Genomic DNA, 44,168 nt, shown 5'->3' with positions numbered 1-44,168 from the left:
TACCAGTCCCCACTCACCTACGAAACCAGCACCGCCGCTACCCTCCCGTCAGCGGCGTAATCCACCACCGTGTCCACGAACCGGGGGTAAGGCCCTGGATCGTGATCGAACTCATCGTTCGGCCAGAAGATGAGGTCAGCAGCGCGAGGATGCGGCACAGCGGCCCGGAACTCGGCAACGAGGCGATCGGCTTCCTCCTCGCCAGCGTAGTCGCCTGTCATGATCCGGCCCACGATGCGGATGAGTTCAGCACGCTGGCTTGGCGAAGCGCTCATGAGTCGTCTCCGATTTCGATGGGCTGGCCGATCATGCCAGGCGGCCCACTGATTTGCCGCAGAGAGTGAAATTCGTGCCGATGAGCGGACCTCATCTCCGGACCGTGTACGTTCCTCTTCGTGCCGAACGGTCACGTAGTAACGGTTGCCACTGACGCCGGAATGCTCGCGCTGTGGCGGGGATCCGCCTTCGCCGACATCGGCGGGTACGACGCTTGGGAGGAGCGTGTCAACGAACGGCTCTCCGAGGCAATCCAGTCGGGTGAGCTGATCCCGATCGGTATCCAAGGGGACGGAGCGTTCGGCGTGCGCGTTGCGGTAGCCCCGGACGCCGCGACGGAGCGCGAGGTCCGGTACACAGTTGTGACCAGCGAGCCTTACCTTCTCGTGGCTGATGGCGGACCCATCTTCCTGAGCGGAATCGAGGCCGTCGGCGATGCGCAGTCCAGCCCTGTCACACTGCCGCTTGCTCCAGGGCGCTACTCCGTTCGGGCATCCATTGTGGCCTGGGACGAGGAACCTGGCGGGCGTGGCCCTGACGGTCTGCCGGTACCTAACGCGTTGCCGGACTTCCTCGTGGTTGTCGCGCCGAGTGATGGGTCCGAGGCGTTCCGGACGGCTGACATCACCTTCGACCCGCCCGGCTGAGCCGTACGCAAGAACGCACTCTCATGCCGCTGTCCGTGAAGCACGGCTCTGCCGATGACAGAGCGTTGCCGGCGTGCGATGAAGCTGCCCTGTGGCAACCGGTGCAGCCAGCGTCATTCCGCCCAGACGACGCGCTGACTGGGTGTCTTCCCGACCGTGTTCAAGGCGCCTGCACCAGGGTGGGCACCTTCCAGGTTCCGTCGAGTACCTCTGGCCGCGGTCGGTAGAGGCGGACCAGGAAGTTCCAGCCCTCCGGAGTGGGGATTGCGTTGGCCCGCGGGTCGTTGGGGTCGGTGACGAACCGGACCGTGATCGACCCGTCGTCGTTCGGGACTCCAGTGATGTTGTTGACCGTGTAGCGGCCGCTGCCGTTCGGCTCGAAGTAGCCCCGGGCGTTGTAGACCGAGATCGACCAGAAGGCATCGACAGGCACATCCTTGAGGGTCAGTTCGTAGTCGCCCTTGTCGACGCGCGGCTCGACGCCAACATAGGCGGCCTCCCTGGTCGGCAGCCCGCCCCACCCGGCGGCGGCGCCGAGCAGGTGACGGACCGGGTCGACCTCCTCGCGGGTGCCGAACATCCGGTCGAACCCGGTCACGTACTTGGCGAGCTGGAGCAGCCCATCGCGGGTGCCGTCGAAGCTCACCCTGTCGTAGTCGGGGGAGACGAACGGCCGCGCCGCCCCGGCCTCCAGCATGATCTGGTCCTGCAACCGGGAGACCTCGGCGATGTCGCCCTCCTCAGCCGGGTCGACGAGGGTCCGCACACCGACCAGGACGTAGTCGGTGTCGAACTGGTCGACGGTCAACTCGTGCGCACCGGCGTCATGGAAGATCGCGTTGACGTAGTGGTCGTTGTTGACCACCATCGCAGACATGTAGTGCTCACCCGCGTCGGGCAGCGTCACCCCTGCTCCGGCGGAAATGTCGACGACGGCGAAGCTGTAGAGGGTGTCGCGGTTCAACCGGATGACGGTCTGCTCGTCGATGGGTGCGGGCTCCCGGTTGTGCCGGAACGTATTGATCCCCCCGGCGCCGGCCTGGATGCCGGCGAACATCCGGTCCGTCTCGGCGCGTGCGAAGTTGTCAATGCTGACCGTGATCGCCATCCGACCCTCCCTGCTGCGGTGTCCTGCCGGAAGCCTAGGCGGACCTCGGACCCAGATCTACGAGCCCTCGAACCAGGCACCCGCCCGAGTGAGTCGCGACGGCCAGCGGCCTGCCACGCACCTCAGTTCTGGCCACGGCTTGCGAACGTTGGAGCGGCGGCGTTCGCGGAAGTTCCATTCAGCCACGCGGTCATCGGTTTCGAAGCCTCAGGCATAGCCTCGAAGAAGTGACCAAGCCAAATCGCCACTACGGCGTGTTGGTGGGCGGTGCCGGGGGTGTGGAGCACCTGCCGGTGTCCCATTGGCACGTCGGCTCATGCCGCAGCCCGGAACAGGGATCTACGCTGGACGAATGCTCGACCTAGCCAAGCTCGACGTAGACGAGATCGCAACCGCGCTGTCGGACCAGACTGACTACGAACACCGCTGGCTGATTGACCCGAACACAGGCCAGATTGCGTTCTGGACATCTGATGCCGGGATCGATGGGGAGAACCCTGTCGAGCTTGACGAGTTGGATCTGATTTCCATCAATCCGCTCCCTTCCTATGTCTGGTACCAGGACATGGCTGACTTCGCGGAGGGACTCAGCGACGAGCGTGTCGGACGACGGTTGGAGCGGGCAATCCGCGGCAAGGGAGCCTTCCGCCGATTCAAGAACGAGCTGTACGAGGAACACGCCGAGCTGGTGCCGGTCTGGCATGCCTTTCGTGACGTGCGAGCCAAGCGCCGAGCCGTCGAGTGGCTGCTGGACGAAGGGCTTATCGGCGACGACGCAGTCCGCGATTTCGTCACCAACCACCCCGAGCCCGACCTGCCTTAACTCGCCCGCGTACATGACGCAGGGCCAGAGTCGCTGTGCGGGCCGTGGCTGCCGAGCCGCAATCCCTCCTGGAGACGTCCACAACCCGGGTGATCTCGATCCACTGACCGCAGGACCGGACGCCCTGGCGATCGCTCAACCGGTCGTCGAGTTGCGCTCGTTGATGGGCATCGAGACCGCGACCTGACCGACGTCCGGATTTGCCGCACAGTGCGCGGTCGGTCCGCGCTACTGCCGCTCAGGCTAGACAGAGGGTGTGATCCCCCCGGCGGCGTATGACTCAAGACTGTTGGCGAACAGTTCAAGGAACGCCGAGAAGTTCGCTGCCAGCCTCTGGACCTGGCGATCCGTAGTCGGGCAGAGCACTCCAGACTCGATCGCTGCCTCCTCGATCCTGAAGACTGGCGAGTCTTCCTCCACGCCTACGACGTAGAGGGTGCCGCCGCCGTCAGAGCCGATCACCAGGATCTCGACCCGCTGGCCCCCGAGCTCCAGCCAGCGGGGGTACCTGTCGGCATGTTTCGCGGCTACCCACGTTGCCGGTCCGAGAAAGTAGCCGTTCCAAACATCGGGCAGGCTCACCTCCTCGATGACGTTGAAGAACTCCACGATCGATGGCGGAACCTGTGTGCAGGGTCCGAGTTCCTGGCTCAGCTGGGAGCCACCTTGCCCGGTGCCAGTCACGACGACGTTGACGCCAGGCGGGTAGCCGTATCGCTTGTCAAAGCGCTCCAGCAGCTGCTCGCTGGAGCGGCTCACCCGATCGGACCACGCAGCGAGATCAGTCATCGGCCTAGCATGCCCACCTTACGGACGAAACGCACTCATCTGCCGCTGAGCGAGCGCGCCCGGTCGGGCCAAGCAGATGGTGTGGTTGGCCATGAGTGTCACCGATGTCCTGAGACATCACACACCCGGGTCCCCACCAGCAGCGAGTTCCGCAGGTCCGGGAGCACCACCTCGGTCGAGATGAGCCGGGGATCGTCGAAGAAGAAGTCCCGCTTCGGATCGTGCGTCAGGTACGGCGAGTCGGACGGCAGTTGGTTCACCGGCGTGACGTCGTCGTTCACCACTCGCCCGCCTACCCGGATCAGGTCCATCATCTCCGCCGGCTGCAGGCCGCCGTCGGCGAACAGCAGGTCGAAGGGCGCACGGCGCGCCAGTTCCTCGAACGCGTCCCCGTGAACCACCTCGACGCGTGGTTCGTCCGCGAAGACTTGCCGTGCGGCAGCCGCCTTGGTCTCGTCGAGCTCGACCGTCACGAGTCGGCAGTCGGCGGGCATCGCCGCGACCATCCATGCCGTCCCGAAACCGACGCCCGTACCCGCCTCGCCTATCAGACCGCCCCTGCATCCGGCCGCCAGCACCGCGAGGAACTGCCCGACTGCCGGCAAGCAACATGAAGGCCCGCCGCCGGCCCGCGTCAGCGACATCCCGACGGCGACCGCCGCCTCCTGCGCACGCATCACCAGCGCGGGCCACTCCGGCACGCGGCCGTCAGTAAGCCAGTTGGCCAATGGTTCCCCCAAGAGAGGTCGGTCCTCGCGCACCGCGACCGCCTGCGCCCATCGAGCGCACCGTAATACCGAGGCTCAGTCGCGCAGGTACTCCGCGCGCCACCGGAGGACATCGGGGTCGGTGGGGCTGGGAGATTGGATCAGCTGAATCAGGTGGAGGTCGGGGGTGGTGAAGGACTGGACGGTGCTGCGGGTGAGCGGCCAGGGTGGACCCTCGATCGCGTCGTCCGGCTGGTCGTCGGGGCGGGCCGCGGCGATCACCAGCAGGGTGCCGCCCGGGGCGACGAACTGCGTCACCTGCTTGACCGCCTCGGCCTGCAGGGTGATCGGCAGGGCCTGCACGGTGTAGATCTCGACGACGAGGTCGAACGCATGGTGCCAGGCCGCCGGCGGCGCCAGGAGATCGGCGACGCGATAGTGCGTCCTGGAGTCCGGATGATTGCGATGCGCGGCTTGGATCGCGCTCGGCGAGATGTCGAACGCGGTCGTGTCGTACCCACGGTCGGCGATCAGCTCGGCGTCCCAGCCGGTCCCCGCGCCGACGACGAGCGCGGTCTTGTCGGCGCCGTCGGGCTGGGACTCCTCGACCCACTCGCGCAGCAGTTGATGCGCCGTCCCGCGATCCCACGGGACGACCGCGGAGCCGTCGGCGGCCGCGGCATACAGGTGCTCGAACCAGCCCGTCGGGTCGTCGCGATCCAGCGACTCGCGCGCGATCCGCCGTGAGACGACGTCCGGGTCCTCATTCATCGTTGCCCACGCCCTCCCCAGTACCCAGGTGGATGTCCCGCACCGTCTGGACAGTATCGACGTCTGCGGGCTTCTTGTCCTCGCGATACCGCAGCACCCGGGCGAACCGCAGGGCCATCCCGGCCGGATACCGCGGCGAGGTCTGCACCCCGTCGAACGCGATCTCCACGACAACCTCCGGCCGGAGGTAGACGACCCAGTCGTCCTGCCGGACGGCCAGCTCCTGGAACCGCTCGGTCTGCCATCGCAGCAGCTCGTCCGTGAGCCCCTTGAACGTCTTGCCGAGCATCACGAACTCGCCGGTCTCCTCGTCCCGCGCGCCGAGATGCAGGTTCGACAACCAGCCCGTCCGCCGTCCGTGACCCCACTCCGCCGCGAGCACGAGCAGGTCGAGGGTGTGGGTCTGCTTCACCTTGACCCAGCCCGACCCCCGCCGACCCGCCTCGTACGGCGCGGTCAGCGACTTCACCACCACGCCTTCGTGGCCGCGACGCACAGCGTCCGCGAAGAACGCCTGCCCGGCCTCGGCGTCCGCGGTCACCAGCCGGAAAATCCGGCGCTCCTCGGGCACGAGCTTCGCCAGCCACTCCTGCCGCGCCGCCCCGTCGAGCGCGAGCAGGTCCTGCCCGTCCTGATGCAGGATGTCGAAGAAGTACGGCGTCAGCGGCACGGTCTCCGGCCCCGTCGCGGCGCGCGTCGCCGTCCGCGACCCGGTCACCTGGAACGGCTCCGGCCGACCGTCGGCCCGTAACGCGATCAGCTCACCGTCGAGGACGACCTGCTGGGCGTCAAGCGCGAGGACGACGCTGACGACCTCCGGCACCCGGGAGGTGATGTCGTCCAAAGTCCGCGTATAGACGACGACCTGGTCGCCGTTGCGGTGCGCCTGGATCCGGATCCCGTCCAGCTTCCACTCGAGCGCCGCCGGTGTCCCCGTCTTGGCCAGAGCCTCCGCGACGGTCGTCGCGGACTGCGCCAGCATCGGCTGCACGCCGCGCCCGACCTCGAGCCCGAACCGCGCCAGCCCCGCCTCGCCCTCGGTCAGCACGGCGACGGCGACCGGAGCAGCTGCTCCGCGCAACATCGTCGCGGCCCGGATCCCGGCCAGCGGGATGCCGGTCGCGCGGGCGACCGCGTCGGCCATCACGCCGTCGAGTGCGCCCTGCCGCAGCTCGCCGCCGACGAGGAGCCGCAGGAACCGCTGCTCGTCCGCCGTCGCCCGCTCGAACAGCGCGTCGACAGCGTCTCGGCGACGAGCCTGCACGCCGGCGCCCGACATCTCGGCGAGGCCGGCGAAGGCCGCGTCGACCTCCTCGACCGTCAACGACGGCGCGGCGGCCGGCTCCGGAACCTCCATCAGCGTCCGCCAGCCCACCCCGGTCCGCCGTTGCCGCAGCTCGCCGGACAGGTACGTCACCACGATCTCGATCTCGGCCGGCTCCGTGGCCTTGGACAACACGTCAGCGATGAACTCGGCCTTCTTCAGCCGCGACCGGGTCCCGGCCAGCGCGGCCGACGTCCGGACCACCTCGGTGAGCAACATGCTCCCAGTCTGTCGCACCGCGCCGACAATCCCCGGCCACGCAACTTTCACGGAGCGGTGCGCATCGTTGTCTGGGAGAGCGGTTGTCGAAGGGGGAGTCGAGATGCGGCGGACGATTGCAGTGGCGGCGGGCCTGGCCCTGGCCGTTCCGGTCCTGACGAGCATGGCTCCGGCATCAGCGGCGCCAACGGCGAGCACTTGTCAGGTACAGGCCGGTGCGCTGACGGCGGGCGGCGACACCGTGAACCGCTACGTGGTCGCGACGTCGCCGGTCACAGCGAGCCCGGCAACCGTCATGGCCAAGCAGGCATTCGGCGGCCGCAGCATCTCGCTCAGCAGCCAGTGGGTGTGGGACGACGACTTCGGCGACGAGATGTCGCTGAACGGCCATGTCGTGAGCGGCGGCGCGATGTACCAAGCGAACCAGTGGGTCGAGAAGGGGACCGGCGGCAAGGTCCTCAGAAGCAGCATGACCCGGATCGGCGGCGGCTGGGACGTGTTCCGCACGCTGACACAGTCCTGGTCGCTCGACGATCCGAGGTGGCGGGTGTACGCCCTTCGGAACGACGGCACACTCTTCCGCTGGCACGTGAACCCGACGAACGACGGCGTCGAGCACTGGGAGGCCGCCGGTTCTTATCCCGGCTTCTCCGCCGTCAAGGCCGTCACGCTGCTCAGTCGCACATCGACGTACGACACCTTGCTGGCGACGACGCGGGGCGGCGCGCTCTACACGATCCACATCCCGCTGAGCATGCCGATGAAGCCGGTCGTGAAGCCGGTGCGGACCAGCACCTGGCAGGGGTTCGAGACGCTGATGGCCAGCCGCTGCGGTCAATACGGCACGCTGCTGCTCGGCATCGACAAGGACTCCGGCGCCGGATACCTGTACGCCGTTGGGCACGCCAACGGGACCGCGACGGTCATCAACAGCCTCGGCAAGGCGCCGGCGACCTTCGGCGAACCGGTGGACTTCAGCTGGGGCAGTGTCGTGGACGCGCCGCTGTTCGGCGAGTAGCGGTCAGGGCGCGGGCGGCAGGTCGTCGAGGAAGTCCGCCGGTGGTGTGAAGAACAGGCCGCCGGTGACCGCGGTCGAGAAGTCGAGCAGCCGGTCGTGGTTGCCCTCGGGCACTCCGATGAACATCCGCCGCAGCATCAGCTCGGTCACCGCCGGCGTCTTGGCGTACCCGATGAAGTACGTGCCGAACTCCTGCGTGCCGACGGTGCCGAACGGCATGTTGTCGCGCAGGATCTGCAGCTCGTTGCCGTCCTCGTCCTCGATCACGTTCAGCACGATGTGCGCGTTGCCGGGCTTGCGGGCGTCGGCGAGCTCGATGTCGTCGAGCTTGGTCCGCCCGACGGCGAGCTCCTGCTGCTCGACGGTCAGCCCGTTCCAGGCCTTCAGGTCGTGCAGGTACTTCTGCACGATCACGTAGCTGCCGCTGCGGAAGTCCGGGTCCTCGTCGCCGATCAGCACGGCGTCGCGGGCCTCGTCGCCGGCCGGGTTCTCGGTGCCGTCGACGAACCCGAGCAGGTCGCGCATCTCGAAGTACTTGAAGCCGTGCACCTCGTCGACGACCGTCGCGGCGCCGTCCAGGACGGTCATGATCTGGGCGGCGAGCTCGAAGCACTGGTCCTGATGGGCGGCGCGGATGTGGAACAGCAGGTCGCCCGGCGTCGACGGCGCGTGATGGGTGGCGCCCTTGAGCTCGACGAACGGGTGCAGCTCGGCGGGGCGCGGGCCGCTGAACAGCCGGTCCCAGACCTCCGAGCCGATGCTGGTGACGCAAGACAGGTTGCCGGCCGGCACCCGGAACCCGACCGAGCGGACCAGGCCGCTCAATCGCTCCAGCAGGTCGCGGGTGCGCTCCTCGCCGCCCGGCTCGACCTGCACCACCAGGAAGATGGCGGAACCGCTCAACGGCATCAGCACGGACTGCGGCAGCGCGCTCGTCGCCCGGCTCGTGTCCGGCGTCGGTTCAGTAACCACCGTGTTCTCCCTCTGTCCAGTTGGCCCGATCTTCTAGAGTCCAGTCATGGACCCGCAGCAGCCCGGGCCGTCTCCGCAACCGGGCCCATACTCCCAGCCGGGGCAGCCTCCACCGCCGCCGCCCCACCCCGGCCCCTACCCGCCTCCGGGTCCGCACGGCGAACCGGTCCACTATCCGCCGCAGCAGCCGCCCCAAAATCCGGCGCAGTATCCACCGCCGTACCCGCCGCAATACCCGCCGCCGTACCCGCCGCAATACCCGCCGCAATACCCGCCGCCGTACCCCCAGCCGTACGGCGGCTACCCGCCGGCGGCGTACCGCGAGCCGCGCATCGTCCCGGCGCCCGTGGGGACGCCGTTCCACCGCCTCGCCCGGACGCCGAAGCACGCCTGGTGGCGGCCCGTCGTCGGGACGCTGCTGCTCGGCGCGCTCGGCTTCTTCGTGACCTCGCTCGTCGTTGTCGTCTGGGCGATCGCGCACCGGCTGCTGGCCGGTCCGTTCCCGGCGCCCAGCGGCGCCGACATCTTCCCGAGCGACACCGAGAACCTCGCCGTCACGCTGGTGATGCTCGCCGTCCTGACGCCGCTCGTCGGCCTGACCGCGTGGGTGGTGCAGCGCCGGCCGTTCTGGAGCGTCGCCTCGGTGCTGAACCGGATCCGCTGGCGCTGGCTGCTGTGGTGCTGCCTGCTGGCGCTGGGGTACATCGTGCTGTCGCTCGCGATGGGGTTCCTGGTCGACGCGGTGTTCCCGCCCGAGGACGCGATCGGGGCCAGCGGCGGGAACTGGATCGGCTGGAGCGCGTTCGTCGTCCCGGCATTGGTGATCGTGGTGCTGGTGCCGTTCCAGTCGGCGGCGGAGGAGTTCGTGTTCCGCGGCTGGCTGATCCAGGCCGTCGGCGCCTACGGCCCGGACGAGCCAAACGGCCGGGTGCGGTGGCTGCGGACCGTGTTCCGTTCGCCGTGGCCCGGGATCGTGATCGGCGGCGCGGCGTTCGTGTCGGCCCACGGGTACAGCGGGTGGGCGATGGCGGACATCTTCCTGTTCGCGGTGACGGTCGGCTGGCTGACGGTCCGGACCGGGGGACTGGAGGCCGCGATCGCGCTGCACGCACTGAACAACCTGATCGCCTTTCTGTTGCCTGCGGCAACTGGCCGGGGCGACCAGTGGGACGTGCAGGGCGGCGCGCCGTGGACGCTGTTCGTCGCGGACATCCCGTGCCTGGCGTTCTACGCGCTCGCGGTCGCCTGGCTGGCTCGGCGGCAGGAGATCGCCCGGCTGAGCTGAAAAGCAGGAGAGAACTGTCGGCCGGCTCTGGCAGGCTGTGCCGGGTGACGAACGCGAAGATCGAAGCCGTCCTGTTCGACTGGGGCGGCACGCTGGCGACCTGGCACGACATTTCTCTGTACGAGACGTGGCGGGCCGTGACCACTCTGCTCGACGCCGGCAATGCCGATGAGCTGGCAGCCCGGTTGGTGGCGGCCGAGGGCTCGGTCTGGCGGCGCTCCCGCGACGAGCACCGCAGCAGCACACTCGAGGAGGTGTGCGCGCTGGCCGAGGTCGTGATGACCCCGGCGGCCCTCGCGGAGTACGAGCGGCAGTGGGACCCGCACACCGAGCTCGAGCCGGACGCCGTCGACACGCTGCAGGCGCTGCGCAACCGCGGCCTGAAGGTCGGCGTCCTGTCGAACACACTGTGGCCGCGGCGGCGGCATGAGGAGGTGTTCGCACGCGACGGCGTGCTCGACCTGCTCGACGGCGCCGTCTACACCAGCGAGATCGCGCACACCAAGCCGCACCCGGAGGCCTTCCTGGCCGCGATGCGAGCGGTCGGGGTGTCCGAGCCGTCCCGGTGCCTGTTCGTCGGTGACCGGCTCTTCGACGACGTCTGGGGCGCGCAGAACGTCGGCATGCGTGCCGCGCACCTGCCGCACAGCGCGATCCCGCAGGAGCAGATCGGGCACACCGAAGGGACGCCGGACGCGACCGTTCAACGTCTGGCCGAGTTGCCCCCGCTGATCGACTCGTGGAACGAAGCGGCCGCCTGAGCTCACCGTGCGCGACGCGCTACGGCTGGCAACCGTTCACCGGATCTGGTTAACGTCCAACCTCCTTGTCATCCGCCCTTGGAGGTTTTTGACATGTTCACCACGCGCCGTCGGCTCGCCGCGCTCGTCGCGGCCGCCGTTGCCGGCCTGACGCTCACCAGCGGGGTGTCGCAGGCCGCCCCAGCCGCGGGGCAGGCCGCTGCCACGAGCGGCCCGCTGCACGTGATGTCGTACAACCTGCGGTATGCCAGCGACACCCCGCCGAACACCTGGGCGGACAGGCGTCCCGTGATGCGGGAGCAGCTGCGGCAGGCGCGCCCGCAGCTGCTGGGGACCCAGGAGGGGCTGTACTCCCAGCTCCAGGACATCGCCGCGGACCTCGGCCCGTCGTACGGCTCGATCGGCCTGGGCCGGGAGGGCGGCAGCAAGGGGGAGTTCATGATGATCTTCTTCGACCAGCGCCGGCTCCGGCCGGTCGAGTTCGACCACTTCTGGCTGTCGGACACCCCGGACGTGATCGGTTCGAAGACCTGGGGCGGGTGCTGCCCGCGGATGGTCACCTGGGTCCGGTTCGAGGACAAGGCGACGTCGAAGCAGTTCTACGCGGTCAACACGCACCTGGAGGCGTACGACGCGACGGCCCGCTCGAAGTCCGCTGACCTGATCCTGCAGCGGATCGCCGGCTTCGACCCCGCCCTGCCGGTGATCATGACGGCCGACTTCAACGAGGCGGCGAAGCCCGGTCTGACCGTCTACGACAAGCTCGTGACGAGCGGGGCCTTCCAGGACACCTGGCTCACCGCCGAGCGCCGCAGTGCGCTCTACGCCACCTTCCACGGCTACAAGCCGCTGACGCCCGACGGTGACCGGATCGACTGGATCCTCACCACGCCGGGCCTGCGGGTCCCGAAAGCGAGTATCAACACCTTCAGCAAGGACGGCCAGTTCCCGAGCGACCATCTGCCGGTCGAGTCCTGGATCGACCTGGGCCGGTAGCACCGAAGGACCCCCGGGCCAGATCGTGGCTCGGGGGTCCTGAGGGGTTTCGGTCGGTGTGTTACGCGGCGAGCGTCGGGTCGGCCAGCAGGCGCAGGCGGCCCAGCGCCTCACGCTCGATCTGGCGCACCCGCTCCGCCGAGATGCCGTGCACGGCGCCGATGTCGGCCAGCTTGGCCTGGCGGCCGTCGTGCAGGCCGTAACGGCGCCGGATCACGTCCGCGGACCGCGGGTCGAGCTGGTCGACCAGGCTGAACAGTCCCGACCGGTCGGACGCGTCGGCGACCAGCTGGTCCGGACCCGGCGCGGTCTCGGCCGCGATCAGGTCGCCCAGCGAGGTCTCACCCTCGTCGTCGACCGGGCTGTTCAGGCTGATGTGGTCCCGGCCGATGCGGATCAGTTCGGTGACCCGCTCCTCGTCCAGGTTCAGCTCCGCCGCGATCTCGTCGATCTCCGGCTCCCGCCCGAGCTTGCGCTCCAGCGTGCGCCGTGCGGACCCGATCTGGTTCAGCTGCTCCACCACGTGCACCGGCAGCCGGACCACGCGGGCCTGCTGCGCGATACCGCGGGTGATGGCCTGCCGCACCCACCAGGTCGCGTACGTCGAGAACTTGAAACCCTTCCGGTAGTCGAACTTCTCCACCGCTCGGATGAGTCCCGTGTTGCCCTCCTGGACCAGGTCCAGCAGCGGCATCTGGGAACGTCCGTACCGGCGGGCGATCGACACCACGAGCCGGAGGTTCGCGGTCACGAACCGCTGCTGAGCGCGCCGGCCCTCTTCGGCCAGCCACTCCAGCTCCTCTTCCGTGGCATATTTGGGCGCTCCGCCCTTCTTGCGTCCAACCCGCCCCTCGGCCAGCAGTTGCTCCGCGAGGAGTCCTGCCTCGACCGTCTCAGCGAGCTCGACCTCTTCCTCAGCCGTCAGCAGGGGTGTGCGCGCGATCTCTTCGAGATAGAGACCGACACTGTCCTTGCCGTCGATACCGTCGTCCGTGCTCCGGACACGAGTCGTGCGAGCCACCGAAACTCCCTTCGTCGTTACATGGAGAGCAACGCTCGAGTAGGGTTCAAGATTCCGGTACCAGTGTGTAAACACCCTGAAGGTTCCCTGAGAGTTCCCGGCAGCGAATCCGCCGTGGAAACCGGTGTCCCGGGGCGCTGACGGCCTATTCGGCGTAACACTCCGGGACACAACCTGAGAATCCGTACAGAAATCCGTCGTTCCGGTGCCCCGGATGTGTTGCACAACACACGTCCGGGGGCGGAAATTCCGCTTTTCAGCTCAGCCCGAGGGTGTCCAGCTCCCAGGCGAGCGAGAACGCGACCTCGCGCCAGGCGTCGTACCGCCCGCTGCGGCCGCCGTGGCCCGCCTCCATCTCGGTCTTGAGCAGCACGTCGGGATCGCCGGCCGCGGTCGCCCGGAGTTTCGCCACCCACTTCGCCGGCTCGACGAAGAACACCCGGGTGTCGTTCAGGCTGGTGATCGCGAGGATCCGCGGATAGTGCTGCGCGGTGACGTTCTCGTACGGCGAGTAGGACTTCATGTACGCGTAGACGTCGGCGTTCTCGAGCGGATTGCCCCATTCCTCCCACTCGATCACGGTGAGCGGCAGGGACGGGTCCAGAATCGTGGTCAGCGCGTCCACGAACGGGACCTCGGCGACGATTCCGCCGAAGGCCCGCGGGGCCAGGTTCGCGACCGCGCCCATCAGCAGGCCGCCGGCGCTGCCGCCCTGCGCGACGATCCGTTCCGGCCGGGTCCAGCCGGCCTCGACCAGGTGCTCGGCGGCCGCGACGAAGTCGGTGAAGGTGTTCCGCTTGGTCAGCATCTTGCCGTCGTCGTACCAGTGCCGCCCGAGCTCGCCGCCGCCGCGGATGTGCGCGATCGCGAACACCACGCCGCGGTCGAGCAGCGACAGCCGCGGGATCGAGAACCACGGGTCCATCGAGCTCTCGTACGAGCCGTACCCGTAGAGCACGACCGGCGCGTTCCCGTCCTTGGCGACGTCCTTGCGCGCGACCAGCGAGAGCGGAACCTTGGTCCCGTCCGGCGCGGTCGCCCACTCGCGGTACTGCGTGTAGTCGCCGAGGTCGACCCCGCCGAGCACCGGCTGCTGCTTCAGCAGTCGCCGCTCACCGGTCGCGACGTCCACGTCGTACGTCGAACCCGGCGTGACGAGCGACGTGTAGCCGAAGCGGTAGCGGGTCTCGTGCCACTCGTCGTTGCGGCCGGGGGAGACGGTGTGGATCGGCTCGTCGAACTCCAGCACCTCGGGGTCGCCGAAGCCGTCAGCGGTGCGCCGCATGATCGCGAGCTCGGTGAGGGCGTCGCGGCGCCGGTACAGCACGACGTGCTCGGCGAACGCGTCGGTGCCGAGCAGGCGGCTGCTCTTGTCGCCCTCGATCAGCGGCGTCCAGTCGCCCGGCGCGTCCAGCGGCGCGGAGGCCAGCGAGAAGTTCGCGGCGTCGGCGTTGTGCGTGATCAGCAGCCGGTCGCCGGCGTGCTCCACGTCGTACTCGACGCCTTCGCGGCGGGCCGCGACGACGACGGGCTCGCCGGCCGGGTTGTGCGCGTCGAGCAGCCAGGCCTCGCTGGTGAGCTTGCTGCCGAGCGCGATGATGATCGCCTGCTCGTTGCGGGTCAGGTCAACGCCGACCCAGAACCGCTCGTCGGGCTCTTCCATGACCAGCACGTCGTCGGTCGCGCCCAGGGTGTGCCGCCAGACCTGGTACGGCCGCCAGGCGTCGTCGACCTTGGTGTAGAAGATCGTCGAGCCGTCCGCGGACCAGGCCGAGCCGTAGTGCACCTCGGGCAGTTCGTCCGGCAGCAGCTCGCCGGTGTCCAGGTTCTTGATCCGCAGGGTGAACCGCTCGTCGCCCTTGAGGTCGACGGAGTACGCCAGCAGCCGACCGTCGGGGGAGACGTCGACAGTGCCGAGCGAGAAGAACTCCGAGTCGCCGGCCACCTCGTTGCCGTTGAGCATGATCTCTTCGCCGGCGATCTCGCCGTCGGTCGCGGGCGGCTCGTCGCCGTCCACCTTGACCCGGCAGTGCAGCGAGTACTGCTGTCCCTCGATGGTGCGGGAGTAGTACCAGTACCCCCCACGCCGCGCGGGCACGCTCAGGTCGGTCTGCAGCGTGCGGTCCGAGATCTCCTTGAAGATTGCCTCGCGCAACGATTCGAGGTGGGCCGTGCGGGCCTCGGTGTAGGCGTTCTCGGCCCGCAGGTACGCCAGCACCTCGTCGTCGGTCTTGTCCCGCAACCACTCGTAGTCGTCGACGAAGGTATCGCCGTGATGTACCCGCTCGACCGGTTTCCGGGCAGCAACCGGCGGCGTGACGGAAGAAGTCTCAGCCATGCGGCGAGACTACCCGCGCCGTCGGACAAGAACTATTCAGATGTCGTACGTCGCGACGACCGGGGCGTGGTCGCTCCAGCGTTCGGCGTACGTCGGGGCGCGGTGGACGACGCAGCCGGTCGCGGCGGCGGCGAGTTCGGGGGACGCGATCTGGTAGTCGATGCGCCAGCCGGCGTCGTTGTCGAAGGCCTTGCCGCGCCACGACCACCAGGAGTACGGGCCGGGGCCTTCGCCGCCGAAGTGGCGGCCGAGGTCGACCCAGCCGGTCTCGAACAGGCGGTCCAGCCAGGCGCGTTCCTCGGGCAGGAAGCCGCTCTTCTTGCGGTTCGCCTTCCACGCCTTCAGGTCGACCTCGCGGTGCGCGATGTTCAGGTCGCCGCACATCAGCACATGTCGGCCGTCGGCGCGCAGTTCGGCCAGCCGGGCCGTGATCGCGTCCAGGAACGCGTACTTCTCCGCCTGCCGCGGCGGCGTCTCGAACTCGCCGGTGAACACGTACGTGCTGACCGCCGTCAACGTCGACCCGTCATCCAGGACGATGTCGGCCTCGACCCAGCGCCCGGTCCCGGCGAAGCGCTCCGGCCCGATCTCGCCGCGCTCGTCCTTGATCGGCCGCCGGCTCGCGACCGCGACACCGGCGCGGCCTTTGTGCCCGTCGATGGCGGGCTCGGCGTGCGCGATGTTCCACTCGCCGCCTAGCAGTTCCCGCAGCACGTCGTCGGAGGCGCGGACCTCCTGCATCAGCAACAGGTCCGGATCCGTGCTCTCCAGCCACGGCGTCATCCCGCGCCGGAAGGCGGCCCTGATCCCGTTCACATTCACCGTGGCAACCGTCAGCACGGCCGAAACCCTACCCTCTGGTGTGCCCGGGCTTGACGACCATCAGCACCAGGACGACCAGCCACAGCAGCCCGAAGATGCCGCTCGTCATCGACAACAGCTTGGCCTTCGACAGCACACCGCTGCGCACCTCGGCCGACTGACCGGCGGCCGCCAGTACGGCGGACTGCGCGGGCACGACCAGGAACGCGAGCACCAGGGCCGCGGCCAGCGTCAGCACGATCGAGACGATCAGCCACGCCTCGTCCATCACGTGCATGCCGCCGGCGACCGCGAACCCGAACACGGGGACGGCGAGACTCGCCCACGCGTACACCCGGGTGATCCGGTGCAGGACGTCCAGCCCGCCCGCGTCCGGCGCGTCGGACTGCAGCATCCGGCGGGCGATCGGCGGGAACATGCTGGCCGCCACGGTGACCGGACCGACGCAGAGGATGGCGGCGAGGATGTGGACCGTCAGGAAGAACTTGTTCATCACGCTCACTCGGGGGTCGTCGAGAGGATCGCGTCCAGCGACTCCTCGCAGAGGCGTTCGAGGGCCTCCGGCGAGACGTCGGGGTTGTCGATCCACACCAGCAGGGTCTGTTCGACGTAACCCTGCCAGCCGTGGCACGCGAGCTCGACGACGGGGGTGATCTCGATGCCACGCTCAGCGACCGCGCCGATCACCCACTGGCTGAAGACGCGGCGCAGCTCGGAGTGCAGCGCGCGGATCTCCGGGTCGCCGGCCGCGGACATCAGCAGCGTGGCCCGGTAGAGCTGGGGCGCTTCGAGGACGGCGCGGACGAAGGCGCGGATCCCGGACCGGAGCTGCTCGTCCGGCGGCAGCGACGGGTCCGGTGCGGTGCGCAGCATGACCTCGGCGGCCGCTTCCTCGATGACGGCGTACTGGAACTTCTTCTTCGAGCCGAAGTAGTGGAACAGCAGCGCGGGGGAGACGCCGGCCTCGGCCGCGACGAGCTCGACGGTGAGCTCGCGGTGCGGGTCCGCGAGCAGCACCCGGCGCGCGGCCTCGAGGATCTGGGTACGCCGCTGCTCGGGCCGCAGGCGGGCCCCGGACGAAGAGGTCTGGCTCACCCGGCCAGTCTATTGAGTAATCGGTCAACAAGCACTTACTGTTGAGTATCCACTCAACAAGCTGGAGGTCCCAGATGCGTCCGTTGGCCGGTCAAGTCGTGCTCATCACCGGCGCCTCCCGGGGGATCGGCGCCGCGGTCGCCCGGAAACTGGCCGAGAACGGGGCGAAACTCGCGCTGGTCGGCCTCGAGCCGGACGAGCTGAAGAAGGTCGCCGAGGACTGCGGCCCGGACGCCGGCTGGTGGGAGGCCGACGTCACCGACACCGATTCGCTGCGGACGGCGGTCGAGGGGATCGCCGAGCGGTACGGGCGGATCGACGTGGTGATGGCCAATGCCGGGATCGCCGCGCCCGGCTTCACCCGGAGCATGGACCCGCAGGTGTGGGAGCGCGTCCTCGACGTCGACCTGCTCGGCGTCTGGCGGACCGTCCACCTGACGTTGCCGTATCTGCTGGAGAGCAAGGGCTACCTGCTGCTCGTCTCGTCCCTGGCCGCGATCGTGCACATCCCGGGCCTCGCGTCGTACAACGTGTCGAAGGCCGGCGTGGAGGCGATGGGGGACACGCTGCGGCCGGAGCTGAAGCACCTCGGTGTCCGGGTCGGCGTCGCGCACATGACCTTCGTCGACACCGACATGGTCCGCGGGGTCGACACGCACCCGGTGTTCGGGAAGGTCCGGACCGGGATCCCGATGGTGAGCAAGACCTATCCGCTGGACTTCGCGGTCGGGAAGTTCGTCGACGGTATCAAGAAGCGCTCGCGGACCGTGCACGTGCCGGGCTGGATCGGCGCGCTGAAGGTGTTCCGCTGGGTGATCCCGCACGTCATCGAGGCCGGCTCGCGGTTCAGCGTGCCGAAGGCCGACGCGGCCGCGCTCGCCGACGTCCAGGCCCGCGGCGCCGCCGAGTCCTCCCGGCCGACGGGCGCCGGCGGGCTCGCCGACGCCGAGAAGGCTGCGCGCCGGTGAGCCGCGAGTACGACGTCGTCCTGCTCGGCGCGAGCGGGTTCACCGGAGCGCTCACCGCGGAGTACCTGCGGAAGAACGCGCCCGACGGCCTGCGCTGGGCGGTTGCCGGACGCAACAAGTCCAAGCTGGAGCAGTTCGGCCAGGACATCCTGTCCGCCGATGTGACCGACCCGAAGTCGTTGCGCGAACTGGCAGCGTCGACGAAGGTCGTCGCCACCACGGTCGGGCCGTACGTCCGGTACGGCGAACCGCTCGTCGCGGCCTGCGCCGAAGAGGGGACCGGCTACCTCGACCTCACCGGTGAGCCGGAGTTCCTCGACCGGATGTACGTGCGCCATCACGAGCGCGCGACGCAGACCGGCGCCCGGATCATCCACGCGTGCGGCTTCGACTCGATCCCGTACGACCTCGGCGTGCAGTACACCGTCGAACGACTGCCGCTGAACGTGCCGATCAAGGTCGACGGCCTGCTGCGCGCCGGCGGCCGTCCTTCCGGCGGCACGTTCCACACCGCGATCACCGCGTTCTCCCGGCCGAAACAGAACCTGGACGCGCATCGCGCCCGACGGTCGGCCGAGCCGCGTCCGACAGGCCGCACGGCGCGCGCCGTCGCCGGAACGATCCACCGGCAGCAGGGGTTCTGGGCGGTTCCGCTGCCGACGATCGACCCGCAGATCGTCGGGTACTCGGCCCGGCTGCTCGACCGCTACGGACCGGACTTCCGGTACTCGCACTACGCGGCGGTCAAGCACCTCCCGACGGTTGCCGCCGGCATCGGCGGTGTCGGTCTGCTGATCGCAGGCGCGCAGATCCCGCCGGTCCGTAACGCGTTGCTGGGCCGGCTGCAGCCAGGTGACGGTCCGAGCGCTGAGCAGCGAGCGCGGTCCTGGTTCAACGTCCGGTTCGTCGGGCGTGGCGGTGGCAAGCAGGTGATCACCGAGGTGGCCGGCCGCGATCCCGGGTACGACGAGACCGCGAAGATGCTCGGCGAGAGCGCCCTGTGCCTGGCGCTCGACGACCTGCCGGACACGGCCGGCCAGACGACGACGGCCGCGGCCATGGGACCCGCTCTGCGTGAGCGGCTGGTGAGAGCGGGGATGACCTTTGCCACCCTCGAAGTCGACAGCTACTAGCTCCGACGGGACGCGCCTCGCGGTCTACACGTACGGCGACAGCGGCGCCCCGGTGCTGGTCTGCGTCCACGGCTACCCGGACAACGCCACGCTGTGGGAGCCCGTTGCCGAGCTGCTCGCCGACGACTTCCAGGTGATCACGTACGACGTGCGTGGCGCAGGCGAATCCGACCAGCCGAGCCGCACGTCCGCGTACGCCCTGGACCGGCTGCAGGAGGACTTCCAGGCAGTCGTCGACCAGGTGTCGCCCGACCGCGCGGTGCACGTCCTGGCCCACGACTGGGGCTCGATCCAGTGCTGGCACTTCGTCACAGCCCCGGACCTGCAGGACCGCATCGCGTCCTTCACCTCGATCTCAGGGCCATCACTCGACCACGCCGGGTACTTCATGCGCCGGCGAAACCGCGCCGCACTCAAACAGCTGATCCACTCCTGGTACATCTTCTACTTCCACCTCCCGTGGCTCTCGGAGCTCGGCTGGCGCAGAGGCTGGGCGCACCGCGCGTTCAACCGCCTGGAGAAACAGCACCCCGACGACAACCGCTCCATCGGTGACTACGTGAACGGCATGAAGCTGTACCGCGCGAACGTCCTCCCGCGGCTGCTCCGCCCTGCGCGGCGGCATACCGACGTACCGGTGCTGGCCGTGTCACCGGACGCAGACCCGTTCGTCACCGCCCCGCTGCAGACCGAGGTGGCACGCTGGGCCCCGAACCTCACCGTCAAGGTGATCAGGGGCGGCCACTGGATACCCCGGAACGATCCCGGACTTGTCGCCGGCCTCGTACGGGATCACACCCGCAAGGTGGCACGCTGGGAGACATGAAGACGCTCCTCAACCTGATCTGGCTGGTGCTGGCCGGATTCTGGCTGGCGCTCGGGTATGCGGTCGCCGGGATCATCTGTTGCGTGCTGATCATCACGATCCCGTTCGGTATCGCGTCGTTCCGGATCGCGGCGTACACGCTGTGGCCGTTCGGTCGGACGATCGTCGACAAGCGCAGCGCCGGCGCGGGCGCGCTGATCGGCAACCTGATCTGGATTCTGGTCGCCGGCTGGTGGCTGGCGCTCGGTCATCTGACCACCGGGATCGCACTGTGCCTGACCGTCGTCGGCATCCCGCTCGGCGTCGCGAACTTCAAGCTGATCCCGGTGTCGCTGGTCCCGCTCGGCAAGACGATCGTGCCGACCGACCGGCCGTTCGCGTGAGGGCGCTGACGGTCCTCGGCTCCTGCGGCGCCTGGCCGGAAGCTGGTCGGGCGTGCGCGGGTTTCCTGCTCGAGTACGACGGCTTCCGCGTCGTCCTCGATCTCGGGTACGCCGCATTGCCGCGACTGCTCGAGCACTGCCCGAAGGGCGCAGTCGATGCGGTTGTGGTCACGCACCAGCACCCTGACCACTGCGTCGACGTGAGCGGTCTGGCCAGGGTCCGGTACTACGAGGCGCCCGGCGAACCGCCTGTCGCGCTGTATTGCGCTCGGGGCGTCCTCGACGTACTGCGGGCCATCGAGCCGCACCCGGATCCGGCCGACGTGTTCGCCGTCCACGAGCTGGCGTCGACGACGCGGATCGGCCCGTTCGACGTCCAGACGGTGGAGCTGCCGCACTACAAGACGAACCTCGGCGTGCGGCTGAGCGCGCCCGGTGTGTCGGTTGCCTATACAGGTGACAGCGGCCCGTCGCCGGACCTGGCGCGCTTGGCCGACGGGACTGACCTGTTCATTGCGGACGCGACGCTTCAAGGCGAGTCGCCGCAGAATCAGCCCCGCTACGTCATGACGGCGACCGAGGCAGCCCAAGGCGCCAAAGGGGCGCAGCGGTTGCTGCTGACGCATTTCTGGCCCGGGTCCGACCGGTCGGTGTCCGTGGCGGAGGCGCGGCGCGTGTTCGACGGCGAAGTGATCGCTGCCGAGGAAGGTCTCACGCTGACGTTCTGAGCCCTACGTACTCGGCGAACCGGCCGAGCACGTAGGGCCAGACTTCCTCGAAGCTCGTCCGGTACTCCTCGCCGGCGTCGCCGTGCCGCTCCCAGCCGCGATGCACGACGTGAACGGCCGACCCGTCGAAGGTGACCTCCACCTCGGTCGCGTCCTCGGCACGGGGGACCGGTACCCGGTCGGGGCCGATCTGCCAGCTGAACACGAACCGCCGGCCGCGCTCCCAGGCGAGGACGCGGCCCCAGTCCCATTGCAGGTTGTGCGGACCCAGCTCGTACAGCACGCCGTCCAGGATGCCCATGTCGGTCACCTGCCCGGCGCCCGACCAGGAGAACTCCGGCGGCCACCACCGCCCGAACTCGTCGGTGAAGATCGCGAAGGCGACGTCGGACGGCACCGTCAGCTCAACCCGGGCAGTGAGTTCGCGCACGGCGACCACCCTAGTTGCGTTGTTCGGCCGCCACGATCTTCCGGACGTTCGCGAGCTCGCCGCAGCCGGAGTCGATCAACCGGGACCGCTCCTCGGCGAACGCGTCGCCGAGCTTGCGCCGGACGTCTTCCTCGACCTCGGTCCGCGCCGGGTTGAGAACGTCCCGCTCCTCCTCGTCGAGGTGGTGGGTCAGGGCCTCGGACAGCTCGTGCAGCTTCTCGCTGAACTCCTCGCTCGCCGGGTCGGCGACCTCCATCAGCGCGAGCAGAGCTTCGTTGCCCTCGGCGTGCTCGTGCTCGGAGTGCTCGACCTCGTCGGCGTCGATCGCGTCCTTGCGCCGCAGGGCGGGGTAGACCTTCGACTCCTCCGCCTCGGCGTGGGCGACCAGCACCGTGGCCAGGTCGGCCAGCACGGCCGCCCGGTCACTGCGGACGTCGCGCAGCTCGCGCAGCGCCTCCTCGAACCACCGATGGTCCGCGAGGATGATCTCGACCACGTCTCCACCCGTTGCCGGAAGGATCTTCGGCATCCGTCGTCTCCTTTCTCGGATGCGTGCCGGTACCCCGGATACTCTGCGGACATGCCGTCAGCCCTCATCCGCCCGCCGAGCCCGCGCCTGGCCGAAGGACTTGTCACGCACATCGAGCGCACACCGGTCGACGTCGCGCTGGCGTTGCGGCAATGGCAGCAGTACGTCGACGCACTGCACGCCACCGGCTGGCGAACGGTCGAGGTCCCGGCGATCGACGACTGCCCGGACGGTGTGTTCGTCGAGGACACGATGGTCGTGTACGGCGACGTCGCGGTGATCGCCCGGGCCGGCGCGGACGAGCGGCGCGCGGAAGCGGCCGCGGCCGCGGAGACCGTCGCGGCGCAGGGCTACCGGATCGTGCGGATCGTCGAGCCCGGGACACTCGACGGCGGCGACGTCCTGAAGATCGGCTCGACGATCTACGTCGGGCAGGGTGGCCGGACGAACGCGGCGGGCCTCGAGCAGCTGCGGGCCGCGTTCGCGCCGCTCGGGGCCGACGTCCGTGCGGTCCCGGTGCGGAAGGTGCTGCACCTGAAGTCCGCTGTGACCGCGCTGCCGGACGGCACGGTCATCGGATACGAGCCGCTCGTCGACGACGCGGCCGCGTTCGAAGCGTTCCGTCCGGTGCCCGAGGAGGCCGGCGCGCACGTCGTACTGCTCGGCGACGACCGGCTGCTGATGGCCGCGTCCGCACCGAAGTCGGCGGAGCTGTTCGCGGGCCTGGGGTATCGGCCGGTCGTCGTCGACATCAGCGAATTCGAGAAGCTCGAGGGCTGTGTCACCTGCTTGTCGGTACGTCTACGCCGTTGAGCAACTGCCGCGCCGCCGCGGCGAGCTGTACGTCGCGCCGCTTGCCACGCGCCTCGGCGACCTGACACGCGGCCACCAAGGCCGCGCGATAGACCACCGTGTCCGGATGCCCCGGCGTGGCGTCGCGGACGACCTTGGTCAACTCGTCGACCGCCTCCGCGATGTCGCCGCACGCGAGCAGCGCCTTCCCGAGCGCGGCCCGGTCCCGGAGCAGCTGACGGTCGTCGGTGCCGAGGCTGTCGGCCGCGACGATGTCCGCGAGCAGCTGGGCCTCCGACCGCGGACCGCCGACCATCAACCGCGCGCCGGTGCCGGCCTCGGTCGCGGCCCGGGTCAGCTCGTGATGCGGGCCGAACACCTTGACCAGCTGCGGCGTCACCAGCTCGAACCAGGCGATCGCGCGTCCGTAGTTCGCGGTCGCGAGCAGCCCCTGCGCGACCCGCAGCCGCACGCGCAGCGTCGCCGGATCGTCCGCGGCCAGCACCTTCTCCCGCTCGGCCAGCGCCGACTGGTAGTACGGCAGCGCCCGTCCCGGCTCGTGCTCGTCCCAGTGCGCCTCGGCCTGCCGGTAGTCAGGCGCGCCCTCGAGCTCCGGATGCTCCGCGATCGCCGACGCGGCCACCCGCCGTACGGCGCTGGGCACCGGCTGGTCGATCACCTTGCGGCCGACGTACGTGCGGCCACCGGTCGGGATGATCCGGAACCGCCCGACCTTGCCGACCGGCAACCACAGCACCGTGGTGTACAGGGTGCGCACCGACGACCCGCAGCTCTCGCACACACTCCGGTGTCCGTAGAACCGGCTCCCCATCGGCCCGGCCGTCGCCACGGCCCGCCAAGCCTCCGACGCCTCGGACGTCGCCGTACACGGCGCACAGAACGGGTAGACCCCCCGCCGCTCCTCATTCACCCGAGACATTGTGGTCAGTCGGAGGTTCGTCGTCCGCATCGGCGCCGGTGTGCCGCACTTTTGTCAGCGCGGGATCGTCGACGGAAAAGGTGCGGACCGGGCCCGGCGGGGTGTCGGCGGTCTCGAAGCGGATCGTGACGCGGCCGCGGCCGGAGCCCCAGACCCAGCCGTGGCCGTAGTCGGGATGGGTGACGTCCTGGCCCGGGTGGAAGCCGAGCTGGTCGCGTGGCCGGGTCGGGAGCTCGATCACCTCGACGGGGTTCTCGGCGTGCTCGTCCTCGGTGAAGAGGTCGTCCTGGATCCAGTCGGCGAGCGACGAGACGCCGACGCCGAGCAGACGGATGCCGCCGCCGATGTCGCTGTCGTCGAGCAGCCGGCGCGCGACCCGGGCGATCACCCGCGCGTCGTCGGTCGGTCCGGCCAGGGTCGACGAGCGGGTGTGCGTGGTGAAGTCGTGCATCCGCGTCTTGACCGTGACGGTCCGGCCGGACAGCTGCGCCTTCTGCAGCCGCTCGGCGACCCGGTGCGCCATCCGGTCGCTGATCGCGGTCAGCAGCGCGCGGTCGATGAGGTCGGTCTCGAAGGTGTCCTCGACGCTGACCGACTTGGTCTCCCGGTCGCTGACCACGGGACGGTCGTCGGCCGCGACCGCGAGCCGGTGCAGGCTGGTGCCGTGCGCCGAGCCGACCTGGCGGATCAGCTCCTCCTCGTCGAGTTGCTGCAGGTCCGCGACCGTGCGGACGCCGGCCATGCCGAGCCGCTGCGCGGTCGCCGGGCCGACGCCCGGGATGACCGTGACCTGCATCGGCGCGAGGAACTCGGCCTCGGTGCCGGCCGGCACGACGACCACGCCGTCGGGCTTGTCCAGGTCGCTGGCGATCTTCGCGATCAGCTTCGACGTCCCCGCGCCGACCGAGGCGGTGAGACCGCCGGACACCTTCCGGATCGCGGCCTTCAGGTCGTTGGCGATCGCCTCGACGTCGTCGACCGTGAGTCCGGACAGCCCGCTGGCCGCGAGGTCGATGAACGCCTCGTCGAGCGACAGCGGCTCGACCAGCGGGGACAGCGCCCGCATCTCGGCCATCACCGCCTGGCTGCTGCGGCGGTACACCTCGAAGCGGGGACTCAGGTACGCCGCGTGCGGGCACCGCGACCGGGCCTCGGCGGTCGACATCGCCGAGCGGACGCCGTACTTGCGCGCCTCGTACGACGCGGTCGAGACGACTCCGCGCAGGCCGATCCCGCCGACGACCACGGGCTTGCCCCGCAGTGACGGCTTGTCCCGCTGCTCGACCGCCGCGAAGAACGCGTCCAGGTCGACGTGCAGCACCGACGGATCATCTCGCACCCGACCAGTGTCCCTGTCGTCACCGACAATTGCCGGATGACCTTCCCCGACCACTGGGACGACGGCACCGACGCGGCCGCCCCGGACCATCAAGTCCATTGGTACGACGACCGCACGGCGATCATCCGCCAGTCGCTCCGCACCAACTTCGAGGGCCCGTTCCTGTACCTACTGCTCGGCACCGAGCGAGCCCTTCTCCTGGACACGGGCACCGGCCACACTCCACTCCGCCCGCTGCTCGACGACCTGCTGGCGGATCGCGCCCGGCCCGGACACGAGCTTGTCGTCGCCCACACGCACGGGCACTCGGATCACGTCGGCGGCGACGGAGAGTTCGACGCCGTCGTCGGGCGGACCGCCGAGGAGGTCGCGCAGTACTTCGGGCTGGACTGGCCGGAGGGACGCGCGACGGTCGACCTGGGCGACCGGGCCGTCGACGTCGTCGCGATCCCGGGACACCAGGGCGCGGACATCGCGCTGTACGACCGGAGCACCCGGCTGTTGTTCACCGGGGACTCGCTCTACCCGGGACGGCTGTACGTGAAGGACTGGGCCGCGTACCGGGCGAGCGTCCGGAGGCTCGCCGCGTTCGTTGCTGAGGGCAATCCGGTGGAATGGGTACTGGGAGCGCACATCGAGATGACCGGGCAGCCCGGCCGGGACTACGCGATGGGCGCGGACCGGCACCCGGACGAGCACAAGTTGCAGTTGCCGCCCGGCGCACTCAACGAGCTGCTGCAGGTGCTGGACGCGGCGGGCGACGTACCGGCGCGGATCGTGCGTGACGACTTCGTCGTGTACCCGGTCTGAATCGCGACGCGAATGATCCGTCCGCGGAGGGGCACCTTCGGGCACACTGAGCACAGGAGCCACCAGGGGAGGCGCTGATGGGCGAGGAAGTCGACCGGGTCGAGTTCACCCGGGCGGACCGGACCGCGTTCCGCGAGCAGGTCCATCGCAATCTGGACGCCTTCGCGCGGATGCTGCGCGAGGACCGGTTCGCGCCCGATCGGCCGATGACCGGGATCGAGATCGAGCTGAATCTCGTCGACGAGCGGTGCGACCCGGCGATGAAGAACGCCGAGGTGCTGAGTGCGATCGAGGACGACGCGTTCCAGACCGAGCTCGGTCAGTTCAACGTGGAGATCAACGTGCCGCCCGGCCAGATCGACGGACTCGGGCTGGACAGCATGGAGTCGAACATCCGCGACAGCCTGAACGCGGCCGAGGACAAGGCGGCCCGGACCGGGTCGTCGATGGTGATCGTCGGGATTCTGCCGACGCTGCTGACCGAGCACATCAGCCGCGAGTCGCTCAGCACCAACCCGCGGTACAGGCTGCTCAACGACCAGATCTTCGCGGCCCGCGGCGAGGACGTGCAGATCTCCATCGACGGCGTCGAGCGGCTGCAGGTCACCGCCGACACCATCGTCCCGGAGGCCGCCTGTACGTCGACGCAGTTCCATCTCCAGGTCACCCCGGAGGCGTTCCCGCGGTACTGGAACGCGGCCCAGGCGATCTCCGGCGTCCAGCTTGCGGTCGGCGCGAACTCGCCGTTCCTGTTCGGCAAGGAGCTGCTCCGCGAGACCCGGATCGCGCTGTTCGAGCAGGCCGCCGACACCCGCACCCACGAGCTGAAGACGCAGGGCGTCCGGCCGCGCGTCTGGTTCGGTGAACGCTGGATCACCTCGATCTTCGACCTCTTCGAGGAGAACGCGCGCTACTACCCGGCGCTGCTGCCGGTCACCTCGGACGAGGATCCGATCGCGGTCCTGGACCGCGGTGACACGCCGGCCCTTTCGGAATTGCGGCTGCACAACGGGACGATCTATCGCTGGAACCGCCCGGTGTACGACGTTGTCCGGGAGAAGCCGCATCTGCGCGTGGAGAATCGCGTCCTGCCGGCCGGCCCGACCGTGGTCGACACGATTGCCAACGGAGCCTTCTATTTCGGCCTGGTCCGCGCGCTCGCCGACGACGAGCGGCCGATCTGGTCGCAGATGTCGTTCAGCGCGGCCGAGGAGAACTTCCACGCCGCGGCCCGCAACGGCATCGAGGCCGAGGTGTTCTGGCCGGGCGTCGGTACGGCGCGCGCGACCGAGCTGGTGCTCAGACGCCTGCTGCCGTTGGCGGTTCGCGGTCTGGACGCCTGGGGCGTGGACGTCGCGGTGCGGGACCGGCTGCTCGGGATCATCGAGCAGCGCTGCCTCACCGGACGCAACGGCGCGTCGTGGCAGGCCGAAGAGTTCCACCGCCTGTATACAAAGGGGTCGCACGGCCGGCGGGACGCCCTGCGCGGCATGCTCGGCCGGTATCGCGACCACATGCACGACAACACGCCGGTGCACGAATGGCCGGTGGACTGAACCGGTTCGCTTGCTCCGGTGTCCCCACGACAACGTAGGACAGCTGATGGCGGAACCCGGGTCCTCGGGCGGAACCCCCGGGGCGGCGGCTCCGATCTTGCCCTGGGCAACGGGATCGGCGATTTCCCGGGCGAGTTCGATAACGACCCGGACTACAGGGGTGGCGCTTTCGGTGACAGCCCTGCAAAGGTGTGGCCACCGGAAGGTTAGGTCGGCCCGCCGCGGGTAGTACACGGGCACCGGCAGCCCTCCGTCACCGGTGCGACACAACAGGTGCAAATGCAGCGGATGCCGACCGCGGTCGGGAGCAGTATCGTTCGAGACGGGTCGACACACACCCGGAGGTGAGGCAGGGCGATGACGACCATCGTCGTGGGTTATGTGCCGAAGGCGGAAGGCCGTGCGGCCCTTCGGCGCGCAGCGGAGGAGGCGACGCTGCGGGACGCCAAGCTGGTGGTGGTGAACTCGCATCGAGGTGGGCGCAGTTTCGACAGCGACGAGGCTGCGGCGAGTGACGCCGCGTTGACGGAAGTACGGGAGCAGCTCGACTCGACCGGCGTGCCGTACGAGGTGCGGCAGCTGGTGCGTGGCCTGGACCCGGCGGAGGACCTGGTGGCCGTCGCCGAGCAGGTGCACGCGGAGTTCATCGTGATCGGCCTCCGGCGCCGGTCCCCGGTCGGCAAGCTCATCCTCGGCAGCAACGCGCAGCGGGTGCTGCTCGATGCTCCGTGTCCGGTGCTGGCCGTCAAGGCCGAGGAAGGGGAGGACTGAGGTGACTTCGACACGCAGCAGGAAGTTGTGCCTGGCCCAGCAGCCCGACGCCGACGAGATGCTGAGCAGAGATCCGTTCGCCCTGCTGGTGGGCATGCTGCTCGACCAGCAGATCCCGATGGAGCGGGCGTTCGCCGGCCCGGTCGCCATCGCGAAGCGGATGATCGGTCCCTTCGACCCGGCCACGGTCGCGCACTACGACCCGGACGCGTTCGTCGAGGTGGTGGCCGGCCCGCCGGCCGTGCACCGCTTCCCGACCGCGATGGCCGCCCGGATCCAGACCCTGGCCAAGCACCTGGACGACCACTACGGCGGCAACGCCTCGGGGTTGTGGTCCGACGTGAAGTCCGGTGACGACCTGCTCGCCAGGCTGTCGGCACTGCCGGGGTTCGGCGCGCAGAAGGCGAAGATCTTCGTCGCACTGCTCGGCAAGCAGCTGAAGGTCCGGCCGCGCGGCTGGCGGGAGGCCTCCGAGCCGTACGGTGAGGACGGTGCCTTCAAGTCCGTCGCGGACGTCATCGATGTCGCGTCACTGGTGAAGGTGCGGCAGTTCAAGCAGGAGCAGCAACTGGTCCGGCGGCCGGTGGTGGCCAGACCGCTGCGGCAGACCCGGAACGGGTGAGCGGGACCGACGGACGACCGGCTGAAATGGGGCTCGCTGGGGGGTCGTGCGACGCCTGAGCTTGGTTCGCGGATTACAATGGACTGTTGCCGCCGCCTGACCAGCGAGCAGCCGCGAACAGCAGTACCCAAAGACTCAGCAACACCCCGAGCTCAATCAGTCGTACCGTCGTACAAACCCTGCGTCAGACGAGAGGTAATTCGTGTCGTCCAGCTCGTCCGAGAATCTTCCCGCCGAGCCGGCCCGGGCCGTGGCCGCCACGGCCCGTAGCACGGCTCCGAGGACCAGCGCCCGAGTCACCGACCCCGCTGCCAAGAAGGCGGCGGCGAAGAAGGCGGCGGTGAAGCCCGCCGGTACCAAGGAGGACGGTATCCCCGCGAAGAAGGCCGCTGCCAAGAAGGCTCCGGCGAAGAAGGCAGTGTCCGAGGCGGGTCTGTCGATCGACCCGAAGACCGGGAAGCCGCGCGCGCTCGACGAGGTGGACGAGGCCGACTTCAAGCCGGGCGAGGTCCAGGGGCTGGAGAAGGAGCTCACCGAGGACCAGGGCTTCATCGTCTCCGAGGCCGACGAGACCGACGAGCCCGAGCAGCAGGTGATGGTCGCCGGCGCCACCGCGGACCCGGTCAAGGACTACCTGAAGCAGATCGGCAAGGTCCCGCTGCTGAACGCCGAGCAGGAGGTCGAGCTCGCGAAGCGGATCGAGGCCGGCCTGTTCGCGGAGGAGCAGATCGCCGACGAGGCGGCCAAGCTCAAGGAGAAGGTCCGCGACGAGTACGAGTGGATCTCCGAGGACGGCCGGCGCGCGAAGAACCACCTGCTCGAGGCCAACCTGCGCCTGGTGGTGTCGTTGGCCAAGCGCTACACCGGCCGCGGCATGCTCTTCCTGGACCTGATCCAGGAGGGCAACCTCGGTCTGATCCGCGCGGTGGAGAAGTTCGACTACACCAAGGGCTACAAGTTCTCGACGTACGCGACCTGGTGGATCCGGCAGGCCATCACCCGCGCGATGGCCGACCAGGCCCGCACCATCCGTATCCCGGTGCACATGGTCGAGGTCATCAACAAGCTGGCCCGGGTGCAGCGGCAGATGCTGCAGGACCTCGGCCGCGAGCCCACTCCGGAAGAGCTCGCCAAGGAGCTCGACATGACCCCGGAGAAGGTCATCGAGGTGCAGAAGTACGGTCGCGAGCCGATCTCGCTGCACACGCCGCTCGGTGAGGACGGCGACTCCGAGTTCGGCGACCTGATCGAGGACTCCGAGGCGATCGTGCCGGCCGAGGCGGTCTCGTTCACGCTGCTGCAGGAGCAGTTGCACGCGGTGCTGGACACGCTGTCCGAGCGCGAGGCCGGCGTGGTCTCGATGCGCTTCGGCCTGACCGACGGCCAGCCGAAGACGCTCGACGAGATCGGCAAGGTGTACGGCGTGACCCGGGAGCGGATCCGCCAGATCGAGTCCAAGACCATGTCGAAGCTGCGGCACCCGTCGCGCTCGCAGGTCCTGCGGGACTACCTGGACTGATGACGATGGGGCAGGTGTTCGCCGGCGTGTGGTCGCTGGCGATGCCTGCCCTCGGCCCGCAATCGGGTCTGATGGCCGTCGCCGTGTTCACGGCGGCGGCCGTGCTGTTCCTGGCCTTCCAGGCCGCCCGGTCGGCGGCGCGCACGCCCGTCGCGTCGCCGCTGCCGGCTCGTTCCAGCGCCGCCCGGGCCAACGCCCGGCGTACGGCGTATCTCTCCCTCCGGGATCCCGACGCGGCCGGGAGACCCCGACCACGAGCACCGGGACTGTAGCGCCCGCGCTGCCGAGCCACTCGTCTCGCCGCTGTCTCCGCGGCCGGTTCGGGTAGCGCGCACGCCTACTCGTTCCTTCTCACTCGTGGAGTTCTGCTGTGCCTTCTTTCCTGGAGGCGCCGGTCGCCGGTGCCTACCACTTGCTCACGTCCCTCGTCACCGTCCTCGAGCCGGTCGCCGGTGCGTATGCTGCCGTCGTCGCGATCGTGCTGTGCACCCTCGTCGTTCGGCTGTCGTTGCTGCCGCTCAGTGTCCGGGCGCATCGCGGCTTACGCGCCCGCGCGGAGTTGATGCCGCAACTGAAGCAGCTGACCGAGCGGCACAAGGGCAACCCGGAGCGCCTGCAGCGTGAGGTCGCGAAGCTGCAGACCGAGTCCGGTACGTCGTTGTTCGCCGGGTTCCTGCCGACGCTCGCGCAGATGCCGTTCTTCTGGCTGATGTACACGTTGTTCTCGCGGACGATGGTGGCGGGGGAGTCGAACCAGCTGATCAGCGGGAGCCTGCTCGGTGCGCCGCTCGGCGTGCACTGGCCGATCGTCACCGGCACCCCGGCGTACATCGTGATAGCGCTACTACTGGCTGTGGTCGCCTGGTTCTCGGCGCGGCTTCAGCTGCGGCAGCTCGATCCGGCGGCGCCTCGTTTGTCGCGGCGGCTTGCGCAGGTGCTGCCGTACGGCACGCTGCTGACGGCAGCCTTCGTGCCGCTGGCGGCCGGGCTGTACGTGCTGACCACCACCACCTGGACGGTCGTCGAGCGCACCATCCTCCAGCGGTAGTCGCCGACCCGACGTCACAACACCAGTGGATATCCGTGGGCTGTGGGGTTCTTCGCTCTTGTACCAGCGGAGAACCCCCACCACGGCTGGATATCCACTCGTGGTGGGCGGGCCGAGATGGGCGTTGCCGTTGCGTGGGGCGTTCTGTTACCGTCTTTATTAAAGCCGGTTCCATAATGGGTTGGGGTCGATGGACACTGCACGCGGAGCCGCCCAGGCGGAGCGGGCGGCCAATCAGGTCGCGTGCCTGCGGTTCGTGGCCGACGCCGACGAGGCGCGCACGGTCGGGGTGATCAGCGAGGCCACCGGCCTGTCGCGACCGACCGTGCACGCTGTCCTCGACGACCTGGCCGACGCCGGGCTGGTCGAGTCCACCAGCCCGGCGACCGCCGGCCCGGGGCGGCCCGCCCGCGCCTTCCGCTTCGTACGCGAGGCTGGTCTCGTCGCCGGCGTCGACCTCGGCCCGCGCGGTGCACGCGCAATCATCTGCGACCTGTCAGGCCGCCGAGTCGGCTACGCGGAACTTCCGGCGGATGCCACCCGCCGCCCGCTGCGCGCTCACAGGGCACCCCGGGCAAGCGGCACTTCCCGCGGCGAGGCCGACGTGGCCCGCAAGCTCGACGGCCCCGGCGCACTCTCGCTGATCCCACGCGCGCTGGAAGCGGCCGCCGCTTCCCCCATGCCCGACCACCGTGCGGCGGGGATGCAGGCAGGAGCACTCGACCTCGGTCGGCTGCGGGCCGTCGGTGTCGGGCTGCCGGGCGTGGTTGAGGCGGACGGACAGTTGCGGGCCAGCCTGGCGATGCCCGAACTGGTCGGTCTTCCGGTCTCAGAGCTGTTGGCGAAGGAGTTCGGGCAGCCCGTCGTCGTGGACAACGACATCAAGCTGGCCGCGCTCGCGGAGCAACGCGGCGGCGCAGGCCGCGGGTACTCCGATGTCGTCTACCTCCAGATCGGCCACCGGCTGTCGCTGTCGATCGTGCTGAACGGTGTCATCCGGCAGGGCCGGCACCGCCTGGCGGGCGAGCTCGGCGCGCAGCGCGGCATGCGCTGGACGCGCAACGCGCAGCGCGGGCAGCTGGTCTGGTCGGCGCGACCAACGAGCGCGGAGGTGCTGAGCGCGGCGGCCGCGGGCGACGCCGACGCGCAGGCGGAGCTCGAGGACTTCTGCGCACAGATCGCCGCGCGGATCGCGACCGTCCTGCTGGTCGTCGATCCGGAAGTGGTGGTTGTCCGCGGCGGCGCGGCGCAGGACAGCAGCGCGCTGCTGCGTCCGCTCGCGGCCGCGGTCGAGAAGGAACTGGTCTTCCCCGAACGTCCACCGTTCGTCGCCGCGACACTGGGGCGCGAGGCGGTGGTGCTCGGGGCGGTCGGCAACGCGTTCGACCGGTGCAGCTCAGCGATCTACGGGGTCCACGACTATCCCGGTCCGTGGACCCACATCACTCACGAAGTGGAGAGGACCACCACGTGAAGCTCGGAGTCAGTTCGTACTGTTTCCGCCAGCTCATGACGAGCGGCGAGATGGACCTGATCGGCGTCCTCGACTGGGTCGCGGCCTCGCCGGCCGGGCATATCGAGATCGCCGCGATGGACGGTGAGTACTACCTGGAGAACGAGGCCCTCGTCCGCGACACGGCCAAGCACGCCGAGGAGATCGGCGTACCGATCGTGAACTACCTGGTCAGCGGCGACCTGCGGTCGGCCGACAGCAACGAGATCGATCGCCTCCGCCGGCAGCTGGACGTCGCGCACGCGTTCGGCGCCACGGTCTTCCGGCACGACGTCGCGCCGTGGGCGTGGCGGGAGCAGGACCCGGGCGAGTTCGAGTCGACCTTCGCGCAGGTCGTCGAGGGCTGCCGGGCGGTCGCCGATCACGCCGCGGACCTGGGCATCGTGTCGACGATCGAGAACCACGGCTTCTTCATGAACGGCAGCGAGCGGCTGGCCCGGCTCGTGTACGCCGTGGACCGCCCGAACTTCCGGGTCACGCTCGACCTCGGCAACGGCTTGTGTGTCGGCGAGGTGCCGGGCAAGACCGCCGCCGGGCTGATCGACGTCGCGGCGTCCATCGGCATCAAGGACTTCCACATCCGCCGCTCGGCAGGGGAAGGCTGGCTGAAGACGCTGGCCGGCGACTACCTGCTCGGTACGGTCACGGGCCACGGCGACGTCGACATCCCCGGTCTGCTGGCGCTCGTCGCGACCAAGCCCGACGTACCGGTGAGCCTGGAGTTCGAGGGTATGGAGGCGCCGCTGCCCGCCATCGAGCGCTCGCTCGCGAACATCATCCGACTGAACGAAAGCGTGGCGTGACATGACGACGCGGATTGCGGTGATCGGGCTGGGCTCGATCGCCGTCGAGCACCTGAAGGCGTACCAGGCCAACGATCGGGCCGAGCTGGTTGCCGTGTGCGACGTCGACCTCGAGCGGGCGAAGGCGCGCGGCGAGCAGTTCGGCGTGGCGCGGGTGACCGGGGACTTCCAGGAGATCCTCTCGGACCCGGACGTGGACGCGGTCAGCGTCTGCGTGCCGAACACCCTGCACGCCCCGATCGCCGAGGCGGCCCTGCGGGCGGGCAAGAACGTCCTGGTCGAGAAGCCGATGACGGTGAACGTGCCGGAGGCCGAGGCGCTGGTGAAGGCGGTCGAGGAGACCGGGCAGGCGCTGCAGGTAGGTTATGTGCGGCGGTACGCGCCGAACGCCCTTGTCACGAAGCGGTTCCTGGACGCGGGCGAGTTCGGTGACATCTACGCGGCGCGGGCGACGCTGCTGCGGACGGCCGGCAACCCGGGCGGCTGGTTCGGCGACGTGGAGCTGTCCGGCGGCGGTCCGCTGATCGATCTCGGCGTCCACATCATCGACCTGTGCTGGTACCTGATGGGGATGCCGAAGGCGGTGTCGGCGTCCGGCGCGACGTTCGCCCCGCTGGGCGCCCGCGACAACATCCAGAACCTGACCCGGTACAAGGCCGCGTCGGCGGCCCGGCCGAACACGGTCGAGGACTACGCGACCGCGCAGATCCGCTTCGAGGGCGGGGCGGTCCTCGACGTGGACACGTCGTTCTCGCTGCACGCGCGCAACGAGATCAGCGTCCGGATCCACGGTGACAAGGGCGGCGCGGAGATCGAGCCGCAGCTGCTGATGATCACCGAGCGGCACGACACGCTGCTGCACGTCCAGCCGCAGATCGACTCACTCGGGTTCGACTTCAAGGTCGGGTTCGCGAACCAGATCGATCACTTCCTGAGCATCTGCCGGGGCGAGATCCCGGCCGACGCCACCGCGGCGCAGGGCCTGGAGATGGCCCGGATGCTGACCGCGATCTACGACAGCGCCAAAACCGGCGCCGAGGTGAAGATCACCCGCTGACCAGGTTGGTTGCCCGAGGGAGTGGCCTCGGGCAACCAATTTGTCGGGTCAGGCGAGGAGAGCGGAAGTGAGGGTGCCGGCGTTGGTCTCGAGCCAGGTTGTGCGGTTGCGGATCTTGTCGCCGACGCCCTCGCTCCACATCCGTTGCCAGCCGCCGCCAAGCGTCTCCGCGCGGTACTTCATCGTGTGCCAGGCGCGCTCGTTCAGCGCGAGCGCGAGATCCATGACCCGTGCGCGATCGGCCGGGGCGAGTCCGTAGACGTCGGCCAGTAGCCGGCAGCGGCGCGGTCGGTCGACGCCGTGGAACTCGGGATCGAGATCCTCCTCGGGGCCGAGCGGGGCCCACCACAGCATCAGGTTCACGAACTCGCGGGCCCGGCTCACCGGGCGGACGAGGTCGAAGTCGATCAGGGCGTACGCGCGACCGTCCCGGAAGACCACGTTCTCCGGTGTGACGTCCTGATGCCCGACCAGCTCCGGCGGGTCGTCCAGCTGCGGCAGCCCCGGCGGCTCGATCGGCGCCGGCAGATTCTCCGGGATGCCGAATCCTTCCACCGCGTCGTCGTACGCCCGCAGCAACCGCGCGACCGACACCATCCGCGCCTCGTCCGCGATCCACGACGGTCGCGGCCGGCCCGCGACCTCGCCCTCGACGTACGTGAGCACCTGCCGGCCGGCCGCGTCGATGCCGAGGAATCGCGGCGCGCCGTCGAACCCGACCTTCTCCAGGTGCAGCAGCACGTCCCGGACCAGTTCGGCCCGCTCGCCGGGCGGCCGCCGTACCGTGTCGCCGACGCGAACCAGGCCCTCGGTCACGTCGCCGCCGAGCAGCGGAATCTCCTCGCCGTCCTCGATCACCGCACCTCATTTCACTGGATGAAACGTTTGTCTACACAAAGCTGCCGTCCGGGGTAGCGTGCCACGATCCGCTCTCGATCGGAGGCTCTGCGTATGCCTTCCCCGCCCCACCGCCCCAGTCGGGTGACCGCCATGACCACTGTGAAAGCTCCACCAGGGGCCAGCCGGACGAGGTACCTGATCCTAGGGCTGGCCTTCGTCGGACTCTCACTGAATTACCTGGACCGCGCGAACCTGAGCGTGGCGCTGCCGTTCATCGAGGACGACCTGCACCTCGACCTCAGCAACGCCGAGAAGGGCCTGATCCTCGGCGCGTTCTTCTGGGCGTACGACGGGGCGATGCTGGCGGCGGGCTGGTTCGCCGACAAGGTGGGCTCGCGGAAGGCGTTCACGTTCGCCGCGCTGTGGTGGAGCGTGGTGACCGCGTTGACGCCACTCGCGCGCGGCTTCTGGTCGCTGTTCGCGTTCCGGTTCGCGCTCGGCGCGGGGGAGGCGCCGGCGTACCCGAGTGCCACCAAGGCGGCGTCGCGGTGGTTCCCGCAGCACGAGCGGGCGTTCGCGACCGCGGTGATCGACTCCGGTTCGCGGGTCGGGACGGTGCTGTCGCTGCCGGTCGTGACCGGGCTGATCGCGCTGGTGAGCTGGCACTTCTCGTTCGTCGTCCTCGGCGTGCTCGGGATCATGCTCGCGGCGGTCTGGTACTGGTACTACCGCGACCCCATGGAGCACCGGCACGCGAACGCGGAGGAACGCGCCTACATCGCCGCGAACGGCGCGCGGCTGGAGGACAACGACGACGAGGCCGCGGCGCAGGTGCGCTGGCGGGACCTGTTCAAGTACCGCACGATCCGCGGGATGATGCTCGGCTTCTTCTGCCTGAACTTCGTCATCTACTTCTTCCTGACCTGGTTCCCGTCGTACCTGAAGGACGCGCGCGGCCTCGACCTGGCCGAGCTGGGTACGCTCGGCACGCTGCCCGGGATCACCGCGATCGCCGGCGGCTGGATCGCGGGCATCGTCGCCGACCGGCGGATCCGGGCCGGCGCCGACGTGACCCGGGTCCGGAAGGCCGTGATGGTCGGCGGGCTGCTCGGCGGCGCGGCGATCGTGTTCGCGGCGCCGGCGAAGTCGGTGTACGTCGCGCTGCTGTTCCTGGCGATCTCGTACGCGAGCCTGGCGATCGCGGCGACCGGGATCTGGTCCCTGCCCGGCGACGTGGCGCCGTCGTCGCGGCACGTCGCGTCGATCGGCGGCATCCAGAACTTCGCGTCGAACATCGCGGGGATCATCAGCCCGTACGTCTTCGGGCTGCTGCTCGACATCTACCACGGGTCGTACCTGCCGTCGTTCGCGGTGGCCGGCGTGGTCGCGGTGATCGGCGCGCTGACGTACGCGTTCGTGGTCGGCAAGGCCGAACCACTGCCGGTCCGCGACAACTGATTGCCGACTTGGCAAACTTCTTTGCTCTTCGCGCCGGTGCCGGCGCACGATCGTCGGCATGACGACGGAACAACTCCCCGAGGACTACTGGAACGCGTTCTACGCGGAGCACGACCAGATCTGGAGCGGCAAACCGAACGCTGTCCTCGTGGACGAGGTGTCCGGCCTGACGCCGGGCCGGGCTCTCGACCTCGGCTGCGGTGAGGGCGCCGACGCGATCTGGCTCGCGCGGCAAGGGTGGACCGTGACCGCGGTCGACATCTCGTCGGTCGCGCTGCGGCGCGCCGTACAGCATGCCGAGGACGCCGGCGTGGCCGACCGGATCGACTGGCAGCAGCACGAGCTCGGCACGTCGTTCCCGGACGGGGAGTTCGATCTGGTGTCGGCGCAGTTCCTGCACTCGAAGACGGAACTGCCGCGCGACGGCATCCTGCGCAGCGCGGCCGCCGCCGTCGCGCCCGGGGGAGTGCTGCTGATCGAGGGGCACATGGGATTCCCGTCGGGCGAGCACGACCCGCACCCCGACATCCACTTTCCCGCGCCGGACGAGGTCATCGACAGCCTCGCCCTGCCCGCCGGCGAGTGGGAGACGCTGGTCAGCCGCGAACACGACCGCGCGCAGGTGCTGCGTGACGGCGTACCGATCACCCGGCGCGACTCCACGGTGAAGCTGCGCCGGCGCTGACACCGTGTAGACCCCGGTTCTCGGGCATTGTGCTCGGGTGATGCAACCGGATCGTTCTGCCAGGACTCGTGCTGGCAAAGGGTCCGATCTGGGGAGTGGTGATGGCTGACGGCGACATGGTGCGCGAGTTGTACGAGGGGTGTTACCGGCGGCTTGTCGGGCAGCTGTTCGCGATCTGCGGAAATCTGGGCGAGGCTGAAGACGCCGTACAGGAAGCCTTCGTGCAGGCTGTCGAGAAACCCCGCCGGTTCGCCCAGCTCGACAACCCGGAGGCATGGCTGCGCACAGTCGCGCTGAACGCCGTACGCCGGCGCTACCGCCGCGCGAACCGCTTCCACGGCTTGCTCTCCCGCGCAGGCGTCCCCGAAACCACTCTGAACGCACTGTCCGCGGACCGGGTCGCGCTGGTCGACGCCCTGCGCCAACTCCCGTACGAACAGCGCGAGGCGATCGTGCTGCACCACATCGTCGACCTCCCGGTCAGCGCGATCGCCGTACAGCTGCGGATCCCGGAGGGGACAGTCAAGGCTCGCCTGTCGCGTGGCAGGTCCCGCCTGGCCCCGCTGGTCCACGAGTTTGCCGACGACGTCGAGGAGGTCAACCATGTCTGAGCTGAAAGAACTGTCCTGGGACGTCCAGGAGACCGTCCGGCCGTTGCCCTTCGAGGCTCTGGAACGCCGTGGCATCCGCCGCCGGCGCCGTCGACACGCGCTGACCGGGCTGGGAGTCGTCGCGGCGGTGACCCTCGCAGTACTGGCAGCCGTTCTACCGCTGGGAAACGTGACCGGCACGGAGAAGACAGCCGGCACCCCCGCGTCGATCCCGGTCGACCAGGCGGCCGAGAAGCTGATCCACGACAAGAAGTCGGGTGCCTCCGGCATCGCGTTCGCTACACCGACCCGGTGGGCGTCGGGGTGGTTGTTGCCTCAGCCGGGATACACCTGGAACTACGCCGCGGTGCTGAGCCGTGACGGTGTCCGTACGACGGCGCCGGTGCGCAAGAACCAGTACGTCGTACTGCGGGCCGGTGACGAGGCCCTGGCGCTGTCGATGCCGACGAGCATGAAGGGGACGGATCCGACCTGGGCGCAGTCCGTCATGGTCCGCCTGACCGATCAGGGCCGGATCGAGAAGAAGCTGCGCTGGGCTCCGCCGACCAGCGAGTTCGACGACGGCGACGTGCTGATGGCGTACGGCACCCTGCGAGCCCTGAACCTGGAGACCGGCGTCCTGCGGGAGGTGAAGATCCCCGGGGTCGACAACGCCTACGAGCCGTTCCGCGACACCACCGGACGGTGGTGGATGGTCGGCGCCAAGAACAGCGGGGTCGGCAACATCTACTGGACCGATGACCGCGGCAAGACCTGGGGCCACTCGATCATCGGCGCGGGTCGGACCGGCGGCCAACTCGCCGTCAGCCCCGACGGCAAGACGCTGGTCGTGATCCCGGGCATGAAGCCCCGCGCACCGGGCAAGCCTCGCGCGCCGGGCGACTTGCTGCCGCTGCGCCTGTCGACCGACGGCGGCCGCCAGTGGACGACGGTGGCCGGGCGGAACGCTCCGTACCTGTCCTCGCCGGTTGCTTTCGGCAACGGGACGGGCCTCGCGCTCTATCAGGGCAAGAAACGCGAGCTCCTCCGCCCCGGTGCCGGCGCCCCGTACACTCCGCCGCCCGATCTGGGCCAACTGTCCGCGGCAGGCGACTTCGTCTACGGCATGCAGTACAACGGCAACCACGCCATCACCAGCACCGACCACGGCAAAACCTGGAAGTACTTCGAGCCTCGCTAGGGGCCTTGGGGGCGTGGGTTCGGGTCGTACCTTCGTGACGTCCGCGAGGCTGTTGACGAGCTCAGGGTGCCAGCGGTCCGTGGATCTCTCCCGCGCCCGACTGGACCAGGTGAGCGAGCTTCTGGAGTGTTTCCAGAGGGGTGAGGCTCGAGTTGTCGACGGGTACGGACCAAGGAGACCGCTTGACTAGCAAGTGGTGCAGTTCCTTGAGCAGGTGCGCCGGTGATCGGTCCGGGTCGTCGGCCGTCCGCCGCAGGACGGCTCCTTCGGAGGGATCGAGGGAGAAGTGGAAGACCCGGCCGAGTCGCAGGAGGTCAGGGATGACCGGGTTGAGGTCGAAGGCGTCGTAGATGGCGTTTCCTGCGACGAGGACGTTCTCGTAGCCCGCGCCGAAGAACGACTGGGCGAGCTGTACACATTGGCGGAGTACGAGTGCGGTGCGGGCGTCGTCGTACGGAAGGTCCCAGCCGGGGTCGACCATGAGGAACAGCTGGTCGGTGTCGATCGCGGCGGTTCGGCCCCAGATGGTGCGTTTCTGGTCGTGGCTCAGCCGAAGAACGGTCGTCTTGCCGGAGCCGGCGGGCCTGGAGAGGAAGACGGTTCTGGCCATCAGCTCGGTTCCGTGGTTGATGGAAGTCGCTTGTCTACAGAACGCCCAGCCGAGTGGTCACTTGATCGAGGGTCGGCCAGGGTGGGCCTTCGCGCAGGATTTCGAGGAGTCCGTTGCCGAAGAGTCTTCCGTTCGGGAACTGGTCGCCGGCGTCCCAGCGCCAGGCGGCGATCATCGCGAGGACGAGTTGGCGGCAGTCGTCCAGCAATTCGTGGTCGATGCCTGGGTACGACGCGCAGACCTCCTCCGGTACGTGGGCGAGGTCGAACTCGACCGGCCCACGGCAGCACGTCTCGAAGTCGATGAATAGCGGGCCGCTTTTCGTGCTGAGCACGTTGCCCGGATGCGGCTCCCCGTGTAGCAACTGCTCCGGGGCGCCGCGGTCGTCGATCGCTTGGCGCAGGCTTGCCAGTCTGGTAGCGAGCAACTCGCGGTCGGCGTCGGCCAGCTCGGGCGAAAGGTCCGGATCGGCAACGAGCTGCTCGGCCTCGGCGACTCGGTCGGTGAACCGCGGCGTCGGTACGTCGACCTTGCGCATACCCGCGTGCAGGCGCTCGAGCGCGTCGGCGAAGTCGGGTGGGGAGACGCTGGGGGTCACGGGTTCGTGGTACGTCCAGAGCGTTACTGCGAAGCCGTCGCGCGTGTACACGAGCGGGTCGACCCGAGGCTCCAAAGCAACCACCGGGCTCCCGAGGTCCGTCAGCTGGCGAGCGATCTCAATCTCGAGCTGCGCAACCTCTTGCCCGATTGGTGCTACGCGGGCGAAGACGTCGCATGGCGTCAGTCGCAGCGCCAACTTGTTCGAGTTGTGCAGAACAACTGCGTCCTCGACCGGCAGACCGAGCGATGAGGCAATGGACGTCGTAGCCGCGATCGCACGCGTGATTTCAGGCATCTCCATGGCCTCGCCAGGCTACCGGCGTGGTCTTGTGCTGTCGCTCGGATTAAGAGCATGCGGAGAGTGGTGCCCAGCCGGATCCCGTCGTCCGCCGAGCGCCAAGGCCGCCAGATCCCGCACTGGGGCACAGCACCCGCGGGCCACGAGACCCGAGTTCCTGACACGTAGGGCACGCCCTGCGGCACGGCACCCAGGACCGCGAGAACCTGGGCCTGTGCATCTGGCCGCGGAACTCCCGGCCACGGCAGCCGGGTTCACGGGCACATGAGTCCACCGCACCGTGGCACGGGACCTGCGAGTCCACAGCACCTGGGTCCACAGCACCTGAGTCCGGCACCTGGTCCACGGCTCCGGGTCCCATGGCTCCCCACGGCTCCGGGTCCAGTGTCCCGGAGTCCACGGACGGGCGCACTGGGGGCAGCAGGCCGCCTCAGGGGGTCCAGAGCGTGCCCGGCACAGTCGAGTTGCTGAGGACAGCGAGCCGGCGGTCGCACGCGAGCGCTAGCTCGCAGTTCGCCGGCCAGCCGCCAACTCCCGGGCCCTGGCCGAAAACTCACCGGCGGTAGCCGGAAACTCCCGGCGCGAGCGGGAAGCAGATGCATCGCGCTAAGCGGGGGAGCGTGGGTCGGATCTACCAGCCGAGCGTGGGTTGGCTTAGGTGGTGAGGGGGAGATGGACGGTGAAGGTTGCGCCGTGGGGAGTCGTGTCGGTGACGGTTACGTGGCCGTTGTGGGCGGCAACCAAAGCGGCGACGATCGAGAGGCCCAGTCCGGAGCCGCCGGTGGAGCGGGTTCGGGCGGTGTCTACTCGGTAGAAGCGTTCGAAGATGCGGGCCTTCTGTTCGTCGGTGAGTCCGGGGCCGGTGTCGCTGACTTCGAGGATGGCTTCGGTGCCGCGGGTGCCGACGGAGACGGTGACGGGTGCGTCGACCGGCGTGTGGTGGAGGGCGTTGCTGACCAGGTTGCCGAGCACCTGCCGCAGCCGGGCCTCATCACCGGAGACAACAGGCGCCTCCGAGTCGGGAAGGATCGTCAGCGAGATGTGGCGGTCGGGCTGCACAGCTTGCGCGTTGTGCAGTGCGTCGGCCGCGATCGGGAGCAGGTCGACGGACTCCGCGCGCAGCGGGCGCTGCTGGTCGAGGCGCGCCAGCAGCAACAGGTCGTCGACGAGCAGCCCCATCCGTTTCGCCTCGTCCTCGATCCGGCGCATCGTGTCCGGGTCCGCCACGTCACCGCGGTGCCGGGACAACTCGGCGAACCCGCGGATCGACGTGAGCGGCGTGCGCAGCTCATGCGATGCGTCGGCGACAAACTGCCGCATCCGGTCCTCGGACTGCCGGGCGGCCTCCTCCGACTGCCTGGCCGCGTCCTCGCTCCGGCGCGCGGCGAACTCGGACGCGGTACGCTGCGCGAACGCGGTCTCGATCTGGCCGAGCATCTGGTTCAGCGCGAGCGACAGCCGCCCGACCTCGGTCCGCGGGTCCCGCTGCGGGACTCGGCGGCTCAGGTCCCCGCCGGCGATCGCGACCGCGGTGTGCTCGACGTCCTCGAGCCCGCGCAGACTTCGCCGTACGACGTACGTCCCGACGCCGGCCAGCAGCACGAGCAGGATCACCCCGGCCGCGGCCTGGATGCCGATCAGCCGCTGGATGGTGTGGTCCATGTCCTTCAGGCTCTGCGCCACCATGACCGAGCCTTGCTGGTCCTCGGTCGGCACCGCCAGCACCCGCCAGGTCGCCCCGCCGGACTCGGCGTCGACCTCGAACGACTTCCCGTCGAGCGCCCGGACCTGGTTGAGGTTCAGCGTCGGCAGCTTGGGCAGCGGCTCGGCCTCGGCGAGCCGGGAACCGACCGGGCCCTTGTCGCTCGTGCCCTCGGAGTCGTTGAACTGCACCACGAATTCACTCGGCAGCTGCCGCGGTCCAGGCCCGCCGCCAGGGCGTGGCACGGGGCGCCGGTCCGTCGCGACGTGCGACAGCGGCATGGCGGCCTGCCGGAGCTGGTCGTCGACGCGGTCGAGCAGGTAGCCACGCATGATCGTGGTCGCCAGGACTCCAGACGCGACCAGCGCCAGGGCGACGAGCGTCAGCAGGACGACGACGATCGTGACGCGCAGCGGGTACCGGTCGGCGAGCCGCCGGTGGTTCAGTTGCATCAGTTGCGGCCTCGAGGGGTACGCAGGACGTAGCCGACCCCGCGGACGGTGTGGAGCAGCTTCTGGTCGCCGGTGTCGACCTTACGGCGCAGATACGACATGTACGACTCGACCACGCCGGCGTCCCCGGCGAAGTCGTAGTTCCAGACCGCGGACAGGATCTGTCCTTTCGACATCACGCGCTCGGCGTTCTCCAGCAGGCACCGCAGCAGCTTGAACTCGGTCAGCGACAGTTGCACCGCCTGGCCGGATTTGAACACCTCGTAGCTGTCCTCGTTGAGTTCCAGGTCCGCATAGCGCAGTACGGCGGCCTCGGTCGCGGTCTGTTCGCGATGACCGGACCGGCGCAGCAGCGCGCGCACCCGGGCGACCAGCTCGTCGAGGCTGAATGGCTTGGTGACGTAGTCGTCCCCGCCGGTCTGCAGCCCGAGGACCTTGTCCTCGACCGCGTCCCGGGCGGTGAGGAACAGCACCGGCACATGCCGATCCTCACCGCGCAGCCGGCGCACGACCTCGAACCCGTCCAGCCCGGGCATCATCACGTCGAGCACCACCAGGTCCGGTTCCACGTCCCGGGCCTTGTGCAGCGCCTCCGCGCCGTGCGTCGCCGTGGTCACGTCGTACCCGGCGAACCGCAGACTCGCGGACAGCAGCTCGACGATGTTCGGTTCGTCGTCGACGACCAGCAGATGCGGACTCATGCTCTCAGTGTGCCGCCGGGAACCGTGCGAAGCCTGGAAGGTTCCTGGCAATCAGCTGTGAGTCATCCGCGACGTTGCTCAGCGTGGGCCGTGCTTGAAGCCCCACTTCTGACCGGCCGCGTCGCGGACGGTGCCGTCGTTGACGGAGCTGGCGGTCGCCTTGCCGTCGGTGACCACGGCGGTCACCCGCACGGTGTTCCCGGTCTTCACGTCGTCGATGCCGTCGCGGGCGGCGTTCACCAGCGTGTCCTCGGTCAGCGTGTAGGTCCTGCTGTAGCCGTCCTCGCTCTTG

Annotated in this window: 48 protein-coding genes (1 of these 48 running past the window's edge); 26 read left to right on the top strand and 22 right to left on the bottom strand. The window is 69.3% G+C overall.

Annotated elements, in window-relative coordinates; translation table 11 throughout:
- Positions 1-17: 17 nt before the first annotated feature.
- On the bottom strand, positions 18-275 hold the full coding sequence (locus ABZX12_RS39875) for a bacteriocin immunity protein (protein WP_355700671.1): 258 nt from the start codon (positions 273-275) through the stop codon (positions 18-20).
- Between the two features lie 120 nt (positions 276-395).
- Between ABZX12_RS39875 and ABZX12_RS39870 the strand changes: the two genes are divergently transcribed.
- On the top strand, positions 396-923 hold the full coding sequence (locus ABZX12_RS39870; protein WP_355700670.1) for a hypothetical protein: 528 nt from the start codon (positions 396-398) through the stop codon (positions 921-923).
- Between the two features lie 160 nt (positions 924-1,083).
- Here the strand turns inward: ABZX12_RS39870 and ABZX12_RS39865 are convergent, their stop codons facing one another.
- A complete protein-coding gene (locus ABZX12_RS39865) occupies positions 1,084-2,031 on the bottom strand; it encodes a DUF1214 domain-containing protein (RefSeq protein WP_355700669.1) in 948 nt (315 codons plus the stop codon).
- A gap of 352 nt (positions 2,032-2,383) precedes the next feature.
- On the opposite strand from ABZX12_RS39865, the gene ABZX12_RS39860 reads away from it, so the two are divergent.
- Positions 2,384-2,854 (top strand): UPF0158 family protein, encoded by a 471-nt coding sequence (locus ABZX12_RS39860; RefSeq protein ID WP_355700668.1) that lies wholly within the window; start codon positions 2,384-2,386, stop codon positions 2,852-2,854.
- Between the two features lie 243 nt (positions 2,855-3,097).
- On the opposite strand, the gene ABZX12_RS39855 is transcribed toward ABZX12_RS39860, so the two are convergent.
- The 4 genes from ABZX12_RS39855 to ABZX12_RS39840 form a co-directional block, all read right to left on the bottom strand.
- Positions 3,098-3,643, bottom strand: coding sequence for a hypothetical protein (locus ABZX12_RS39855; protein ID WP_355700667.1), 546 nt, complete (start codon positions 3,641-3,643; stop codon positions 3,098-3,100).
- A 98-nt stretch (positions 3,644-3,741) separates the two neighbouring features.
- The gene (locus tag ABZX12_RS39850; RefSeq protein ID WP_355700666.1) at positions 3,742-4,344 is read right to left on the bottom strand and encodes a class I SAM-dependent methyltransferase; all 603 of its coding nucleotides are present in this window, start codon (positions 4,342-4,344) and stop codon (positions 3,742-3,744) included.
- A 102-nt stretch (positions 4,345-4,446) separates the two neighbouring features.
- A complete protein-coding gene (locus ABZX12_RS39845; RefSeq protein ID WP_355700665.1) occupies positions 4,447-5,121 on the bottom strand; it encodes a class I SAM-dependent methyltransferase in 675 nt (224 codons plus the stop codon).
- Positions 5,114-6,664 (bottom strand): ATP-dependent DNA ligase, encoded by a 1,551-nt coding sequence (locus ABZX12_RS39840; RefSeq protein ID WP_355700664.1) that lies wholly within the window; start codon positions 6,662-6,664, stop codon positions 5,114-5,116. The genes ABZX12_RS39845 and ABZX12_RS39840 overlap by 8 nt, the downstream gene beginning before the upstream one ends.
- A gap of 103 nt (positions 6,665-6,767) precedes the next feature.
- Between ABZX12_RS39840 and ABZX12_RS39835 the strand changes: the two genes are divergently transcribed.
- Entirely contained in the window at positions 6,768-7,682 is a 915-nt protein-coding gene (locus ABZX12_RS39835) for a hypothetical protein (protein WP_355700663.1), read from the top strand.
- A gap of 3 nt (positions 7,683-7,685) precedes the next feature.
- Here ABZX12_RS39835 and ABZX12_RS39830 read toward each other — a convergent pair whose 3' ends face one another.
- The gene (locus ABZX12_RS39830; RefSeq protein ID WP_355700662.1) at positions 7,686-8,654 is read right to left on the bottom strand and encodes a Dyp-type peroxidase; all 969 of its coding nucleotides are present in this window, start codon (positions 8,652-8,654) and stop codon (positions 7,686-7,688) included.
- A gap of 46 nt (positions 8,655-8,700) precedes the next feature.
- Between ABZX12_RS39830 and ABZX12_RS39825 the strand changes: the two genes are divergently transcribed.
- The 3 genes from ABZX12_RS39825 (at position 8,701) to ABZX12_RS39815 (ending at position 11,696) form a co-directional block, all read left to right on the top strand.
- Positions 8,701-9,939 (top strand): CPBP family intramembrane glutamic endopeptidase, encoded by a 1,239-nt coding sequence (locus ABZX12_RS39825; protein WP_355700661.1) that lies wholly within the window; start codon positions 8,701-8,703, stop codon positions 9,937-9,939.
- Between the two features lie 44 nt (positions 9,940-9,983).
- Positions 9,984-10,700, top strand: a complete 717-nt coding sequence (locus ABZX12_RS39820; protein WP_355700660.1) for an HAD family hydrolase — start codon at positions 9,984-9,986, stop codon at positions 10,698-10,700.
- Between the two features lie 93 nt (positions 10,701-10,793).
- A complete protein-coding gene (locus ABZX12_RS39815; RefSeq protein ID WP_355700659.1) occupies positions 10,794-11,696 on the top strand; it encodes an endonuclease/exonuclease/phosphatase family protein in 903 nt (300 codons plus the stop codon).
- Positions 11,697-11,757: 61 nt separating this feature from the next.
- Here the strand turns inward: ABZX12_RS39815 and ABZX12_RS39810 are convergent, their stop codons facing one another.
- From ABZX12_RS39810 to ABZX12_RS39790, 5 genes are all read right to left on the bottom strand, one after another.
- Complete coding sequence (locus tag ABZX12_RS39810) at positions 11,758-12,717, bottom strand: sigma-70 family RNA polymerase sigma factor (protein ID WP_355700658.1); 960 nt, start codon at positions 12,715-12,717, stop codon at positions 11,758-11,760.
- Between the two features lie 256 nt (positions 12,718-12,973).
- Positions 12,974-15,055: a S9 family peptidase gene (locus ABZX12_RS39805; protein WP_355700657.1), complete on the bottom strand. Its 2,082-nt coding sequence runs from the start codon at positions 15,053-15,055 to the stop codon at positions 12,974-12,976.
- A 36-nt stretch (positions 15,056-15,091) separates the two neighbouring features.
- Complete coding sequence (locus ABZX12_RS39800) at positions 15,092-15,895, bottom strand: exodeoxyribonuclease III (RefSeq protein ID WP_355700656.1); 804 nt, start codon at positions 15,893-15,895, stop codon at positions 15,092-15,094.
- Between the two features lie 10 nt (positions 15,896-15,905).
- A complete protein-coding gene (locus tag ABZX12_RS39795) occupies positions 15,906-16,370 on the bottom strand; it encodes a hypothetical protein (RefSeq protein WP_355700655.1) in 465 nt (154 codons plus the stop codon).
- Between the two features lie 5 nt (positions 16,371-16,375).
- Positions 16,376-16,972, bottom strand: coding sequence for a TetR/AcrR family transcriptional regulator (locus ABZX12_RS39790; protein WP_355700654.1), 597 nt, complete (start codon positions 16,970-16,972; stop codon positions 16,376-16,378).
- A 74-nt stretch (positions 16,973-17,046) separates the two neighbouring features.
- Between ABZX12_RS39790 and ABZX12_RS39785 the strand changes: the two genes are divergently transcribed.
- Genes ABZX12_RS39785 through ABZX12_RS39765 form a run of 5 tightly spaced genes read left to right on the top strand, consistent with a single transcriptional unit; the run spans position 17,047 to position 21,010 of the window.
- Complete coding sequence (locus ABZX12_RS39785) at positions 17,047-17,940, top strand: SDR family oxidoreductase (RefSeq protein WP_355700653.1); 894 nt, start codon at positions 17,047-17,049, stop codon at positions 17,938-17,940.
- Entirely contained in the window at positions 17,937-19,073 is a 1,137-nt protein-coding gene (locus ABZX12_RS39780; protein ID WP_355700652.1) for a saccharopine dehydrogenase NADP-binding domain-containing protein, read from the top strand. Before ABZX12_RS39785 ends, ABZX12_RS39780 begins: the two co-directional genes overlap by 4 nt.
- A 52-nt stretch (positions 19,074-19,125) precedes the next feature.
- Positions 19,126-19,899, top strand: a complete 774-nt coding sequence (locus ABZX12_RS39775) for an alpha/beta fold hydrolase (protein ID WP_355700651.1) — start codon at positions 19,126-19,128, stop codon at positions 19,897-19,899.
- Positions 19,896-20,282: a YccF domain-containing protein gene (locus ABZX12_RS39770; RefSeq protein ID WP_355700650.1), complete on the top strand. Its 387-nt coding sequence runs from the start codon at positions 19,896-19,898 to the stop codon at positions 20,280-20,282. Before ABZX12_RS39775 ends, ABZX12_RS39770 begins: the two co-directional genes overlap by 4 nt.
- Positions 20,279-21,010, top strand: a complete 732-nt coding sequence (locus tag ABZX12_RS39765; protein WP_355700649.1) for an MBL fold metallo-hydrolase — start codon at positions 20,279-20,281, stop codon at positions 21,008-21,010. The genes ABZX12_RS39770 and ABZX12_RS39765 overlap by 4 nt, the downstream gene beginning before the upstream one ends.
- On the opposite strand, the gene ABZX12_RS39760 is transcribed toward ABZX12_RS39765, so the two are convergent.
- Complete coding sequence (locus ABZX12_RS39760) at positions 20,994-21,440, bottom strand: SRPBCC domain-containing protein (protein ID WP_355700648.1); 447 nt, start codon at positions 21,438-21,440, stop codon at positions 20,994-20,996. The two genes, ABZX12_RS39765 and ABZX12_RS39760, sit on opposite strands and share 17 nt — an antisense overlap.
- 10 nt (positions 21,441-21,450) lie before the next feature.
- The gene (locus ABZX12_RS39755) at positions 21,451-21,969 is read right to left on the bottom strand and encodes a hemerythrin domain-containing protein (RefSeq protein WP_355700647.1); all 519 of its coding nucleotides are present in this window, start codon (positions 21,967-21,969) and stop codon (positions 21,451-21,453) included.
- A 51-nt stretch (positions 21,970-22,020) separates the two neighbouring features.
- Between ABZX12_RS39755 and ddaH the strand changes: the two genes are divergently transcribed.
- Positions 22,021-22,782: a dimethylargininase gene (gene ddaH / locus ABZX12_RS39750; RefSeq protein WP_355700646.1), complete on the top strand. Its 762-nt coding sequence runs from the start codon at positions 22,021-22,023 to the stop codon at positions 22,780-22,782.
- On the opposite strand, the gene ABZX12_RS39745 is transcribed toward ddaH, so the two are convergent.
- Both ABZX12_RS39745 and ABZX12_RS39740 read right to left on the bottom strand, forming a co-directional pair.
- Positions 22,751-23,692 carry a tetratricopeptide repeat protein gene (locus tag ABZX12_RS39745; RefSeq protein ID WP_355700645.1) on the bottom strand — a complete coding sequence of 314 codons (942 nt, stop codon included), beginning with the start codon at positions 23,690-23,692 and terminating at the stop codon, positions 22,751-22,753. The genes ddaH and ABZX12_RS39745 overlap by 32 nt on opposite strands.
- Positions 23,685-25,040 carry a DNA polymerase IV gene (locus tag ABZX12_RS39740; RefSeq protein ID WP_355700644.1) on the bottom strand — a complete coding sequence of 452 codons (1,356 nt, stop codon included), beginning with the start codon at positions 25,038-25,040 and terminating at the stop codon, positions 23,685-23,687. Before ABZX12_RS39740 ends, ABZX12_RS39745 begins: the two co-directional genes overlap by 8 nt.
- A gap of 36 nt (positions 25,041-25,076) precedes the next feature.
- On the opposite strand from ABZX12_RS39740, the gene ABZX12_RS39735 reads away from it, so the two are divergent.
- The 10 genes from ABZX12_RS39735 (at position 25,077) to ABZX12_RS39690 (ending at position 34,739) form a co-directional block, all read left to right on the top strand.
- Complete coding sequence (locus ABZX12_RS39735) at positions 25,077-25,850, top strand: MBL fold metallo-hydrolase (RefSeq protein WP_355700643.1); 774 nt, start codon at positions 25,077-25,079, stop codon at positions 25,848-25,850.
- Between the two features lie 77 nt (positions 25,851-25,927).
- Positions 25,928-27,406, top strand: coding sequence for a glutamate--cysteine ligase (locus ABZX12_RS39730; RefSeq protein WP_355700642.1), 1,479 nt, complete (start codon positions 25,928-25,930; stop codon positions 27,404-27,406).
- A 357-nt stretch (positions 27,407-27,763) separates the two neighbouring features.
- Positions 27,764-28,177: a universal stress protein gene (locus ABZX12_RS39725; RefSeq protein WP_131337975.1), complete on the top strand. Its 414-nt coding sequence runs from the start codon at positions 27,764-27,766 to the stop codon at positions 28,175-28,177.
- A gap of 1 nt (position 28,178) precedes the next feature.
- Positions 28,179-28,799 (top strand): HhH-GPD-type base excision DNA repair protein, encoded by a 621-nt coding sequence (locus ABZX12_RS39720; protein WP_355700641.1) that lies wholly within the window; start codon positions 28,179-28,181, stop codon positions 28,797-28,799.
- Between the two features lie 202 nt (positions 28,800-29,001).
- Positions 29,002-30,318 (top strand): RNA polymerase sigma factor, encoded by a 1,317-nt coding sequence (locus ABZX12_RS39715; protein ID WP_355700640.1) that lies wholly within the window; start codon positions 29,002-29,004, stop codon positions 30,316-30,318.
- Positions 30,318-30,590 carry a DUF6412 domain-containing protein gene (locus ABZX12_RS39710; protein ID WP_355700639.1) on the top strand — a complete coding sequence of 91 codons (273 nt, stop codon included), beginning with the start codon at positions 30,318-30,320 and terminating at the stop codon, positions 30,588-30,590. Before ABZX12_RS39715 ends, ABZX12_RS39710 begins: the two co-directional genes overlap by 1 nt.
- 98 nt (positions 30,591-30,688) lie before the next feature.
- Positions 30,689-31,366 (top strand): membrane protein insertase YidC, encoded by a 678-nt coding sequence (yidC, locus tag ABZX12_RS39705; RefSeq protein ID WP_355700638.1) that lies wholly within the window; start codon positions 30,689-30,691, stop codon positions 31,364-31,366.
- Between the two features lie 190 nt (positions 31,367-31,556).
- Positions 31,557-32,840 (top strand): ROK family transcriptional regulator, encoded by a 1,284-nt coding sequence (locus ABZX12_RS39700; RefSeq protein ID WP_355700637.1) that lies wholly within the window; start codon positions 31,557-31,559, stop codon positions 32,838-32,840.
- Positions 32,837-33,682 (top strand): TIM barrel protein, encoded by an 846-nt coding sequence (locus ABZX12_RS39695; RefSeq protein WP_355700636.1) that lies wholly within the window; start codon positions 32,837-32,839, stop codon positions 33,680-33,682. The genes ABZX12_RS39700 and ABZX12_RS39695 overlap by 4 nt, the downstream gene beginning before the upstream one ends.
- Before the next feature lies 1 nt (position 33,683).
- Positions 33,684-34,739, top strand: coding sequence for a Gfo/Idh/MocA family oxidoreductase (locus ABZX12_RS39690; protein ID WP_355700635.1), 1,056 nt, complete (start codon positions 33,684-33,686; stop codon positions 34,737-34,739).
- Positions 34,740-34,787: 48 nt separating this feature from the next.
- Here the strand turns inward: ABZX12_RS39690 and ABZX12_RS39685 are convergent, their stop codons facing one another.
- Positions 34,788-35,597: a phosphotransferase gene (locus ABZX12_RS39685; RefSeq protein ID WP_355700634.1), complete on the bottom strand. Its 810-nt coding sequence runs from the start codon at positions 35,595-35,597 to the stop codon at positions 34,788-34,790.
- A 132-nt stretch (positions 35,598-35,729) separates the two neighbouring features.
- Here ABZX12_RS39685 and ABZX12_RS39680 point away from each other — a divergent pair, with 132 nt between their 5' ends.
- The 4 genes from ABZX12_RS39680 (at position 35,730) to ABZX12_RS39665 (ending at position 39,513) form a co-directional block, all read left to right on the top strand.
- The gene (locus tag ABZX12_RS39680; RefSeq protein WP_355700633.1) at positions 35,730-37,037 is read left to right on the top strand and encodes an MFS transporter; all 1,308 of its coding nucleotides are present in this window, start codon (positions 35,730-35,732) and stop codon (positions 37,035-37,037) included.
- Positions 37,038-37,095: 58 nt separating this feature from the next.
- Positions 37,096-37,722 carry a class I SAM-dependent methyltransferase gene (locus tag ABZX12_RS39675; protein WP_355700632.1) on the top strand — a complete coding sequence of 209 codons (627 nt, stop codon included), beginning with the start codon at positions 37,096-37,098 and terminating at the stop codon, positions 37,720-37,722.
- Positions 37,723-37,823: 101 nt separating this feature from the next.
- Positions 37,824-38,333 (top strand): sigma-70 family RNA polymerase sigma factor, encoded by a 510-nt coding sequence (locus tag ABZX12_RS39670; protein WP_355700631.1) that lies wholly within the window; start codon positions 37,824-37,826, stop codon positions 38,331-38,333.
- Positions 38,326-39,513 carry a hypothetical protein gene (locus tag ABZX12_RS39665; protein ID WP_355700630.1) on the top strand — a complete coding sequence of 396 codons (1,188 nt, stop codon included), beginning with the start codon at positions 38,326-38,328 and terminating at the stop codon, positions 39,511-39,513. Before ABZX12_RS39670 ends, ABZX12_RS39665 begins: the two co-directional genes overlap by 8 nt.
- 61 nt (positions 39,514-39,574) lie before the next feature.
- Here ABZX12_RS39665 and ABZX12_RS39660 read toward each other — a convergent pair whose 3' ends face one another.
- The 5 genes from ABZX12_RS39660 to ABZX12_RS39640 form a co-directional block, all read right to left on the bottom strand.
- Entirely contained in the window at positions 39,575-40,123 is a 549-nt protein-coding gene (locus ABZX12_RS39660; RefSeq protein ID WP_355700629.1) for a hypothetical protein, read from the bottom strand.
- A gap of 34 nt (positions 40,124-40,157) precedes the next feature.
- Complete coding sequence (locus ABZX12_RS39655; protein WP_355700628.1) at positions 40,158-41,024, bottom strand: aminoglycoside phosphotransferase family protein; 867 nt, start codon at positions 41,022-41,024, stop codon at positions 40,158-40,160.
- 651 nt (positions 41,025-41,675) lie between these two features.
- Entirely contained in the window at positions 41,676-43,175 is a 1,500-nt protein-coding gene (locus tag ABZX12_RS39650) for a HAMP domain-containing sensor histidine kinase (protein WP_355700627.1), read from the bottom strand.
- Positions 43,175-43,876: a response regulator transcription factor gene (locus tag ABZX12_RS39645; RefSeq protein ID WP_355700626.1), complete on the bottom strand. Its 702-nt coding sequence runs from the start codon at positions 43,874-43,876 to the stop codon at positions 43,175-43,177. The genes ABZX12_RS39650 and ABZX12_RS39645 overlap by 1 nt, the downstream gene beginning before the upstream one ends.
- Positions 43,877-43,954: 78 nt before the next feature.
- Positions 43,955-44,168, bottom strand: partial view of a hypothetical protein gene (locus tag ABZX12_RS39640; RefSeq protein WP_355700625.1) — the 3' portion only. It continues 323 nt past the right edge of the window; only the last 214 of its 537 coding nucleotides appear in the window; its start codon lies beyond the right edge, outside the window — the gene reads right to left on this strand; it ends in the stop codon at positions 43,955-43,957.

Source organism: Kribbella sp. NPDC003505 (genome assembly GCF_040610875.1).
Taxonomy (GTDB): Bacteria; Actinomycetota; Actinomycetes; order Propionibacteriales; family Kribbellaceae; genus Kribbella.
The sequence above is the reverse complement of the archived record's forward strand: the minus strand, read 5'-3'. Positions and strand labels throughout refer to the sequence as shown.

Excerpts from the sequence above, each read along its gene's own strand:
- ABZX12_RS39875 (WP_355700671.1), bottom strand. The coding sequence starts at position 275 with ATGAGCGCTTCGCCAAGCCAGCGTGCTGAACTCATCCGCATCGTGGGC.
- ABZX12_RS39865 (WP_355700669.1), bottom strand. The coding sequence starts at position 2,031 with ATGGCGATCACGGTCAGCATTGACAACTTCGCACGCGCCGAGACGGAC.
- ABZX12_RS39860 (WP_355700668.1), top strand. The coding sequence starts at position 2,384 with ATGCTCGACCTAGCCAAGCTCGACGTAGACGAGATCGCAACCGCGCTG.
- ABZX12_RS39855 (WP_355700667.1), bottom strand. The coding sequence starts at position 3,643 with ATGACTGATCTCGCTGCGTGGTCCGATCGGGTGAGCCGCTCCAGCGAG.
- ABZX12_RS39845 (WP_355700665.1), bottom strand. The coding sequence starts at position 5,121 with ATGAATGAGGACCCGGACGTCGTCTCACGGCGGATCGCGCGCGAGTCG.
- ABZX12_RS39840 (WP_355700664.1), bottom strand. The coding sequence starts at position 6,664 with ATGTTGCTCACCGAGGTGGTCCGGACGTCGGCCGCGCTGGCCGGGACC.
- ABZX12_RS39835 (WP_355700663.1), top strand. The coding sequence starts at position 6,768 with ATGCGGCGGACGATTGCAGTGGCGGCGGGCCTGGCCCTGGCCGTTCCG.
- ABZX12_RS39825 (WP_355700661.1), top strand. The coding sequence starts at position 8,701 with ATGGACCCGCAGCAGCCCGGGCCGTCTCCGCAACCGGGCCCATACTCC.
- ABZX12_RS39815 (WP_355700659.1), top strand. The coding sequence starts at position 10,794 with ATGTTCACCACGCGCCGTCGGCTCGCCGCGCTCGTCGCGGCCGCCGTT.
- ABZX12_RS39805 (WP_355700657.1), bottom strand. The coding sequence starts at position 15,055 with ATGGCTGAGACTTCTTCCGTCACGCCGCCGGTTGCTGCCCGGAAACCG.
- ABZX12_RS39795 (WP_355700655.1), bottom strand. The coding sequence starts at position 16,370 with ATGAACAAGTTCTTCCTGACGGTCCACATCCTCGCCGCCATCCTCTGC.
- ABZX12_RS39785 (WP_355700653.1), top strand. The coding sequence starts at position 17,047 with ATGCGTCCGTTGGCCGGTCAAGTCGTGCTCATCACCGGCGCCTCCCGG.
- ABZX12_RS39770 (WP_355700650.1), top strand. The coding sequence starts at position 19,896 with ATGAAGACGCTCCTCAACCTGATCTGGCTGGTGCTGGCCGGATTCTGG.
- ABZX12_RS39755 (WP_355700647.1), bottom strand. The coding sequence starts at position 21,969 with ATGCCGAAGATCCTTCCGGCAACGGGTGGAGACGTGGTCGAGATCATC.
- ddaH (WP_355700646.1), top strand. The coding sequence starts at position 22,021 with ATGCCGTCAGCCCTCATCCGCCCGCCGAGCCCGCGCCTGGCCGAAGGA.
- ABZX12_RS39735 (WP_355700643.1), top strand. The coding sequence starts at position 25,077 with ATGACCTTCCCCGACCACTGGGACGACGGCACCGACGCGGCCGCCCCG.
- ABZX12_RS39730 (WP_355700642.1), top strand. The coding sequence starts at position 25,928 with ATGGGCGAGGAAGTCGACCGGGTCGAGTTCACCCGGGCGGACCGGACC.
- ABZX12_RS39725 (WP_131337975.1), top strand. The coding sequence starts at position 27,764 with ATGACGACCATCGTCGTGGGTTATGTGCCGAAGGCGGAAGGCCGTGCG.
- ABZX12_RS39710 (WP_355700639.1), top strand. The coding sequence starts at position 30,318 with ATGACGATGGGGCAGGTGTTCGCCGGCGTGTGGTCGCTGGCGATGCCT.
- ABZX12_RS39700 (WP_355700637.1), top strand. The coding sequence starts at position 31,557 with ATGGACACTGCACGCGGAGCCGCCCAGGCGGAGCGGGCGGCCAATCAG.
- ABZX12_RS39690 (WP_355700635.1), top strand. The coding sequence starts at position 33,684 with ATGACGACGCGGATTGCGGTGATCGGGCTGGGCTCGATCGCCGTCGAG.
- ABZX12_RS39680 (WP_355700633.1), top strand. The coding sequence starts at position 35,730 with ATGACCACTGTGAAAGCTCCACCAGGGGCCAGCCGGACGAGGTACCTG.
- ABZX12_RS39675 (WP_355700632.1), top strand. The coding sequence starts at position 37,096 with ATGACGACGGAACAACTCCCCGAGGACTACTGGAACGCGTTCTACGCG.
- ABZX12_RS39670 (WP_355700631.1), top strand. The coding sequence starts at position 37,824 with ATGGCTGACGGCGACATGGTGCGCGAGTTGTACGAGGGGTGTTACCGG.
- ABZX12_RS39665 (WP_355700630.1), top strand. The coding sequence starts at position 38,326 with ATGTCTGAGCTGAAAGAACTGTCCTGGGACGTCCAGGAGACCGTCCGG.
- ABZX12_RS39660 (WP_355700629.1), bottom strand. The coding sequence starts at position 40,123 with ATGGCCAGAACCGTCTTCCTCTCCAGGCCCGCCGGCTCCGGCAAGACG.
- ABZX12_RS39655 (WP_355700628.1), bottom strand. The coding sequence starts at position 41,024 with ATGGAGATGCCTGAAATCACGCGTGCGATCGCGGCTACGACGTCCATT.
- ABZX12_RS39650 (WP_355700627.1), bottom strand. The coding sequence starts at position 43,175 with ATGCAACTGAACCACCGGCGGCTCGCCGACCGGTACCCGCTGCGCGTC.
- ABZX12_RS39645 (WP_355700626.1), bottom strand. The coding sequence starts at position 43,876 with ATGAGTCCGCATCTGCTGGTCGTCGACGACGAACCGAACATCGTCGAG.